Source organism: Rhizobium acaciae (assembly GCF_025941625.1).
GTDB classification, from domain to species: Bacteria; Pseudomonadota; Alphaproteobacteria; order Rhizobiales; family Rhizobiaceae; genus Rhizobium; species Rhizobium acaciae.
Genome location: NZ_JAPCZO010000004.1, coordinates 115,344 through 173,014, shown reverse-complemented (window position 1 = coordinate 173,014; position 57,671 = coordinate 115,344). Strand labels below are relative to the sequence as shown.

The window sequence follows — 57,671 nt, the reverse complement described above, 5'->3', positions numbered from 1 at the left end:
ATGCGGGAAATGTCTCCAACTGGACCGTCCGCAACGTCGAGGTCGAAAATACCGGACTTGCCGGCAAGCCCGGTTCCGTCAATTTCCAGAGCAGCCAGAACATTACCATCGAGAACAGCAAGATTTCCGGGGTAAATGGAGACGGCATCTGGATGGATAAAGTGATTGGCGTTACCATCGTTAATAATCTGGTCATCAACAGCCAGGGCGCTGCGGCAGACGCCGTTCAGTTGAACGACAGCAGCAATATCCTGATCAAGGGTAACCACCTAGAGCAGACGGAGACCAATAGCGCAAAGGGCGTCCTGGTGCTTGTTCGGGCTGTGGATGCAGCGGTCGAGGACAACACCGTGATCGGCGGCGGTTTCGGGATAGGTGCCAACGCGGGCACGAATATCGCCATCCACGACAACGACATCTCGGGATACGGCGGCTATAGTTGGTCCTACGGTATCGGCCTTGGCGATCAGGGCAATGCGACAAATTACGATATCAGTGGAAACTATATTCATGACGGCGTCTGGGGCGTGTCGATCAGCGCTGCAGGTTACCCAAGTTATGCACGCACCGATATCGATATTTATGGTAATGTCTTCGACGACCTGTCGTCCTCGGCGCTGAAGGTCGACAGGCCTGCATCAGGATCTTTCCATGAAAATATCATCGACAGCGCGGTGTCGACGTTGACGATGCCCGTCGCAATTGCCCTCCAGAGCACCTTCTTGATCAACGACAATAAGACCCTGGAGCAAGCGCAGGTCGAACTCGACGCCACGAGTGGCGACACCCCGTCCAACAGTGAGACGCCTACTACGCCGGTTGTGGAGCCGCCTGTCGAACCGTCAACACCGACGCAGACAAGCACTCCGACGCCCGCGGACGAAGTGCAGGTTCCGACCGCACCCACCGTCGCCGTTCCCAGGATTGTTGCAGCCCATGACAGCCTGAAAATCTCCACGGATACAGGCAGCGCCTATCATGGCAACCTCCTCGAAAACGATAGCGCAATCAATGGAACCGTGCTGCTTCGTCGCTTCGGTGACAGCGCCGTGGATAAACATGGCCTGACGCTGACCGGGAAATACGGCGTCATCCATGTGGAGAGCGATGGTGATTACACCTATACGGTCGATGCGGTGAAAATCGCCGGTCTCAGCGGAAAGGTCAGCGAATCGTTCCAATATAAGATTTCTGACGGCGCTTCTCACATCGATACCGACGCGCTCGGCGTGTATATCAATGTGGACGCGTTCCATAGCAGCCAAGCGTCGCACCTGCTGGTTTGAACCACGCCAAGCTAGAGAGCAACGGCCCGCTGCTCAACACTTGAAAGCTTGACGATGAAGGGGTGTCGGCGGTCGAAGGCGCGGACAAAAAATAGTTCCGCCGTTCATAGGAAAAATGAACTATAGATTGAATTTATAGTTAACACCCCAGTAAACGTCGCTAATATGCGCGCGATACGTTCATCTCTCTGCGCCGTTGTTGGACAACTTGCGATTTTCACTTGCTTAGGTTGGTATATTTAGCGTAGCGTCAAGTCAGAATCCTTGAAGTCGCTCGTTATAAATTGGAATTTTTGGTCACTTTTTGGTTGGATTCATGTAATAGGTCGTGGGCTTGCAAGCGGGTCCGGCGCCGGTGTCGGGGTCCAAGGCAGTCGTGTCATTGATCGGGCGTGATGGACCCGGAGCTGGAGTGTTCACCAGCATATTTGCTTTCGTGCGATGCGGTAAGAGAGGGATTACTTCGTGTTTCAGAGTTCAGCAGCCGATGTCAGCGAGCCATCCAAAGCATTAAAGAAATGCAAGGGGGGGCTTATTTTCATTGGAATAGCAAGCGCGCTTATCAATATCCTATACCTTACAAGTTCATTTTTTATGCTTGAGGTGTATGATCGGGTCATCCCCAGCAAAAGCATACCTTCTCTGGCTGTCCTGGCAATACTTGCGTTGATGCTTTACACGTTTCAAGGTGCGTTCGAGGTTCTGCGAAGCAGGATGCTGGTGCGTGTTGCCGGAGCGCTTGACGAGATGGTGAACGGGCGCGTGTTCCGCGCGCTGATCAAGGCTCCGTTGAAGGTCAAAATCGGCGGCGACGGGCTTCAGCCGTTGCGCGACTTCGACCAGATCAGAACCTTCCTGTCCGGCCAGGGCCCGACAGCGATGTTCGATCTGCCATGGTTGCCGTTCTATATCGTGATCTGCTTCCTCTTTCATCCGGCGATCGGATATATCGCGATTGGTGGATCGCTGGTTCTCGCCATCCTGACATTCATGACCAATCAGGGAACGCGTACGCTCTCAAAAAAGCAATCTGACTCCGCCAATATGCGAAATGCCTTCGCGCAGACCTCGATCCGCAACTCCGAGGTCATCCACGCCATGGGCATGGCAGGCACGATGGCCGAAATCTGGGACCGCAAGAACAGTGAATACCGGACGATCACCAGGCAGGCATCGGATATCGGCAATGGATATGCGACCTTGTCGAAGATTTTCCGTATTGCTTTGCAGTCGGGAACGCTCGCGACCGGCGCGATCCTGGTCATTCAGGGGCAGGCCTCTTCGGGCATTATCATCGCCGGCTCGATATTGACCTCTCGCGCCCTGGCGCCTGTCGAAGCGGCGATCGGGAATTGGCGTGGTTTCGTTTCTGCTCAGCAGAGCTGGGCGCGGCTTTCGAGCCTGCTAAAGACCATTCCCGAGATTCCGTCCCCTCTTGCGCTCGCGGCTCCTACCAAGCAAGTCACTGTCGAAGGACTGGCGAGCGGGCCACCGGCGGGTCAGCGCCTGGTCATTTCGGACGTCAGCTTTGGCTTACGGGCAGGGAGCGCGCTTGGGGTCATTGGGTACAGCGCCTCGGGTAAGTCGTCGTTGGCGCGGGCGATGATGGGTATCTGGCCGACCGTCAGAGGATCCATTCGCCTCGACGGCGCAGCACTCGACCAGTGGGACGGAGACGCACTTGGCCGGCATATCGGTTATCTCCCACAGGATGTGGAGCTTTTCTCGGGGACTGTTGCCCAGAATATCTGCCGTTTCGCGAAGGAGATGTCGCCTGAGGCGGTGGTTGCTGCGGCGAGGGCGGCGCGTGTTCACGATCTCATTCTTCGTCTGCCGAACGGTTACGAAACCGAAATCGGCGAAGGCGGTGCTGCGCTTTCGGCTGGCCAGAGACAGCGTATCGCGCTTGCTAGAGCGCTTTACGGCGACCCATTCCTCGTCGTGCTCGATGAACCAAACTCCAATCTCGATGAAGAAGGCGAGCGGGCGCTGAGTGCCGCGATCATGAGCGTGCGGGCGCGGGGCGGCATTGTCGTCGTCATCGCACATCGATCCGGCGTTCTGGCGGTCTGCGACTTCGTGCTGATGATGCAGGACGGCCGCATGATCGCGTTCGGTCCCAAAGAGGAAGTTCTGGCAAGGGTCAGCCGGCCGGAAGCGGCGCGCACGCCGATCGCCGAGCGCGTGGCTCAGCTTAAAGTCGTGGTCGACGGCATGAATGCGGCCGAATAGGCCAGAGGGAAGATTGTGAGTAAAGATATCAGTGAATCGAAACGCTCTCTCAATCGGCATGTTGCCGTTGTCGGTGTGCTGTCGATAGCCCTCGTTTGCGGCATTGGCGGTTGGGCGGCGACGACAGAGCTTTCGAGCGCCGTCATCGGTGAGGGCGTGATCGTCGTCGACGGCGATGTCAAGAAGGTCCAGCACCTGACAGGTGGTATCGTGTCGGAATTGCTGGTTTCCGAAAACGACCATGTGACGGCTGGGCAGGTGCTGATACGGCTCGATGGGACGACGACGAGAGCGAATCTCTCGATTGTCGAAAGCACGCTTGCTCAGCTTTATGCGCGCCGGGCGCGTCTGAAGGCGGAACGAATCGGCGCCGATTCGTTCGAGGTCGAGGAAAACATCAGGGATCTGACATCCAGCACCTCCGCCGAGAAGCTTCTCGATGGCGAGCAGAAATTGTTCGATAGTCGCAGGACGGCGCTTATCGGAATGAAGAGCCAGTTGGCATCGCGCAAGGATCAACTGGGCGAGCAGGTAAAGGGATTGGTCGTTCAGATCAATGCCACCAACGATGCCTTGGGCTTGATCGAACAGGAGCTCGAGGGCATTGATACGCTCTACAAGAAGGGGCTCGTCACGCTTCAGCGTTTGAATACGCTCAAGCGCGCCCGCGCCGATCTCCAGGGCAACAGCGGCCAGGAAATCGCAGCTAAGGCGGAGGCCGAGGGTAAGGCAATCGAGATCGATCGCCAGTCGATCCAGCTGGATGAGGATCGTCGTTCGGAGATTGCAAAAGACCTGACCGACGTCGAGGCGCAGATCGCCGAATATGAAGAACGCCGCGGAACCGCAGTCGATCAGCTGCACCGTCTCGACATTACCGCACCGTTGACTGGGCGAGTTCACGAACTTTCGGTTCACACCGTCAATGGTGTTATCGATCCCGGTCAGACGTTGATGCTCGTCGTTCCCGAAAATAACGAGCTTACGGTCGAGGCGAAAGTCGCCACCCGCGATATCGATCAGGTTCACGTCGGCCAGTCAGTCGATGTGCGTTTCAGCGCTTTCGATCAACGCACGACGCCTGATGTGGCCGGTGAGATTACCTCGATCGCGCCCGATATCGTCAAGGATGAGCGCACGGGCATCAGCTACTATCCCCTGCGCGTCAAGCCGAAAGCTGAAAGCATTGCCAAATTGAAGACGATAAAACTCTATCCCGGCATGCCGGCGGAGGTCTTTATCAAGATCGGCGACCGGACCGTGATATCCTATCTGACGAAGCCCCTGACCGATCAGATGCAGCACGTATTTCGCCAGGAGTGATTGGTGGCTGTTTTACGTCGTTAAGATCCTCGACGTCCCAAAGCAGCCGTTGTCATCTACCAGGATGGAGATTGGATGGTTTCGCATTGCTCGAACAGGCATGCGCGGCCATTTCACGAAATTGTCTCAAGCCTGCTGCAAGGTCTCCTCATGATATGTTTGCAGTTTTGGCGAGCTGTGCAGACTGAGAGGCGACCGGCCTATGGACTGGTTCTGTTTCTGGCGTGTCTGTTGATGCTTTCGGCGGTCAGGGATGGCTATGCCGATAGTCCTGTGTCGCTGAAAATAGTGGCCTTCGGAACATCCTTGACGGCGCGGGGGGGATGGCAGCCTGCCCTTGAGACAGAGCTTGCAGCCTGCCTGCAGAAGCCGGTGAAGGTCGTGAGCGTTGCAAAAAGCGGTGAAACGTCACTGTGGGCTCTGACCCAGATTGATCGCGTCGTTGCCGAGCAGCCGGATATCATCCTGATTGAGCTCTACGCCAATGACGCGACGTTGCATCGGTTCGTGTCGCTTGCGCAAAGCCGAAAGAATATCGGCGACATTCTCGACCAGCTCCAGCAGCGGCTGCCGCAAGCGCGGATCATCGTCATGGCGATGAATCCGTTTTCAGGATTGCGTGGGCTGATCCGTCCCTTTGTCGACAGTTATGTCTCCGCACATGAGGCGGAGGCGCAAAAACGTGGTCTGGAGTTTGTCGACCACCGGCCCAACTGGGAGCGTCTGACGCCGGATGACCTGGCCACGGCAATTCCTGATGGCGTGCATCCTCTGCCCGACATGGCCTCCAAAATCATTGCGCCTGAACTCGCCAAACGTATCGCCGGCAACAATTGCGGAGAATGAAAATTCGCTCGTAAGCGTCAGAGGCTATGACGGCTCTCGGGGTCAGACTGCCGTAATATAGTTTTTCAGGTAGGTGACCAGTGAAGCCCGACCGGCTTCCGACGAATCTTCGTGAGATGGGCTATCCAGATCTTCGAGCAGATAGTTCCGGAGATCGTCATCGGTGTGTGCGACATAGATGCCCGGCCGGCCTACGAGCTGGCTCACCGTGGCGAGTTGATGATCGTTTCGGTGCTCGCCGAGAGCCGCCTGTCGGGGAACGAGAATGATCGGCTTCCCAAAACGCTTGGCCGTAAGCACAGTGCCAATTCCCGCATGAGAGACGATGACACTTGCGTCGCGAAAGACTTTGTCAAAATCTTTGGGCTCGATATTCTTGATCCATTTCATATTCTGTGGCGTGTAGGTGCCCTTGCCGATCTGCGCCAGAACCGGTTTCGGCAGTTCGTTTGCGAAGGTGTCGACAGCCTTGACGAGGCGATCAAACGGCAGCTGCGTTCCGACGGTGACAAGGATCAAAGGACAGCTCCTGCGTAATGGGGGCCATCCGGCCTCGACAGATGTTGCCATTGCGTGAGCCAGAGCGTCGCAATATGGCCGGCCAATTTACCCGATAGGGACAGCTTCTCGACATTGGCGACGCTATCGATCCAGATCGTCCGCTTGCCCGTCAATTTGCCGGCCAGCAGGCAAAAAAGGCCGGGTGCGGCACCGGTCGAGATGATGACGTCGGGCCTGTGCTTGATGACGATGGAGAAGGCGGTGAAAAAGCACCGGATCGACATGGGAATCGAGTCGCGGCTGCAATCGGGAAGCACTAGTCCGCCGCGAATATCGTATTTTGCAAGCAGTCCCGGGATGGTCGTTGCAAAGACGATATCGCAGCCCTCGAACGCGCCGCGCATGGCCATCAGCTGTTCCCAGTGGCCGCCTCCCGACGAGGCAGCGAGAACCTTCAATTTTTTCTCAGTCATAAACAGGCATCTCCTATATTTGACCGATGGATAAGGGCGAAAACCGTTCTGTTCGAACAGCGATTGTGTCACGATAGTTCAGTAGAAGTGTACCATTTTTGGCCCGGTTGATTGAAGCCTTGAAGTTCATAGACAGCCAATCTTTGTGATGTTTCAGCTCGAACATAAGAACGCTCAGACCTCTTCCAAGGGCGGCTGCGCAAACAATATCAGAGAGCGGCATTGGGCTTGTATTCCTGGTATGCATGTCCGAGAATCCCATTAACCATGCCCGCGCCGCGTAAAACGTGGGTGAGGGCTCGCATGCCCCAATAGGGTGAAATCAAGATCGCCGGCAGCATGACCAGCCCAAGCACAACTCTCGTGGCGCCATAGGCGGCGCGATAGATCCGGCGCTTGAGATTGCCATGCAGGACCTCGCTGACTGCGAAGGTATTGCCGAGCCGGTATTGTCTTTGCAATACCCATTTCCAGGTCATCCGGCTGGCCGGAACGATATCATGGACAAGCGCCTTGTCGGCCCAGAAGACCTGCATGCCCCGGCGGATGGCTTGGTTGAAGAAAAGGTAATCCGTGCCACCGGTGAAGCGCATCTTCTCTTCAAAACGCAGATTCCATGAACGGACCAGGGGATAGTCGAACATGACGTTATTCGAGGCCGCATAAGAAATGCGTTGACCGTCCTTGTTCTTCTTGCGCTCGAACACCCTTGCCTTGATGAAATATTCCGGCGGGTTTTCGGGATAGACCGGTTGGACGGGGCCATAGACGCAATCGGCGCGGTTTTTCTCCCGTGTCTCCAGCATCGCATCCAGCCAGCCGTCAACCGGCCATTCGTCATCGTCGAGAAAGCAGAAGAGGTCAGTGCCTGGAGGTGCCGAATCCAGTGCGCGATTGCGTGCAAAGGGTATGCCCTGGTTTTGTTCGATGACGTAGATCAGGTCGTAGGCACCTGTTTGGCCAAAGCTCTCTACCGTGGTCCTCGCGCTGCCGGCCGCATCATTATCCACGATCACCATGGTGAGGTGATAGGGGCGAGCCGGGTGCCTGGTCTGGCGCGTCATGACGTCAAGCAGCTTGGCGATCCCGTCGAGGCGCCGATAGGTCAGCACACCGACGGCGATCTTCAGCGGTGCGGCGCCTGCTTCTGTGCTGACGGATGAATGCGGAAAAGTCTCTTGCTGATTCATGACTGTCCTCTCCGCAGCATATTTCCCAAACGCTTGCGCGCCGCCATCAAGGCCACTTCGGTCGCGGCAGCGTCGCCGAACGGACCGCCGGCCACCGTGTTGCGAGCTTCGCCCCGGAGCTTCAGAAGCGATGTCGTTTCGGCAATTCCACCGGCCACCAGGCTCTTGCCGAGTGCCTGCAACCCGTCATAGCGGCGTGCCAGTTCCAGCCCAGTCGCGATCATGATCCGTGGGCGCAGCGTCTTTGCCCTGCTTGTGCCCGTGTAGCGGTTCGACTCATGAATGCGCTGAAACGTCAGCGGTGTTTCGACTATGGCGCCGCGACCCAGATAGGCGGCTGCAAACTTGATGTAATTGTCGCTGAGGACGACGTCTTTCGCGACAGACATTGGCAGGATCTGAGACAGCAGATCGCGGCGGAAGCTCAAGCCGGAGGTCGGCACAGGAAGCGAGGGAAAGCCGCCTCTGCGCAGCGTATCCCGCTTGTCGAACAGCGTCACCTGCAGCTCCGCAGGAGGCTGGTCGTCTTCATTGGTCGTCACCCGGTCGAAGCACCAGTCGATCTCGTTGCGATCGTAGATCTCGGCGATACGAGCGAGTTTGCCCGGCAGAAACGCATCATCGGCATCGAGGAGAAAGAGGATATCGCCGCCTGCGGCCGCAAAACCCGCATTGAAGCTCGAGGCCTGGCCACCGTTTTCCTTCAATACGGTCAGGATCCGCTCGCCATAGGAAGCAAGAATCTCTTGGGAATCATCGGTGGAACCATCGTCGACCACGATCACTTCGAAGTCGGGATAGACCTGCGACAGAACACTGTCGATGCATGGGCGCAAATACTGGCCGTAATTGAAATTGTTGATAAGCACCGATAATTTCAATGCACGACCTCCTGCGCTAGTCGACCAGAATGATTTACTGCCGGTGCGTATCGGCGAAGTCCGGCGCGGTAGCCACGCATGTAATAGTACTTCCAGATAGCCCAGAACCGCTTCTTCGATCGCGGCAACGGATAAAGGAGGGCTGCCCGAACCGCCCAGTTGGCGCTCTCGATCCAGGTTCTTAAGGGGATTCCCCCGATCCTTATACCTTTTGGAATGTCCTCGGCGAAGAGCGCTGGCATTCCATAGCCAAGACGTTCCCCGCGCTTCTGTATCCAAGCCTCTGTCACGCTAGAGGCTGGAATCCAATGATGAACAATGGCCTCGGCGCACCGATAGGTTTTCACGCCGCTTCGGGATAGGCGGCTGACAATTTCCGTATCCTCTCCCATTGCGAAAAGACCTCCTGGAAGCGGTCCGATATCTTCGCGGAATCGAACATTGCTGCCAAGCAATTCACGACGCACGGTCGTGTTCGGACCCCAAATTTTTGTCGGGTCGCATGGGCCACTGGATTCCTGGTCGGATATGGCGAAGGTTGATCCCATGGGAATCCAGTCCAACAGCGGATCCCCATGGGGATAATGCTCCCAATTCGGAAGAATTCGGCCGCCGATAACGCCGAAATCCGGGTTCGCCTCCGCGCATGCAGCGATCGAACTCAACCAGTGCGCATCTGCCTCGACGTCGTCGTCCGTAAAAACGATCAGCGTTCCTTGAGCTATCGCCAGAGCTGCGTTCATAGCTCCTGATTTGCCTGGGCGGGTATGATTAACAACAACAATTGGAAGCTTCTTTGCATATTGATCGAGAAGCTCCTGTGTTTCGTCTTTACTGTTGTTGTTGACGGCAATCAGTTCCCATTGTTCGACTGGAAGGTTTTGCCCCAACATCGAATCCAGCATCTGTTGAAGCCGTCTGCTGGCGCCGTTGAAGGACGAAAAGATGACACTAACTCTCGGATCCGTCATCAAATCCACTCGCCTCCTGACGTGCGAAAATCCTGCCCGCTGCCTCCGCAGCTGGAGCACTTCCTGTCGATGCCGCGGTTTAGTACTTTTGTCATTTGGCGCCAACCTGAGAGTAGATCGTTTTATTCATCGTAGATCGCTGCTTGAGAAATTGGCGCAGGATCCCCTGTCTCACCGACTGCGCCCAGAGCAATTTGAAGCGAACGCCGCTTTGCGGAAATCTCCTGACGACGACGCTGGCCGGCACCATCAGAAGCCATCTCAAGGCGCTAGCGATGGGCAGACCGCCAATTTTCGTTTTTCTGTCGAAGAGGTCCGGCCGAACGATAACCAAGCCCATGCCATAACGCTCGCCGCGCCGCAAAACCCAGCCTTCGTTCACATAGCCCTTCCTGACAATGTGCCGAACCCCGGGATGCCGCGAGTGAAAAGCCTTGGCTCCATTCTTCTCCAACCTGAGAGCGAAAGCAGTATCCTCACCCATGGGGAACTGAGCGACAGTGGCATCGGGGCCGAGGCCGTCGTGAACGATATAGCTGGATCCTAAAATGGAACGACGGAAGGCCGAATTCGGCCCCGATATCAATGCCGCTGAAATCGGCCCCTCGGGTAGACCGCTATTTAGCGCATAAAGAATCCCCAGATGCCCATACTTGACTAACCACGGTGCAGGCCTTTCCTCCCATTCGGGCGTGATTAAGCCGCCGAATATGGCAAACTGTGGCTGCTCATCTGCCAAGGTGAGAAACTGCTCGATCCAATCCGGCGCGGGAATCACGTCGTCATCGGTTAAAATGACGAGTTCGCCCTCCAGATGGCGGAAGCCCAAAGTCAATGCGTACTGCTTACCTTGTTTTGGCTCAAAATAAACTTCCAGCGGAAGCCGCTCCTTATAGGAATTCAAGACTGCTGCAGTGTCGTCGCTGCTGTTGTTGTCGACCGCAACGATTTTCCATTCTTCCTTCGGTAGGGTTGAAGCGCACAGTGCGTCAAGCATCGTTGGCAGAGTCTTCTCGCCGTTATAAGTTGAGAACAGTATTGTAGCCTTGACTTTGCTCATGTGATGCTCCGGACCTCATTTCGGTCGGGCCGCTTCCCTGTGCGATTCGGGTCACGCCTTTACCGATGTCTTGGGCCTGCGATAGAACGCTGTCGATGCGTGGGCGCAAATACTGCCATAAATTTTTGATGAGCACCGAGAGTTTCAAATTACTGCCTCCTGTGCAATCGATTACTGTGTCATCGTCTGAGAAACGTATCGGCGAATTCCGGCGCGATAGCCACGCATGTAATAATATTTCCAGATCGCCCAGAAACGTTTCTTCGATCGCGGCAGGAGATAAAGCATTGCTGCCCGGAAGGCCCATTGTGCGCTTTCGATCCAGGTCGGAAGCGGAACTCCGCTTAACCGCACCCCTCCAGGCACCTCGTCGGGAAAGAGCGCCGGCATGCCGTAGCCAAGCCGCTCGCCTCTTTTCTGTACCCAATCCTCCGTCACGCTCGATGCCGGAATCCAATGATGGACCACGGCCTCGGCGCATCGATAGGACTTGGCGCCATTGGCCGCCAGGCGAATGATGATTTCCGCATCTTCACCCATGGCAAAAATCTTTCCGGGAAGAGGGCCGATATCTTCGCGGTAGCGCACGCTTGTTCCGAGCAACTCTCGCCGGACGATCGTATTCGGGCCCCAGACTTTCGTCGGATCACACGGTCCGCTTTGGGTGTCATCGACTATCGCAAAGGTGGATCCCATCGGAATCCATTCGATAAACCTGTCTTTTGGTTCTTTCTCCCATTCAGGGACGATTCTGCCGCCGAAGACGCCATAACTCGGATGGGCTGCGGCGCAGTCGACGATCGCTTTCAGCCAGTTCGGTTCGGCACGAACATCGTCGTCCGTAAAGACGACGAGATCCCCCTTCACCCGATCCAAGGCCAAATTCAGCGCGCCGGACTTTCCCGGCTTGCGCTGCTGCAGGATGGTGATGGGAAGCTTGTCGCTATAGGTTTCCAAAAGATCAAACGTATCGTCATTGCTGTTGTTGTCGACAGCAATCAATTCCCATCGATCATGGGGAAGCTCCTGGCGCACCAAGGAATCCAAAGTATGGCGCAGCCGGCGGCTGGCACCATTGTAGGATGAAAAGAGCACGCTGACCAATAGATCCGACATCAGTTATCAACCCTCTTGGTGAAGTCGAAAGAGAAAAGCTTCATATTTTGACTGCCTGTGCGATGTTCGAATGGGATCGGCGCTTACGCGGGGTTCGACCGTGTCTTACCGAAAAACTCGCGCCTGTGACCCTCGCCGACCATCCTCAGCTTACGAAGATTGCGCAACCACCGCCGCGGTTTGGTGAGTACGCCGCGGTTCAGGAAATACTGTCGCAGCAGGCTCGGTGCCTGACTATGCGATCCCCCGTGGGCGACCCGATAGACCGCCCCGCGAAAGGGAAGCTTCGTGAGCGGCGCTCCCCGTTGCGCAAGAATATCCGCTATGCGGACATGGCTGCCCAGCATCGACTTGATCCAGTCGAGCGAAGCATCCTCAAAGCGTTGCGGCAGTTCGTAGAGATCGGCACGAATGATCAATGAGGTGCCGCAGAGATGGCTGAAGTCGTCGTGGCCAAACAGGAAGTTGCCGCCATCGTCCCAGATATAACCATGGTCGATCGTCCATCCGTTGGCGTCCCGATTTTCGGACACGTGTTGAACGATTCGCGAACTGACGAAATCGTCGTCATCGACAATCATGAAGAAGCGACTGTCGGTGGCGTTCAGCATGCCGCTCAGAACGCGCCGGCCTTTGTCTGCCCGGAAGGCATCAAGGAAGTCTTCCTTGCTGCCCTTTCCAAGCTCATGCAGGTCGTTCGGCGGAAAGGTGACACGCACGGCGGAGAATTTTTCCGGCAGGTCAGGCAGATCGGCGCCTTCGTTTGCCACGATGATGCCGCGCCAGTCCCCATTGGTCTGGTTGGAAATGGAAGCCACGGTCTGGGTCAGATTTGCCTTCAGCCTGCTCCAGTCGCGGGCATTATCCTGATGTCGGACCGGAATAATAAAGGTGACAAGTGTCATCGAATTACCTCCTGATCCTGCAAGCTCGCAGCTTCTTTGTCATCCACGCGCTCCTTGCCCGGCCTGGTGACGCGCCCACTCGATGCCATCCTCGAGGGACGTTGCCTTGTATGAAAGGTCGGTCCCGCCGGAGAAAGCATTCATGAAGCGGCGAATCTTCCCGTAGCTGTTGTCCAGCACGGCATGCGGCCGGCCAAGCAGCAGCGAGCAGATATGGACGTGCAGGCGATCGGTGACGATGGCGCGGGCGCGCGAAATCTGGCTGATGCCGCGTTCGAAGCGGTTGTGCGCTGCGGCGTCCAGCTTGCGCAATGCCACTTCGCTCGGCTTCAGGGCCAGGAAAGCCGAAGCTGCCCCCAACTTCTTGGCGATATCAACCTTGCGCTTCGACTCGGTGATCCAATCTTCCACGGGAATATCGGAAGGGATCTTGCGATCCGTGCCGCCAACCCGTTCTGCATCCTCTCGCAGCATGGCGAGGACGGAAATTTGCGTCGCCCTGTCCGGCAGCGGCCCAATGGCGAACGCCATGTCGGGGCATAACCGGACGGTGCAGTCGAAGTGTTTCTCGGAAAATTCCTTCGATTCTTCATCGCGCACGAGCAGAACGAAATTCTTATGACGCGCGATTGCGCGTGCGGATTGCTCGATGCGCTCAGGTGAACTGTAGTGGATAGATTGCGGAAACTGTACGATCTGCCGATCCGGGAAACGCTCCATGATGGCTTCGCGGAAATCCTGATGGGAAACCCAGATGTCGCCGAAATTGCCGCCGCCATGAATGAAAATCGGACCGGTCGGTACGCGTTTTTTCAGCTCATCCGCGGAGAAGTCCGCCGTTCTGCAAACATAATCCGGGCGTTTGCCGAAGCGATCTTTCAGATAGGCCATTTCACCCAGCCAGATTGCGGAGTCGCCGCAATTGCGGATGTCGGGGAAATCGAGGATTGCAAGCGGTTCATCGCGTGAGACATAGTCTTTCAGGCAATCATGGATCATACCGTTAAGTTTTGCGATCAGCTCCGTTCTGGATTGGCTGGTCATTCTGCCTCTCTTGTTGATGTTCGTTTTAGCTTTTAGGCCGATTTGGGTAAGGCCATACGTTTGGCTTTTGACAGGAACTTGACAAAGATACGCTGAACTTCGGTTTCCGGGCCATTTGGCTTCTTCATCGCGAGCCAAAGGACAAAGCTGGAACCGACATAGAGAATACCGCCGGTGATGACCAGTATGGCCAGATGGAGAGCCAGGCCCAGCTTATCGGTCGGCATGTTCAAGACATGCGACAGTCCCCAGACGCCGGCGGCCATCAATGCGACGCTGGCAAGCGCGCGGAAGTTGGCCCCGAGCTGCTGGAAGAACGGCAGGCCGATCAGTCGCTTGACGAGAAGCATATTGACCGCGGTGGAAATCAAACCCGTCAACACACGCGCATAGACGACGCCTGGAAGTCCGGCAATCATCAGGCCGACGATGATGATGGGAACGCGGACCACCAGCATCTGGGCGTCGCGGATGAACAGCAACTTGGTATGACCCTTTGCCATGCCCAACGGCTGGACGAGTGAACCGAGCGTCTGCAGAGCAAAGACCGATGCGAGCGCCTGGACGATAAAGATGGCGGGAATCCATTTCTCTCCCAAGGCGAGCCGCATCATCGGATCAGCCACGACCGCCATGCCGATTCCAGCCGGAAGCGCCACTGCAGCCAAAAGCGCCTGCGCGCGCTGATAGGCTGCGATCAGGCGGACGGGGTCGTTGCGTACTCTGGAAAAGCCCGGATAAATCGTCTGGTTCAACGGTGCCGTGGCCTCACGGGTCGGCAGCGTCGAAAGGGTGTTGCCGACGGTATAGTGGCCTAGCTGCGTGGCGCCCAACATCTTGCCGATCAGCAGATATTCGATCCGCCAGTTCAGCGTGTTGACGATCTGTCCTGCCGTCAGCCAAAGCGAGAACGAAAACAATTCCCGCGCATGCCGGAAGGTTATGCGCGGCCAGAACGGCAAGACGGTATAGGAAACGATGATATTGGTAATCTGATAGGCGAGGGTGCCGAGAACAAGAGCCCAATAGCTCTGGTAGATCGCAGCGATTGCCACCGTCACGACGAAGCCGACCAGCTTTTGCGATACGTTGAGAACGAATTCCTGCCAGAAGATCAGATCACGCTGGAGCATGACGCGACGTGGATTGGCCAGGCCGCTCAGGAGCAAGCTGAAACTCAAAGCAAGCATGACGCTTGTCAGCCGGGGCTCGTTATAAAATTCGGCAATTGGAAAGGAACTGGCGGCAAACAGCAAAGCCAGGATCGCGCTTCTTGTCACGCTCAGCGTCCAAACCGCGCTGAAATGAACCTCGCTCGGGTCCTCGTGGCGGATGAGCGCCTGATTGAGCGAGAGTTCGGTGACGGAACTCAGTATGACCTGGATCGTCGTTGCAATGGCAACGAGACCGAAATCGGACGGTGCGAGGTACCAGGCGAGAACGAAGGTGCTGAGCGCCGACAGCCCGTTGACGATGGCGCGGGACAGGCTCAGCCACATGCTGCCCTGGATCAGCCGGTCGGTAACACTGCTCATGGTCGAACGGCTCCGCACGTCAAGGACACTGACCGTTGAAGCGGGCCGAGCGCCCATCCAAAGTACGTCTCCCCCTTGCGGGAAGAGAGGGTGTTGATGAAGTTAGAAAGGATCATGCCTTATCGCCTCGTCACGAATCGGGTCTGCAGGGTCACAGGACGCTTGCCGTTTTCTTGGAAAAATCCTGCTTCAGCCGATCCAGTTCCAGCAGCATTCTGTTGTGGGCATTTACCATGGACTCGTCGGAACTCAGTTGTCCCGGCTTCTCTGCTACCCGCTGCAGCGTCTTGACTGTCGACCCGAAGACATAATTGCCGGTGAGCTGCCGGATGCGGCGGTGGCGGAACGTTATGTTCTTCAAAAGAAAGGTGTTATTCCGTACCAGTGATGCGCCTGCTTCGACGACGTTTGACGGGCCGATCGGGTCGAAGTCGATCTCCAGATCAAGCGCACTTGCCCAATCGTACCACTTGGCTCGGTTCCCCGGCGCGATCGGCCGGATCGCCCGCCAGGGAACGCGCAGCGCGTCTGAGATAATGCAGCCATGCATCGCCTCGGAGACCACTTTATGCGATGCGCTGATTTCGGTCAGAACCTTTTCCACCGGCCAGCGCGGATCGATATAGTGAATGCCTGCGAGTTCGCAGACCTTATCCCAACTGCCGTACATGGCGCTTTCGTAGTGCGGCATGAAGGAGACCGGGTAACGCTTTTCGATGCTTTTCGCATCCCAGCAGCTGCGCGTGAGGATGCCCGAATCGCCGATGGCGTAGCTCGGATCGATGCCGAGGACCTCGGCCGTCTTCTTTCCTCGCACGAAATAGAAGGTCCAGTTGCCATCGACTTTCGGCGGGTTGGTGTAGCCGCCATAACCCGAGCCGAAGACGATTTTCTGCATGTTCGGGTCGAAATTGTCGTAGAGAATAGAGCCGATGCCGAGAAAGAGCTGGCTTTCGTCCTCATCGAAGAAGCCGGGCAGCAGACGCTCCCAGAGCCAATGGTTCAGTTCGTCGCCAAAATTCTCGTGTTTCCCCCGGTAGGCAAACATCTTCATCGTGCTTCTCCAGTCGGCAAGTGCGTCACGATCTGCGAGACCGTCTCGTCTTCGCGTGCCATGCGTCCGTAACGCGAAATGATCTTGATGTCGCTGCGGATAATCTTTGCCGGATTGCCCGCCACGAGCGAGCGCGGCGGCACGTTCTTGGTCACCACCGAGCCCGAGCCGATGACACATTCGTCGCCGATCTCGACGCCGGGCAGAATGATGCTGCGGGCGCCGATGAAGCAGCGCTTGCCGATCCTCGTGTGGAGGTAGAGCCCGCGAGTGAGATCGTGGGTGAGAATCGCAGCCTCAAAGGCGACGTAAGTTTCCGCGCCGATATGCAATCCCTTCGGGTTGGTCTTGTCGAAACGAACGCTCAAGGAAAAGCTTGCCGTCGGATCGATGTCCATTCCCCAGAATTTCGTATAGTAGAGCCATTTGGCCGTCACAATGCTGTTCCGCAGCGGCCGAAATACATTCAGTCCCCACTTCGGCTTTTTTCCTGTCTGCACCATCAAGTCCGACCCCGGCTGGAAAATTCGTCTAGTACGGAACTGTAATAGTCCTCGAGCATCCCCGTTTGGCGACGTAAGTCGAAACGCTCGGCCACCAGAAGCGGTGCCCGCGCGCTAAAGGCTGTCCACAGAGCCTGGTCGTTGAGCAGCCTTCCGACTGCCTCGGCCATTCCCGCGACATCCCGCTCCTCCACGAGATAACCAGTTTTCCCCTCTTCGATCGCTTCGCCCACGCCTCCCGAGCGAAATGCGACGACCGGAGTACCGACGGCTTCCGCCTCGAGATTGGCAAGGCCGAAAGCTTCGGCGTGACCATTGTCGAGGGTCACGCTTCCATGGAGATAAAGCTCCGCACTGGCGAGCAGGTCTCTTATCTCAGTCTGCGACAGATTTTCATGGATCGTGACGCTTGGCAAGGAACGACGCGCCAGTGCTTCGATTTCCTCCTTCAAGGGACCCTGGCCAACCATGACGAATTCGACAGGGGTGCCGGCAGCAGCCACACGCGAAAGCGCATCGATCATGAAACGATGGCCCTTATAGTCGACGAAGCGGGCAATTGAAACCACGAGCCCTTTTTTTCGCGGACGGGGCTCCATTTTGAAGAGATCGAGATCGATACCGATGTGATGGCGATAGACACGTTCGGCACGAAAGCCGAGCGCCAGCAGCCGATCGCGGATGAAATCGGAAACGGCGATGTTCCAGCTGTTCCAGCCGGCCATCTCGCTCCGGCCCTTTGCAAAGAAACGCACCTGATTGAAGCCGCCCGGCTTTTTCGGGTCACCGCGATAGGTGGCATCGAAGCCGTGGAACGTCGTGACCAGCGGCTTGCCGGCGGCGCGTGCCAATGGGCCGATGACATACCCGTTCTTGCCAAAATGGGCGTGAACGAGATCGGCTTTGCCGATCGCAGGAAAGAGGAAGGGGAGACCGATCTGCGGGATTTTCAGAAGCAGTTCGCCGGCCCGTGCAACGGGAGACCGACGGATGTCATGAACCGGAACAGTGGATTTTTTCGTATGGGCCGAAGAAATTCGGGAGCCAGCAAGGATTTCAGCTTCGAAAGAACGAAACGCCACCGCCTGGTTGAGAACAAATGCCTGGCTGGCAGGCAAAAATTTTTCCACATAAATAACGGCTTTTTTCATGAATCTGTTTGCGTCTCCGTTGTCTTGCGCATTACATCGCCTCTATTGCCCGCCGGATACCGTCAACCGCACTTCTTGGCGTATTGTTTTCGTCGTAAAGATTAACGCGCTTCGTGCAAGCCGCAGCGGGATCGGTCGCTTTCTCATCGCGCTCGCCGTATTTTTCCGACATGCCCCATACCGTCACGCCTTTCAAGTCACCATGTTCGGCGGCAACGGTAATCACGTCACCGAAAATATCGGCGTAGGATGCCGGCGTGAAGGCTTTGTCGCGGTTCAGGAAGTGGCAGGACGCATCCAGTTCGGTGATGAAAACGCCGACACCCATGTCCTTCAGCGCCGCGCAGAAGCGCCCCATTCCTTCCGGATCGATCCGGTCGAGGCCGGGGCGGAAATGCGCCTGTAGACCCACCGCATTGATCGGCGTTTTTTTGGCGACGAGATCCTCGACGATTTTCAGGATACGCGCGCGCTTCTGTTCGAACACGTCGGATTTTTTCTCCAGATGCGTTTCGTTGAGCACCAGCGTCGCGCCGGGATTGGCCTGGTGCGCCATGTCGAAACTCATACGGATATAATCGTCGCCAAGAAGGCGTCGGAAAACACAATCCCGCAGATCCGGTGCATCATACTCCAACGGTTCGTTTACCACATCCCAAGCATCGATCGAGTTCTTATAGCGAGTGACAACCTGTTTTATGTGACGGTTCATGGTCGCCTGAATGGTCTTTGCGTCGGTGATATCAGACACCCAGCCCGGGACGCGATACCAGATCAGCGTATGGCCATAAACCCTCATGTTGTTTTTGCGTGCAAATGCAACCATGCGGTCGGCGCTGCCGAAGCTGAAAACACCCGGTCTCTTTTCCGTTGCGCTCCACTTCAGTTCGTTTCGCGGCGTTATTGAATTGACGTTGTCGATGTAGATCTCGGAAGCAATGGCATCGTTGATGTTTTGCAGGTCGATTGCCGATCCGAATCGGAACGACTTCCTGTCGGCAAGAACGCGCAGCCCTGCATCGGCAGGCACCTGTGCCAGGGCTTGGCCCGTACGGACATACAACAGAGCGAGCGGAACCGAGGCGAGGAAACGTCTTCTATTCATTCTATCTCTCACTGTTAGCTTTTTCATGTCCGCGGTGGAGTTTGAAAGGCCGGACTCGTCGGCACCGATCCATCACGAGATTCGCGTTCAATTTAGCAGAGTAATACAACCTCAATATACTTTCCCGGCAGGGGATATTGTTGGTGTCTGCTAGACTTTTCAGCATATTCCAAGATATAAGCCGCTCGGGGAGGGCGCTCGTGATGGAAGATTGGTCCAGCTATCTGATGAGCTATTTTCAGATGGCATTTCAAAATGCCGTTTTTTTTATGGCGACCGTTCGAAACGGTCTTTCTCTTCTCGATGACTGGCAGTTCGCAGTCCTTGTTCTCGGCATTATCGGCATCATCTTCCTCCCGTTCGCAGCGCTGGTAAGAATGTCGTGGCGGTTGCGCCGATCGGAGATCGTCATTCGCTCGCTGAACGAAGACCTTGCGCAAGTCACGCAGGACCTCAATGTCGAGCGTGTCTGGCGTCTGGCGGGTGGGGATAGCTCCGAACGGCCGAGTGCGGACAGTTTGAAAGAACTCTACAAGATAATGGCCAGACATCACGACGATGCAAGTCACATGGCGTGATCAGTCCGTGCGTGGCATGAAGCCGAAGACCTAATGCCGATGTTCCTGACTTTCCGCCGGCGCTTCGGTATGGGAAGGCTTGGAGACTGATTCCGGTTGCGCGCTGTCGATCTCGACTGCGGGGTCCGGCAACGGCAGCCATCTTCTGCCGGAAAAATAATTTCTGGTACTTTTCTGCGGTCCTGAAGTCGCATCCAGCGAGAGCGTGAAGTTGTAATTCCCGGGATTGAGTACCTCGCGGGTGAAGCCGATGCTGGCTCCGAAGCCGTCTTCCTTGATGTCCTTCAGATTCTTGATCGCGTTGAGGGTCTCGTGAAAGTCGAGCCATTGCGGTTGCCGCAGCATGATTTCGAAAATTCGCAGAATGCCGGGATCGAGCTGGCCATTTTCATCGGTCTCGGGATTGATGATTTTCACGCGCATATTGTTGATCGTGCCGGCGGCGTCGCCGCGAACGATGACGAAGATGGAACTCGGGAGCTGATCCTTCTCCCGCTTGCCGCTCTGCTCGAAAAAGCATTCAAATGTATCGGCGTTGAAACTCGCCGCCGCCCAATCGCTGGTTTCGATGCCGGCATTGCGCAGCGCCGCACACATTGCGGCGCCGGATATCCGCCATGTCCGCAGGAAGGTCGACGCGGTCTGTACCATCGGCGGTTCGATTATATGCAATGGAAGCGTGAAGGTGGTCGGTGCTGTGGGGCGGGGAAGGGCTTTGGGGGGAGGCGGTCTGACCTCCTGGGGAGAGAGATCGAAGCCAAAATAATGGCTAACCGTCTTTAGGTGTTTCATGTTGTTGGAAAGCAGCACCGTTCCCATGACCAGCGAGAGGGAAATCGTCAGCAGCAACCAGAAGACCACGGGAACCCGCGGTTTCCCCACCGGCTGTTTCGCATATGCGGACGACGAATTATCGGGCAAGCTTGTCTTCTCCGGCGCGCGAGAAGGGTTTCGATCGGGCTGTCTAAATCCAGCAGTATACATTTATCCGTTAAATATCTTTGGCTTCTTGTCGGCAATTGGGCACCTTTGTGCCTCGTCATCAGGAAAGGGCGCTACAGATTTCGGCGGAGGTGTTGTATCGCCATTTCAATCGGGAACCTCTAATCTAACTGCGGACATCGCAGTGGCAAGCAGCCGATGATCTCGACATTTGGCCTATGAATTGACCATTTTTACATCCGATTTCTGCTGATCTACAAAGGTTGTTTTTTGTTATGATTATGACGTCGATCAATTTTTCTAGGATACCTCCAGTAATTATTCCGAATAATATCTAGTTATATTTGTATACACTTGAATGTCAGCTAATTTTCACGTAAAAGTTTTATTTTTATCGTAAAACCATAGATTATAATTTAGTTATTCTTGCAATTGGGCGGATTTCATCAAATTTTCGACGTATTCTTCGATAGGGTTGCCGCGCTATCGCCGAGAGGGATGGACATGTCCGTCGAGCTAGACGCAACGACCTATATTCACGCCAAACCGACAACCGCGCACGGCTATATCTTGCCCGCAGTGCTCGACGTGCTGGAGAGCCATTTCGACGGTTCTTTCGAGAACGACGTCTTTGATTTGGGATGCGGTACGGGCGGGGCGGCAGCGGCTCTTGTAGGAAGAGGATATTATGTCGTCGGCGTCGATCCTTCCAGCGATGGCATCGCCAAGGCCAATGTCAACTATCCCGAACTACCGTTGAATGTCGGCTCGGCCTATGACGACCTTTACAGGGAATATGGCACCTTCAATGCCGTCATCAGTCTGGAGGTCGTCGAACATGTCTACGATCCGAAGGCTTTCACCTCGACGATGTACGATCTCGTCAAGCCGGGCGGTATCGCCGTCCTCTCGACACCCTATCACGGTTATCTGAAGAACCTTGCCCTAGCCGCGATTGGGAAAATGGACGACCATTTCATGCCGTTGAAGGAGCATGGGCATATCAAGTTCTGGTCGAAAAACACGCTGAGCACGCTGCTGCTGGATGCCGGCTTCGACAATGTTCGTTTTGAGTATGTCGGAAGAATTCCCGTTTTCGCCAAGTCGATGATCGCCGTTGCGCAAAAACCTCTCAGAGAGGCTGTTGGAGCGGCAGTGATTTCGGATAGCATTCGTCGGCTGCGAACTGTGCGATAGAGAGCGCGGGTGCACCCGCGCCAAATGATGCCGATGCGATAATCCACAGGTTGTTTTTTACTGTGCGCGCTGCTGAAAAAAATCCTTACGAAATATTTACTTTTAGTTGCATTCTTGCTTAAACTCTCCATTATACGGCCGGGCGTGCTGATAAAGCGGGAGACTTATTCACATGAAGGCTAAATCGCCGAATTCGATTGACGTCTATGTTGGCAACCGCGTGCGCGTTCGGCGAAAGACGCTCGGGATGACCCAGAACGGCTTGGCCGAACTTCTGGGCATTACCTTCCAGCAGATCCAGAAATACGAAAAAGGAACGAATAGAATAGGCGCCAGCCGCCTTCAGCGCATATCCGAGATTCTTCGCGTGCCCGTCGGCTTTTTCTTCGAGAACGGCGGCGCTGGGCCGATCGACGGCGCGACCAATGAATTGAACAGCTTTTTGTCCTCGAAGGAGGGGCTGGCGCTCAACAAGGCATTCATCGCCATCGAGGACCCGAATATCAGGCAAAAGCTGGTGGCGTTGGCCAAAAGCCTGGCAGTCGCGGGATTGCCTGACAGCGACAGTGAGTTGCAGGATTCGGTTGTGAACAGCTGAGGACGGATCGTGCTCCATCTGCAGACATTCGGTGATCTGCGGTTAATCGAGACGAATGGCGACCCGGTTCGCTATCCGATCAAGGGCCTGTTGATGATGGCCCATCTCTATACCGGCGCGGGCCATGAACTCAGCCGTTATGAATTGGCTCAGTTTCTATGGAATGACGTCGAATCCGAGCTGGCGCGGCTCAATCTGCGCAAACTGCTTTCCCGCATCCGCGAGGCAGACGGCGGACGCGCCGAAATTCCCTTCGATTTCACCGCCACCACGGTTCGTCTCAACACGCAGGCGGTTTCCAGCGATCTGGATATTTTTCGCGCCGGCGGTCCGCCGCTGGAGCGGCTGAACGCGATCGCCGAACTGACCCAGCGTGGGTTCATCGGAAATATCAAACCAGCGACAAAGCTGATAGAGGCCTGGATCAGGACGCAACGGGACGCTCAGGCGCTGCAATTGCGGCAGGCATTGCTGGATGCGTTGCCGGACGCGCAAAAGCCCGGCGCTGCGCGCTCCATTTCCGGCGCCGCCCTGCAGATCCTCGAACGGGATCCGAATGACGAGCAGGTCAGAGCCTTGCTGCACCGGCTATCCCGCGGTTCGTCCCTCAGCGAGAGATTGCCGAACGGCGACGGCCATGCCAGGGTGCAGGTGAAGCGTTCCGAGGCCGGCGGTGAGACAACTGCCGACATCGAACTCGTATCGCAGGCGCCGCTGATCCTACCTCGGCTGGTGCTGCTTCCCCCGACATCGAAACATGCCGATGCCGGGCTTGCGCTTGCCAACGCCCTGATCGAAGACGTCACGATCGAACTCTGCGCGCTCAGAAACATTTCCATCGTAGCGCCCCATACAGCCGGCCAGATCCGCCGTGACTCCGAGAAGGCTGCCGTGGTCGCCCGTCACTCGATCGCCTATCTTCTGGATACACGACTTTCCGAAGAGGGATTGTTCGCGCAGCTGGTTTATTTTCCCACGGACGAGATCATCTGGGCCAATCGCTTTACGATGACGCCCGATATATTGCCGCGTCAGAGACGGCTGATTGCGCAGCAGTTGACCATGTCGGTGGCCCGCGAGCTGGCTGAAAACGAGGAAGAGCGCTTACGCTTCGAAGCCAATCCTGAGGCCTATCACGCCTATCTGGTCGGCTCGAGCCTGATGAGCAAATTGACATTGCCGCATATCCGCCGGGCACGAAAAGCTTTCAAGCAGTCGCTTTCGCACAAGGCGGATTTCTCTCCGTCATTTACCGGGCTGGCGAGGACCTTCACCAGCGAGTGGCTCGTGACGGCGCAGGGAAACAATGAGCTGCTGCATCTGGCGGAGCAGAACGCGCTTCGGGCCATCGAGCGGGATCCGGCATCGGCGGCGGGCCATCGCGAGCTTGGCGTCACCAAACTCTATCTCGGCGATGTCGATGCCAGTGTCGCCGCACTTGATCTGGCCGAACAACTCAGCCCGCATTTTGCCGATGTCATCTACAGCCATGCCGACACGCTCGTGCATGCATCCCGCCCCGGCGACGCGCTCGCCAAGATCAGAAGAGCGATTTCGCTCAATCCGATCGCGCCTGACGCCTACCTCTGGTGCGCTGCGGGAGCGAGCTTCTTCCTGGAACAGTACGAGGAGGCCATCGCCTATGTTGAGGCGATGAAAGACAAAGCGCCGGCCCATCGCATCGCCGCGGCCAGTTGCGCAATGATCGGCGATCGAAAACGGGCGCTATTCCATCGGCAACGGGCCGAAAGCATCAACCCGGTCTTCGACGTCGAGAAGTGGCTCGCCATCGTTCCCTTCAAGGAAGATTGGCAAAAAGAGCTTTATCGCGAGGGTCTGCTGAAGGCCGGTTTTTAACAATAGCCGAGGGGCATTACATGGCGAAAGCTGTCATTATAGGTATAGCTGGTGAGGCGGGTCTCTGGCTTGCCGATCTCGACGCGGGTACGGTCAAGCCTCTCAATCCGACGGGGGAATTGGCGACTGCAAACGGCCTGCGCAAGGCTGGCGGCACATTCGTGAAGGGCGTCGACCTCGCCGTCGCGGTTTCCTCGGCGCAGGTTGCCCTTTCCGGTCACGTCGATGGCTGAGCCGGCATTCTGACGCACCGATCCATATATTCCGACAGGATCATGTCGCCGCGGGAAACCCTTTCCCGCGTCGAACCTCTTTTGGCCGGGTTCGGCATCACCAGGGTTGCGCGACATACCGGATTGGACGATATCGGAATCCCCGTCTGGTGCGCATACGCCCCGAATTCCCGCTCGATCGTGATTGCCCAGGGAAAGGGCCTGACCGATCTTGATGCCAAAGTATCCACCGTCATGGAAGCCCTCGAACGGGCGGTCGCCGGCGAACCCACCGTCGATCTCGTCCGCGGCACCTCTTCCCGTCTGCAGGCAATGGGGCACAAGACCGACGCGCTGAACTGCCTGACCGCTCTTCATAAACCCGATCTCGGACCGGACGAGGAGACGGAATGGGTCGCCGGCGTCAATATTCTCACCGGCGAGGAGGTCTATATCCCCTTTGAAGCGGTGGTGCTCGACCGCACACGTGACGCGCGATACTGGATGTCGTCGGATGGCCTGGCCTCGGGAAACAATGTCGAGGAGGCGATCTTTCACGGCGTCCTGGAGCGTATCGAGCGTGACGCCCATGTGTTGTGGCAAGTGGGCGCGGAAGCGGATCGTTATGCCGGCTGCACCGATCCCCGCGGCTTTGAGGACGGCGCCCTGGACGGGTTGATCGACAAGATCGAAACCTCGGGATTGGCGCTCAGGCTCTTCGATATCACCAGCGACATCGGGATCCCCTGTTTCACCGCCATGCTGGGTCCTGGGGACCTCCTTCTGGGCTCTCGGGATCTTCACGGCGCCGGGGGTATTAGGCTTGGGGACATTCGCCTCGTCGAAGTGACCGGCGGTACCGGGGCTCATCCGTCTCCCGTCCGCGCGGCAATGCGGGCGGTGACGGAAGCCGTGCAATCCCGTCTGACCTATATCAGCGGAGCCAGGGACGATATTTCTCCCGTAACTTTCTCACGACGCCTGCCGCCGCTGCTGCGACAGGCCTTCGATGCGGTTGCCGCACCGCCCGCTGACACTATGGGCAGTGACGGGGTGGTAAAACATCGGCAACAGGATCTGGCGCAGTTGCTGCCGCATGTGCTCGACGCACTCAGAAACAGACAGATCGTTTCGGTGATCGCCGTGCGCCTCAGCGAGGACACGCTTCCGTTCAGTGTTGTCAAGATCGTCATTCCCGAGCTCGAAAATCCGGAGGGGGAGCGCGCCCGGCGGTTTGGAACGAGGGCGCTTGCCAGGGCAATAGGGTTTTGAAGCTCATTTTCGCAGGTCCCAGCCTTCCCGATGCGGCGTCGCTTGCCGGCGAGGGGATACGCGTCTTGCCGCCTGCCACGCAAGGTGATGTCCTGGCAGCGGTGGAGCAGGGTGCCAATGTTATCGGCCTTATCGACGGCGGCTTCGAATATGCCGCACCGGTCTGGCACAAGGAAATTCTCCATGCTCTGTCGCTGGGTGTCGCGGTTCTCGGGGCGGCAAGCATGGGCGCGTTGCGCGCTGCCGAATGCCATCCTTTCGGCATGACCGGGATCGGCCGCATTTTCGAAGACTATCGCACCGGCCGGCTGATCGACGATGCCGCCGTCGCGCTCACGCACGCGCCGAGCGCGCTGGGCAGCAAGCCGCTGACGGTACCGCTCGTCAATGTCAGCGCAACGCTCGATGCGATGGAGGATCGCGGGCTGCTGGAAAATCGGTTGCGCCAACGGCTCGAAGAAGCCGCAAGCGCGATCTTCTTCAAGAAGCGAACGTGGCGGGCGGTCGTCGAGCAATGTTCAGGGCTGGTAGAACCGGATCGCCAGCGACTGCTGGCGGCACTTCTGTCGAACGCCGTCGATCAAAAACGCATCGATGCCTTGGAATTATTGAAAGCCGTGCAGGACGTCCACGACATTCGCTCGACTGCCGATCTGCCCTGGAAACTGCACGACACCTCATTCCCCACGCGCCCAGCATTGTGAACCGAAGCCGGCAATAGTCACCGAGGGTTGTGTCACGCTTTTTTCACGGGCTGGATCACCTCCGCACGCGTATCATTTCTTCAATTCATTGGAGAAATGGGCATGGGCGTGACATCGGTTGTCAAGATAGATGCAGACCAAGGGGCGGAAGACGGTCTGGAAGAACTCGTCGCGTTGGCGCGGATGATCGCCTATGCGCGACAGGTCGCTCAGGATGTCAAACTGCCGTTCGCGACGAATTGCCTCGACCTTGCGCTCGAGGCAGTGAAGCAGGAGGTTGGGGAGGGCTTGACCAGGGAACTGGCCGAATTGAGCTCCCCGGTTCCGCAGGTGAGTGTGAGAAGTCATTAGTACGGCGCGTCCGATAGGGCGCGCCGAGAACGCTCCATCACTTCAAACCCGCGATAACCCCGAAAATCAGCTTCGATTTTCGGGGTTATGCGTGTGGTTGCGCGCAGCCGAGCAGTCGTCAATCGAACCGAGCCTTTTGTTTCAATCGCGGTGAGATAACGCGCTGAAACGGACGCCCGGTGTGGGCTGCTTCGGCGCTTCGGGTCAATTGTGGTTAGCTAGGGAAGCCCGGCTCGTTTCCGGCCGCTGGCGCTTTATTCAGAAGCTGTTCGAAATCCGTCTCACGGATGGTTTCAAGCGAGGGGTAAGCAGCTTCGCTGACGTTGCCTCCGGGCAGGGAGGCGGCGCGATTTCGCACTCAATGTCTTCTGCACGAACCAGCCTATCAACGGCCGACCCTTCATCTCAATGGGTCAGGTTGCGCTTCTGGGCCAGCAACAGAATGTAATCGTCGGCAATGTCTGCGATGGCCATTGCTACTTCCGCCGGATCGCATCCCTCGACCTTCGTATTTGCAATGAACTGATAGACCGCCTTCTCGATCTGCTTCCGGCAGATCATCACGCGCTCATCGTAACCAAATTCCGGAATCTGCGATGCTATATCACTCATCAGGTCGGCTCCCTCACTACTTACAGTGACCATGACACAAATTATAAGTTGAGCAAGCAAATGCTTTATGAAGGGTTAATTCGATTGCGAGGTGCGACCATTTCGACACAGGTCAGCCATCTCACTGGCCTCCGCGTGTTGAATCAGGACAGGTCAACTGCGCCCCGAGTAATCGCTTGTGTCGTATCGGGAGGCTCGTCAAAGAGGACAGGAATGTCTTAGGTCGTTGAGTTTTGTGTCGGTATTTCAATTGGCGAGCCTAGGCTCATATGCCGACTTTTGAAAAGACAGGCCGAATGCTATCGGCCGAATTGGGTCGACGCAGGTCACAGTAAATTAAGAAATATCCTTTTTTATCAATATTTTACGCTTTAATCCAGCAGTCTTGTTTGGCGCCGGCAACTTTTCTCCTTGCCACCGTCTCAGGATTGTTGGGGGCCATCGGCTGTGACAATCATCACCAATGATGCAGGCATTTGCTGGGTCGTTGAGAACTCGGCGTGGGAGGTAGCTTTCCGTAGATCTTCTGTTCCTGCGTCAAAGGTACTGCCGATGCTTTTGAAAATGTATGCACAATAATTTGAGATCGATAATTAAGTGCAGCAAGTAAAAATTTATCAAAAGGTAAAATTATTAATTTCAGACAATGGTTGTATTTAAAAATCAATTATAAGACGACTAAATTTTAATAGGATAGTGATAATTGATTTTATTCTTCTTCACTGCGTCGTCGATACTTATGGAGTTCTATCTGATAATAATCTCGAATTGATGACGATCTTTCTGTCTCCGCAATTTCATTGCGGATCCGAAAGCGTCCCCGAGATGAATTGAGGCGACGGTCGAAATAATGACAGAAGAGAACCCGAATTTTGCTCTTCACTTGCCGATGATGGGAGATTTTCTGATCAAGCCGAACTCAACAGCATAGTATCGCCATCCGAGGTAGAATCTATTTATGCCGATGCTGCGATAACGGCTGTCGCATTTGGCAACCAGCCAAAAAAAGCAAAGTCGAGGACCCGCCGGGGTGGGTGACGGGTCCTCCGGTAGGAATGCTTGCACGTGCGTAAGCATGATTACAGTAAAACTCGGTATTGTCATAGATCATTATTGGGTTGATTGCTTTTTTCATAACTCGTTCTCTTTTTTACTAATTGCTATTCTGCTTAAATATCAAATTTTGTAATAGAAGTAGCGGGGTAATCGCCACGCTGATTGAAGTGATGGATTGTTAAACCTTTAGATTTTTGAGCAGCCGAGCGAAAAACTGCCGTCAGCGCTGGCGCCACCAACAGATATGTAGCCGGCAGGCATCAAGCCTCTTGCGACGAGGTCGCTGCAGAGCATTCGCCGGAGCGATCGATCTCCGACAAGCGCCTGAACAATGCCTTCGTCCTGAAGCGTGACCAACCGCCAACCAATGGGACAAGCGGATCTATCTCTTCGAATTTCCTGAAATTCTTTCTCTTTTGTTCCCTGACCGGCCAGACTTTGGACAATGTCCTGCGTGCGGCTCTGTCGGCTTTTGAAAGGATCAATTTGTATAGGACGTCGGAAGCAAGCATTGGGCTATGATGATAAATGTGCTTGAGCGAGGTCGCGGCGCGGCGCCAATCTTTCAAAGCGGCAAATTTTGAAAATGCATAAAGATGCGCCGAGGCGCGGGCGCAATTGGCGACAAAAGTCGGAAGCTGTGGATTGCGGGCGATACATTGCTCGGTCACAGCCAGAAGCGATAGCGCCATTTGCGACCTGTCGGAAGACATGGCTGCTGAGTGAATACGATATCCCACTAGACCCAACGGCACCGTCTCGATCTTGAAATGCTCGGCTGTACGAAGTTCGAAGTCGAAATCCTCGCATCCTCCGATACCCTGCCTGGCGTAACTTGAATCGTAGCCACCGATCTTCTCAATGACAGCGCGGCGAACCATGAAGCCGCTGCCATTGCCGACGAAGCGGAATACGAGATGACGGGTGAAAATGGTGTCCCTGGCATTCAGTGACGAACCGGATCTCGTGCAATATCCCTCGGGATCGATAAGGCGGTGAAGGGCATAGACCGCGCCCCAGGTATTCGGCAGGGGATGGAGAGCCGAAAGCATTCTTTCGATATAGGTCCGATGCCATAGGTCGTCGGCATCGAGGAAGGCGATATAGTCGGATTTCGATGCTTCAATCCCGGTGTTGCGGGCCGCGGCGACGCCACGGTTTTCGGTCGAGACAATCCGGATCCTTGGATCTCTCGCGGCAAATTGGCGGCAGATCGAGGCTGTGTCGTCCGTCGAGCCGTCATCGACGATGATGATCTCCAGCGCCCTGTGGGTCTGGTCGATGACGGACTGGAGCGTCTGGGCAAGGTAGTTTCTGGCGTTATAGGCGGGGATCACGACGGCCACCCGAATCCCGGACATCGTTGACATATCCATCTCCGTCACCCGAGCTTCGACGTGGGAGCGGGAGGGCGGAGATCGATCCGATTCTTCATCAGCCTGGCCACAGCGGGTCGATGGCTAACGACGATGAGCGTTCTGCCGGCGTCTTCTTTCATCGCCGAAAACACCCGCATCTCGGTCTCTTCGTCGAGCGCGCTCGTCGCTTCGTCCAACAGCAGGATCTGAGGCCGGCCTGCGAGTGCGCGCGCCAGGCCTATGCGCTGCCTTTGTCCGCCCGAAAGCCGGATCGCCTCGTCGCCCAGCCATTCATCGAAGCCATTCGGCAGATCGTAGATGAACTCCGTTGCGCAGGCCACATCGGCCGCCCAGCGGATATCCTGCTCCGAGATATCGCGACGAAACCGGATGTTGTCGAGGACCGTGCCCTCCATCAGTTCAACGTCCTGACCCGACACGGAGAGCAGTTCCAGCCAACTGGAACGGTCGATGGTTGTCAGATCCCTGCCGTCGACCGTGATCAGGCCCCGGGTCGGCGGGTTGAGATCGAGTATCATGTTGAGGATGGTGGTTTTGCCGGAGCCGCTCGGCCCCGTCAGGGCCGTCGTTTCGCCTGCTCTGATCGAGAAGCTGAGCTCGTGAACCGCAGGTGCGTTCGACCGCTCATAGGCGAACGAGACGTTGTGGAAGACAATCGCCTCCGCCAGGCGGGTGACCGGTTCTCCTTGCGAGGTCAGTTTGATGTCATCCTTCTCCGCAAGCAGCGCCAGGACGTTCTGCAGCGATGCTTCCATCTCGTAAAGGCTGAGAATCTGGGAATCGAATCCTTTGATATGCGGCTGCAGCCTGTAAAGAAGGATCGTGGCCGAGAGGGCCGCCTTGAAATCCACCGGCAGGAATTCCGAGGATAGAATGATCGTCAGGATGACCCCGAAGGTCAGGATTTCGCTGACAAGCGAGGTCGTCGCGCCCATCCAGTCCGACCGGCGCCAAGTCTGGCCGACCTCCCTGGAAAGCGCCGCGAAGAGTTGCTGGTGGCGCTTCTCGAGGCCGAAGCTTTTGACGGCCTTGGCAGTTTGCAACGTTGTCCAGCTCAGTTGCGTCAATGCTTCCACTGCCGCCACCGCCGAGGCTCCCACGCGCCGGTAGGCGCCGGCAAAGAAGCCTAATGCGAAATTATGGAGGACGCCGAAGACGAGCCCGAGCAAAGCGATCGGCCAGGCCATCACCACCATGCCGACGCCGAAGATCACGATCGTGCCGAAATTGACCCCCAACCGTACCAGGCTCGCATGCGCCGAGGAGACCGCATAGGATTCCGTGGCGATGACGTTGATCAGGTCGCTACGCTCATAGTCCTGAAATCGCTGGAAAGGAATGGCCAGGACCTTAGCGTAGAGGCGATCCCGCATCCTGTCGCTAATCCGATGATTGATCGTGCTCGAGATGAGCGAGTTGGCGCATCCCAGAAAAATCCGCAGGAGGATGGAGCCGATGAGAATGCCGATCAGGACAGGCTTGGAAAGGCTGAGGTCGATGTTGCCGAAAAACGCCGGAAGCCATGCAATGGCGGAGCCGGAAACCGGGCCTTGCTGCCCGAGAAGAAAGACCAGGCTGACCAGAAGGGTTATCCCGATCATTTCCGAAAGGCCGGTGAGAATTCCGAGGACGATCATCACCGTCATCTTGAGCCGAAGCGCCGGCACGAGTTGCCGAAGCTCGCGGAACCGAGCTGCCACGATCAGGTTGTAGGCGGTGGCCGGCTTGGCGGATGCAGGTTTTCGAAACCTATTCATTGTCGGCTACCCGCTGAGCGATGGGGCTGGGCGGTTCCCTGGCCGGCATGCCGGCGTATCGATCGCGGAAAGCTGTTCCGGCTTGCGGGATGACCGCGGCGAAGCGGGTTTTGGGTCGGGCCGGAGGCTTGCCCAAGGCGCGCCTCGCTATCCGCATGCCGTGGCGTTTTACCTGCCGCCATCCCTGCCGCACCCCATGGATGATCAGGCGTAAGGGGTATTTGCTCACCATCATCGGCGCCAGCTTTTTGAGCTGCGCATAGTCGTCGTCGAGAAACGCCTTTTTGAAATACCAGGAGGCGGTGTTGAATTCGGCCGTGCGAATATCACGCTCAAAATGTGGATAGCGGGCGATGATCGGCGCCATCACCAAGGCGTGGGACTTCAGCATCCGATAGGCATTGCTGGACATGTTGCCCCTGGTAAAACGATAGCCGGTCAGAAAATCGGGTACCAGCGCGAAGGGCAGCGTTTCGGCGAGCGCCAGATAAAGTTTCAGATCCTCACACCCCTCGGCGCCGTTGTCGCGCAGGCCGGCGTCATAGCCGCCGCAGCGAAGTATCTCCGCCCGCGGCATTAAGGGCGTGCTGCCATTGCCGATGAAATTTTCCCGCAACAGCGGTTCGAAGATGTTTCCTTGATGCAGGACCGGGCGCGAATGGCCGAAAATGATGCCGTTTTCGTCGATCGCCGCATACCAATTGTAGGCAGCCCCGTTTCCGTGGGGAAATTTCAGCACCGCCTCAAGCTGGAGTTCGATCTTGCTGGGATGCCACACGTCATCGGCATCGACAGGGGCTATATAGAGGCCGCGCGCCTCCCTGACTCCGTGGTTGCGCGCCCGCGCAACCCCACCATTGTCCTGGCGGAGAACACGGACACGGCGATCGGTCAGGCCATAGTCGCACGCAAGATCGAAGGTGCCGTCCCGCGATCCGTCATCGACCACCAGGATTTCGAGCTTGTCGTAGGACTGGGCAGAGACGCTTCGCAGTGTTTCGACAAGCGTCTTCTCGGCATTGTAAGCCGGTATGACGATGGTGACCAAGGGGGATGCTGCGGCAGTCATGGCTTTGTCATCCGATAAAGGCTCCCGGCAGGCCGACGAGTCCAGGGAAGGCCCCAAGCGGGCGATCCCCGCGCACCTCGAAGCGCGGCAGAGCGAAGAAATTATCGGAGAAGGTAGCCTTCGCCGGCCGTGTCGTGAAGCCGATGCTATAGCCGGCAAGCGCCAGAATGCCCGGGACCCTGAAGTCTGTCCCGCCATAAGGAAGTGCGATCGATTCCACCGGGGCGCCCAGCCGGCTCTGCAGCGCATCGCGCGATAACATGGCTTCGGCCAGTAGGGCTTGGTTCTCCATCGCACTGGCTGGTGTGTGGGATGCGAGGTGGGAGCCGAAGCTGATGCCCTTTTGGTGCAATTCCTGAATATGTGACCATGACATCAGCGGTGCAGGTTCTCCATGGGCGGAATCCCAATCTGACCGACCGCCGACTTTATCGGTCACCACGAACACGTCGGCGCTGAAATCATTCTCGGCAAGGATCGGGTAGGCGTTCGACTGGAAATCCAGATAGGCGTCGTCGAAACTCAGCATCACAGGCCGGCCCTGTATCGGCTTGCCGCTGCGCAGAAGATTTGCCAGGTTCTGCGCGGTCACGCTGTAATAGCCCTGTCGCCTCAGGAACTGCATCTGCTTGCGGAAAATCTCCGGCGGCGTGCGGAAGCGCCGGAGTGCGGCGGGGCCGTCCTCTGCGATCCTGTGATACATCAGAATGGGAACCGAGGTGGTCACCTCCGTCTTCCATGCCGCCTCGCGCCCGATGCCCGCCGGTCCGCAGATAATGTGCTTTGCCACATCCGTATCCAATGGGGCTCCATGCGCTTCGATCCGCAGGGCGGGATCGGCCACCGCACCTTTCCTGAATCGGTGGATGGCGTAAAGCTCCGTGTCGATCGTCTCTTCCAGGGCGAGGCCGGCCTGCGCGGCAAAAACCCGTTTGATCGTCTCGGCGCCGAAAGGATGGCCCCAATCGAAACCGGTTCGGTCGGGTTCGTCCTGGCGGATATGCGCGTGGGCAGTGATCAGGTAGCCGTCTGGCTTCACTGCTGCGGCCATCTTCCGGCAGACGGCCGCAAGCATCTCCTCATCCTTCATATAGTAGAGGACTTCGGAACAGATAACGAGATCCTGCTCGGGCGGAACATCGCTTTTGACGAAATCGAGAACGCGAAGCTCGACGTTACCATGGTCGCGGCACCGCTTGATCGCCCTGTCGATCGCCCGCTGGGAAATATCGGTGGCCGTCAGCCGACCGACCTTTGGCGCCAGCTTCTCGGTAAAGATTCCTTCGGCGCAGGCGAGTTCGAGGGCCTTTTCGATCCCTTCCGGGATCAGGCTCAACGTCTGCGCATATTTGACTTGCTCGTAGACCGAAATGTAATTCCACGGATCCGGGCGTTCGAACATATGCTCCCAGTATTCCTCTTCCGACTGAGTGGGAGCAGTCTGTTTTCTTTTCTCCGACCGTGGCTCGGCAGAGTTTCGAAACCGCGGTGCCAGTCGATGTTCGAAATCCCGCAAGATTTCGGAAAGCCGGGCGTCGTTGTCCTGTTTGTCGCCGGGCGCTGTGGCAAGGAGGGCATTGCGTCCGACGCGCACCAAAAGCCTTTCGAGACGCCCTCGCCGCCGGCCGCTTTTAATGATCAGTCCGCCGAATGTCCTGTAGCCGCGCAATGCCTCCCTTGTCCAGGAGCTGGCATAGGCGAGTGCGTGGGGCGTTTGCAGATGCTCGTCTGCCTGCATCTCATGCATGACCAGCCTGATCTGCGCCCGGATCGAAAGATCGCCCCAGAATGGCCCGACAAAGGACCCGACATGCTGTCCGCCGGACATGGCGTGCATGATGAGTGTATCGGCTGGCTCGGCCTTGGGGATTCGTGAAAGCGTTTCGAGCGCGACACTGACCACTTGGACATTGCCAAGCGAGAATGACCGCGAAGGGTTTGCGGCGGATATGTGCCAACAAACGGCGTCAATGATCTTGCGCCCAGTGCCGGGGAAGGAATGTTTCTGAATCAGCTGGATGAGCAAAAGGAACGTCGGCTGCCATTTATCGCTCACATCGATGAGATCGTCGGCCCGATCGATAAAGAGCCCTGTCTGCAGGCCATGCAGGATTACACCGGCAAGGAGGTTCTCGTAGCCCGCGGCGTCCGGCATCTCCGGCAGCAGTGCGGCGAGGGCTGCGACATCCAAAGTCGGATCGCACTTGGCCGCGATGACCCAGGCGAGCATACGCAGCTGGCTGACGGGGGGCGTGATCCAACCTGTCTCCGGCCCCCCGGCCGACAAGCCCTGCTGCATCTGCAGTGCCTGCGCCTCCGTCGTCACGCGAACGGCGTCGCGCACCAGTTTGACCGGATCGCCGGACAGCGAACCGGCCTTCATGCGATAGAATGCGAGGCACTTGTCCACATGGCGAAATTCGGCGCCTGCAAAGGCCATGCGGAGCCAGAGATCCCATTCCTCGCCGGTCTGCAAGCTTTCATTCATGCCTCCCAAAAGCTCGAAAAGGCTTTTGGGAAAGACGACCGTATGGATGGCAAGGGCGCAGAAGGAGGAGAATTCGCGCTTGGCGGCGTCTCCCGTCAGGATGGGAGCCTGTTCTACCCGCAGCAGCCGGCCGCCCGGAGCAACGCGACGATAATCGCAATAGGCGATAACTGCTGGAGATGCATCCTCTGCCACCGGCTGCATGCTTTCGATGAAGGTCGGATCCAGCCAGTCGTCGGCATCCAGCATGCAGAGCAGGGGTGCGGATGCCAGTCTCGCGGCGTGGTTTCGCGCCGCGGCGGCACCCGCATTCGGTTGGCGGGCGAGGCGAATGCGGCTATCCGTTCTTGCGATGCCCTCAAGCACCTCCCAGGTGCGGTCGGTCGAACCGTCATCGACCACGACGGCCTGCCAGTTCGATCGTGTCTGCTGCTGCAGGCTGGCAAGACATTCGGCAAGCGTGTCGTCTGCATTATAGGCAGGGATGAGGAATGAAATATCAGGCGCGGCAGCGATCACCATGCGGGCCTCTTCCATCGCCGCAGAACGTATAGAGCGCCGTTTACGCTTCCGAGCATCTCCTGCTTCAGGAAGAAATCGTGCGACGTCGCGCCTTTGCGCAGGCGTTTGCGGAGCCGTCCGGCATAATATTTCGGAAAGGAGATGAGGATGCGCCTGAGGTTGCCGCCGTTTCCGGTATTCTGATACTGGACGAGCAGCGCCGCGATATGGCCGCTCATATACTGGTAGATCTGTTTGGCGAGCCCTTTCATATCCTTGCGATGAAAGTGCCAGGATACGGCTGTCGGCTCGTAGCGGCAGACATGGCCATGATGGAGGAGTCGGTTCCAGTATTCGGAATCGCCCGAGCATCCGGCGGCGCCCATATCCAGGCGGACATCGAACAGGCCGATCTCGTCGAAAACCTTGCGACGGAAGGCCTGACTTGCGCCGGCTCCGATCGTCCAGACCGGAGCGCCGTAGCGCCTGTGCAAACGATAGAAGTCCTGATTGAAATCCTGCCGCAGATAACCCCTGCCGAAACTCCAATGCTTTTCGAAGATAAACTGTGCTGGCGTTGCGAGTTCTCCAGGAAGGACCAAGCCGGTTACGCAGGCGATCTCAGGCAGATCGAACCCCTTCATCAGGTTCTCCAGCCACCGCTCGTGGAGGACGACGTCATCGTCGGTAAACGCGACGAATTCGGTTCTTGCCGCACGAACCGCCGCATTGCGCGCATAATCCAGCCCGACCCGATCTTCGCGGACATAGGTTGCGCCCGATTCCTCTACCACGCGACGCGTTGCCTCGCCTGCAGAGGCATTATCCACCACGATGATCTCGACGGGGCCGAGCGACTGTTTGGGGATCGAGGCCAGGCAACGGCGTAGCTCCTCTGGCCGGTCTTTGGTGCAAATCAGAATGCTGACGTCACAGTTTCGCACAGGGGTTTGCGTCACTTGACGCGCATGCTCGAGCGTCTCAGGTCGCACGACACGCTCGGCGAGTGCCGCCGCCGTCTCTGGCCTTTCGATATAGGCTTGTCCGACGGGAAGACCATCCGACAGAAAGACCACGAGCCCATCGGAGATCGGGGGCGAAACGGCATCGAGGCGAGAGGAGGCGAGATCGAGATAGTGAATCGGTACGGGAAAACTCATATCCTTCAGATCGGACGGAACTGGTTCTCGCATCATCACTCTCTCAATCGCACCGTGAACATACGCCAACTGCACCCAGGACGCGAGCCTCGAAAGTCATTATGGTTTATTCTGCAGCGTGCGCCTTCATTTGGTCCTTGAACCAATCGAGCGTCATCGCCACGCCCTGTTCGTAGGTGATCTTGCACGACCATTCGGGCATGACATAGTGCGCATTGGTCAAGTCCGGCCGTCTGTTCGTCGGGTCCTGCGGCGGTGACGGCTCGAAGACGATCGGCACGCCGCCAACGAGTTTGGAGACATATTGCGCGACCTCGAGAACCGAAATCTCGCGATCGTTGCCGACATTCAGAGGCCCCTTATAGTCGGTTTGATTCATCCAGAAATACCGCGCGAAACCGTCGACAACATCATCGACATAGCCCCAGCTGCGAGACTGAAGGCCGTCGCCGAATACGGTAATCGGGCGGCCCGAGAGCGCCTGGGTGATGAAGTTGGAGACCGCGCGACCATCGTCGGACCGTGTCCGCGGGCCATAGATGTTGAAGGGACGAACGATCTTGACGTCGAGCCCCTGGGTGCGCTGCATCTCGAACAGCAGCGACTCCGTGCATCGTTTGCTTTCGTCGTAGGACGCACGCGGTCCGGTACAGTCCACTTGGCCCTTATAGGATTCCGGCTGCGGCGAGACCAAAGGGTCTCCATAGACTTCGGAGGAAGAGGTAAAACAGAAACGCCCGCCCTTCTTCAGCACATCGAGAAGCCGGAACGCACCGAGAAGGTTCGCGGAAATCGTCCTCTTCGGCTCCTTCATGTACCACGGCGGCGATGCGGGGGATGCGAGATGGTAGACTTCATCGAATTTCTCCGAGGTCTGCAGCGTCTCGACGTCCGACTTCACGAAGTGGAAACGGGGGTCCCTGATGTGCGCGATATTTTCGAAAAGCCCGGTCCAGAGGTTGTCGACAACGACCAGCTTTTGAATGTCCGTCCTCATCAAAAGTCGGTCACACAAGTGGGATCCGATGAAACCAGCCCCGCCAGAAATCAATACGCTTTTCATTGCATTGCGCCTCGTGACTTGAGATAAGGTGCCCGTTTATTAGCACCGCCTGTAAAGCGTGACAATTACTTAGAAGAATTCTAAGAAATACTCGCTTATTAATGTTAATCGTTAAATGCACCTACTTTAAGGTGTTACTGCCGATGCCACGCTCGATAACGAGCAGCGCCGGACTGGAGTACTCGTCCAAAAGCATGTCGCTCGGCGGCAAACGGGGGCTGGATGTGTGCTGAATTTTCGAAAGGTTCGGTGCAAATATTGTCAGCAACAACCGGTTTTTGAACATGCTTCCTAAGTAGAAGTTGGTCACATGCGATCCAATGAAGCCGGCCCTGCCAGAAATTGATACGCTTCTCACATCAGTGCGCCTCGTTACTTAACGATATATTATTGTTATTACAGCGATTGAGAGTTTAGTATGGGCACGAAGTCCGGGGGCAGGTCGGACTTTGGTCTGAATTTCCCGAGCGCGGAAACGATCGTCTCCGTTCGAAAATCCAAACTATGGCGCCTGCGCGTCTTTTCAAGCGCCTGGATAACGCTTTAACACATTGGATCTACCTCATTTTTACCGAGGATAGATTCCGATTTTCGGGCCGATGCGCGAGCACTGCCCGTAAGGTGTGGCAATTGTTTAGGAGGTGCTAAAAATGCCGGTCGGCCGTACAGGCTTCTGGCACTGGGCGACGGCGCCTGGTTTCTCGGGGCGGCCAGCCCGGTTCTCACCATGGCCGTTCTGGCGCGTCTGATCGGCTACATGCTGCGCATCAAGCCTTGATGATCGAGGTCAGCCCTCCGGCGACGACGCAAGCCGGTTGGCATCGAACTGGACGGCGACCGGAATGATATCCTCACCTGACGTGGCGACATTCACCTGACGATGAACCGTGCGCGGGGAAACGCGAGGCGCACTCAATTCCATCATCTCGCCAGGAGAATGCAGCGCCCATTTCATCAGCGCCGCTTCGGACGTCGATCCAAAGAATCTTGCTTCTTCCCAGGAAGCGGTCATGGGCAGGGAGGCGATCATGTTCGTGCCCCGCTTGGAGGTCTGGTGTGCAACAAGGCGGGGTTCGAAGCGGGCGTAGGCCGGCAACGCCGGCGCCGGCCTATCCGGAAGGACATCAATTGGGCCGATCGACGCAGTCTCTATTTTGTCATTCATATCAGCGTCGCGCTCGAGGGCGGGCGGCCGCATCGCCGGTATCGGAATCGGCAAAGACGAAAGATCCGGGGCGGACCGTTTGTCATCGCGGGAGGCGGCGTCGGTCTGCAGCGCGAGCGCATTCAATGCTCGGCTTCGGGGCGTAGGCAGAAGCGCCGTCACCAGTTTATTGTCCGTGGTATCGCCGCCCGACCTGGTCGACGTGCTCACGTCTTCGTCTTCGCCAGCGGTGCTGGCGATCTGAATCGAGGTAGAGCTGCCGCGCTTCCTGTGGTTCGCAACCGCCTGATTGTATCCCGGCAGCGGCCGGCCATCGGCCGGCAGATGCATCGTCTGCCCATTCGGGAATATTCGAGCGAGTTCCTGCCGGGACATGCGGGGCCAGGCCCTGACGTTGCCGACGTCGAGATGCACGAAGGGCGATCCCGAGGTCGGATAATATCCGACACCGCCGACCTGCATCTGCATTGCCAGCGCACGCAGCGTCGAAAGCTTCACGCCGGGAACATAAAAATCCATCGCCTTGCCCAGCATGTGCTGGCTCTTCTTGGCGACGCCCGTGCTGCGCGAGCGGTTGCGGAGCATGTTGTTGGTGGTGGGCGAACGATAGGCGGAGACGATGTGGATGTAGTCCTTGCCGCCGCTGCGCTTGTATACCTCCCAGACTAGGTCGAGCAGCCGGGGATCCATCCGGGTCGGCTCGTTCCTTCGCCAGTCGCGCAGAAACCGATTGATCTGGGCGAGGCCCTTCGGATCGAACTTTCCGTCCCGCTTGTAGGTAATCGTCGCTCTCTCGCCCGTATGGGTAAAGAACAGCTTCAGGGCGCGATCTTCCGCCGAGGCAAATGATGCAGAACCGATAAGCGCCGGCAGCGCAAACAGAGCCGGCAGAATGGTCTTGGCGACAAACCGTTCCGCACGCGACAGGAGCGTGGCAATTCCGCCCAAGGCTGCGCCTGATAATCCTTGCACTGGATACTTCAACACGAACATCCGTCCTACACCAAACACTCGACGGCGTGCGGGATCTCCGCATCCATCACACTTAGTAAAGCCAGCTTATGGTCAATAAATTCCTAACGAGGGGATGCGTGAGGTCGGTGAGTTGAGGATGCGGGCCACCACCCGAGGCGGATTGCGCCCCTGCGCCCATTCATCGGAGCCAAGCACAAATCCGCTTCCACGAGCGTGACGTACTGGTGACCAATTGCGGCCGCAGCCGAACGACCCGATAGGAGGAGCCTGACAAGAACATCATGCATTCGCGAAACAACCTCAAGTCGGTGCTTCCATCTAGCGAGAAGTCCCGAACAAAGAAGAATCCGTCGACAAGATCGTTGAGTGCGTGCCAGGCCATTGCGACGGAGGCATCGAAATCATTCTCAAGCGAACGGTCGAGGACGTCCGCGCGATCAATATGATCGCTACCAAAAAGAACCTCGAAGAGTGTTCGGACTTCGAGAGCCTTCATGGCTATCTCTCGTCTGATGTCGGCGTAGCGCGGATCTTCGCTGACCTCCTCGAGAATCTCTTCTTCATCTTCCCACATCGGGCGATATTCGACGTAAAGGCTGTTGATTTCGTTGAAGAGTGGAAGCAGTTGACGGGCCTTATGACGGAGGGATCGCCAGATCCAGGGCCGGTCCGCTTCGAGCCGCTGCAAGAGCGAAAGGTGGGCCATTTGCGGGAACGTCGCCAAGGATCCGACAGTTTCCATTGCAAGATCGAACGGTACTGCTGGATCGACCTCCTCACCGTGTTCAAGACGCGCGAAGAATTCGGCCCATGTCATTTCGTCGCTTCGAGCCAAGACGTGCAGGAGGTCAGGAGAAAGATTCGACCTTATGATAAGTTCGCCATTCGCCAGGATGTGCTGATGGGCGCGGACGAGGAGGTTCGCGTCGTTGTAACTGAAGCTGGCAGTCGTCCTCAACCACCGGAACAGATCGACGGCAGTGGCATCGGGATTGTCCTTCGTCATGTCAGCGATGATGCGCGCTGCTTCGACAAGGTATTTTGAGCGCCATCGGCGGGCGCTGTTGAGATCAGCTTTCGCCTTTGCACCGGCTTTGAACACGAACGGCCGCTTGGCAGCATTTTCACCGTTGGTCACGTCGCGTCTCCGATAGTTTGCTTGCGAGTGTCAAAAGGACTTCGGAGCCGTAGCATCATAAGTTTTTCTTTCCGGTAAAGGATTTGACCCATGCCCCTGAGATACATTGGAGGGTACGGCGGGATGCATGTCGCGGGATGCCCTGCCACGACGGAACACCAGCTCAGATCCTAGATATGCCCACGTATCTCCTCGTCCGCGCGACGTCGCGGGCAGCGAATACACTTCTTAAGGTGAGGATTCATCGGCGGGGACTATAACTGTCAGACTGGGGTCCCCTGTTCGCGGCAGGAAGCGTGGTTCGACTTTCAGGCGTCCGGTAATTTTATTGTCGAGGGCGGCTGCGTTGAAGCGAGACGATCTGGACATCATCGTTCGCGTGTTCCCGGTCACACCATTCCGCGGAGGGTGGAACCGGCCAGCAGTCGAGCTCCGGATCGTATACTCCAGGAAGAGGGAAGAACCTGTCGATGTAGACGAAGTCTCGCGTGTTAAAGGTCGCCACCGGAACCTGATGTGCAATCGACAGTGCAGCCAAGATGACGTCGCCTCCGAGCTGAATTCGAAGCGGCTTCAGGCTCTGGCCGTTTTTGTTATGTCTTTCTGTTGTCAGGAAGAAGTGCTGCAGTGCCGGAGTTGCGGCCATGCGACCGAGCAGCCGGGAGGCCTCGCTGTTCATCTGAGGGTAGGGGTCGCAGTCGGCTACGAACTTGTCGAACCAAGCAAGCAGCTCGAGCGCCTTGGCGGGGTTGTAGCGCTGGGCTGTTCTGATGCCGTATTCCGTTTCGTACAAGGACGTCCAGGGAACGGCGAGAAACCCGACGGGCAAGGACTCCAGCCATTTCCACAACCATTCGGGTGCATTAGGCAGGTAGGCCATCGAGATGATGTTGGTGTCTATCAGAAGTTTCGCCACATACCGCCACTTTCCTGCGTGAGAGAACAGAGGTACGGTGGCGTCAGTTCGCTTATAAAGAGTTACTAGCTGGATGGGCCATACTGACAATGGATTCGGACTCGACTTGGACGGCGGAAGAGGCGGCGGGGAATTTTGTGCGCGTTCTCGAATGTGCTAGAGCAACCGGCCCGCAAGAGATCCATGACGACACCGGCGTCTATGTGCTCCAGGTAGTGCCTGGCCGCAAGAAGGTCGACGTCGCTAAGGTATTGCTGAAGTTGCGCCCAAAGGGCTAGTTTTGGGCGCCTGACATCAAGGATTCGTTCACCATATTTTCACATCCGTGAGAATTTTTCGAACGCCGGATCTCACGTTAGTAAGCTGTTCCGCCCAGATCGAACCGTGCGTAGCCGGCCTGTAACTGGGCAATCTATGACGTCCCAGCGCTTGTTCTCGTTGAGCTTTGACATGACGGCTCCGTCACGCCGGCGCCTCGGGGAGGGTTTCGAAACCGATCCGTCTGACGAGTTGATGCGACTCGCCGTGGCGTCTATCGTCGTCGTATTGCAGTCGACCTGCAATACGGACGCGATGTTGCAAATCGTGCGTCCGGTGAATGCAAATGTCCGAAAGACCGGGCGCCTAGCGCCGAACCAGGACGGACGAAATGCCAGCACTCGAGATGAAAACGGGTTCCTCAAGCGAGATCGACGCAGCACTCAAATGGCATGGGGGCGACGCCCGCGCGACCATCGAGACGCTGCTGCGGGACTGCGAGCACTTGCGCGCGCAGTTGACGATCGCAAGCAGATGCCTGAGCCATGGGCTCACCCGCGGGTGGCTCCCCGTCCTCGAGCGTGGTGCCGGTTCGTTGCCGGACCCGAGCTAGGCCCGGCGCCTTGTCGACCCCTCAATATGCAAGGCTGCCTGAGCGGTTCACCGCCGACGATTTCGCGCGCATCTCGTTCGACGTCGTGGCGTTGACCGATCGGCTGTTTGCGGGCGAGGACTGGGCGAAGCTGGTCGCCGCGCACATCTATCTCGATCACATCCTGATGGAGACGCTGCGCGACCGGATCGTCGACATCGACATCTACCTCAAGGGCGGGCACAAGACGTTCTCGGACAAGCTCGCACTGTGCCAGGCTCACCGGCTCGTCGATGCGGATCTGGCCGCGACCCTCAGGGCGATCAACACAGCCCGGAACCAGTTTGCACATCGCCTCGACTTCAACGTCACGGACGAGCTGAAGGTCAAGCTCTTCAAACAGTTTTCGCCGGCGCGCGTTGAAGCGGACGTCCTCGGCGATGAGGGCTTCGCCAACTTCCTGCTCACGGTTGTCATGCTGCTGGAGTTCGAACGGATATACCAGTTCAAGATCCAGGCGTTGGAGGGAGAGGCGCGGCTTTTGAGGGAGAAGGTGTTCGACGCGGTGGCAGAGCTGTACTCGACGAGGATGCTGGAGGACTAGGTCCGGACAAATGCGCGCGAGTCGAAATTCCTGTTGACTTCCTGAATTTTGTTCATATTTTGTTCACCATGATGAACAGCCGCCGAATATCGCGAATACGTTGAACTTCCTGCCGCCTCCGGGCGGACCGGCACGGTTTTCTGTATTCGGGATATTTTTGATGAGCCATTCTCATTTCGAAATGCCTCCGGCGTTGTACGACGCTTATGCCAAGGCCTCCACCCAGCGATTTCATCCCTTCGGCACGGTGCGATGCTCCGGCGAGCCGATGTTCAGGTCTCAACTCGCACGAGACCTCGGCTGCCTGCTCGACGTCGATCACAGCGTCGTCGCGTGGCTCTGCCTTCCAACGCAGGTCGACGCCGAGATCGGGCCGCACGTCTTCGACTTCCTCGTGGACTACGACGACGGGACCAGGGTCTACGTCGATGCCATTGAAGACGAGGGCAGTCCCGACATCACCGAGGCGGCGGCGATCGCAGGTCTTCAGCATCGTTTCGAGTTCCGTGATCAGATCGAGGACGGCTTCCGGCTCCTCAACGCACGCGATCTCCTTCGCTACGCACGCTGGCGGACACCGCTGAACGACCGCATTCGAATGCTTGCGGCGCTCGACGACGCCGGTTCACTTCAGGTCAGCGATTGCCTTGGCATCTTCCGAGAAGTTGCACCGATGACGGCGATCGCCTGGATGGCCCTGCATCGTCTGATCGAACTGGATCTCGACGAGTGCATGATCGGTCCAGAGACGCTCGTTCGTCGATACCAGCGTTGAGGTGACGGCGATGGCACCTGTAAGCGGAACTCGGGCCCGTTTTAAGCCGACCGTCGAGCGCGTCGCCTACGCTCGCGGAATTCACGCCGCCTTGCGCGATCTGCCGGTCGTCGCGAAGGTCACGCCACCAATCTTCCTTCTCCGTCTCCCGTGGCGCGCGAACGAGGACGAGTACCTCGCCGCCGCCAACATCCACATGCATGGCGCTTCCGAAAATAAGAGAGCAAGGGTCCTCGCGCCCCGCCGTGATCGTAAGGGTGCACTTGACTTTGAAGACGTCCTCGCGGATCTCGCCGAGGGTGGCGTAGTCCTTGTAGAAGCTGACGCTCCGGTTCCGCCGAGGATCGCCGCTGCCGCCGACATGATCGTGGATGTCCCGCCCGTCTCAAGCGAGGATCTTCGGGACGCAGCGCGGGAAGTGCTGGCGTTGACGCTGACCCGAGACGAGGCGGACGAACTGCTGCGCCTGCCTCAGGATCTGATGTTTGCCGCGATGAGACCGGGACGAAGCTTTGAGCAGATCGTCAGCAGGGTGCAGTCATCGAACGTTGCGACGGATCGGTCCGGGCCTCTTCTCGAGGACCTTGGCGGATATGGAGACGCCAAGACGTGGGGTCTGGAGCTTGCCGAGGATATCCGGAGTTGGCGCCGGCGAGAAATTGCGTGGGCCGATATTGGCACAGGGCTTCTTCTGAGCGGACCACCAGGGACCGGCAAGACGCTGTACGCGGCGGCGTTGGCGCGCTCCTGCGGTCTCGCCTTCATTGCCACTTCCGTCGCACAATGGCAGTCGACCGGCCACCTCGGCGACCTGCTCCGAGCAATGAGGACTTCGTTCAGAGCGGCGATGGAAAAGGCTCCCTCGCTGCTGTTCATTGACGAGTTCGACAGTATCGGAGATCGGGCAAGTTTCTCAAGTGACCACGCCTCCTATTCAACCCAGGTAGTGAACGGACTTCTTGAAGCGCTCGACGGCAGCGCAAGTCGCGAGGGCGTCGTCGTTGTAGCGGCGACGAACAACGCCGGGTCGATCGACGCGGCCTTTCTCCGGCCGGGCAGGCTGGGACGACATATTCGCATCGGTCTTCCGGGCGTCGAGGATCGGGTCGCCATCGCAAGCACCTACCTGGGCGCAGCCTTGCCCGTGCCTGACATCGAAAAGGTTGCCGTGGCCACCGAGGGTATGACCGGCGCCGATATCGCCGGGCTCGCCAAGGACGCCCGACGGCGAGCCAGGGTGAGGAAGGTTACGCTCGATGCCGCTCTGGTCCTGTCATGTCTGCCTCCGGCGCTTCCTCTGGTTGGCGAGGAGCGGAGATGTGTGAGCGTCCATGAGGCCGGCCATGCGGTTATTGGAGTCAAACTAGGCTTCGGCGTGCTCCAGGCGGTGGCGATCGTCGGGGAGATTCGCGAAGCCCAAGCGATTGCCGGAGGAGCTCTCTTTCAATCACCAGCGAAGATCGTCAGGTCGAAAGGATCATACCTCGACGAGATCTGCCTTCGCCTTGCGGGCGCCGCCGCCGAAAAGGTCGTCATCGGCTCTGTGACGGATGGCGCAGGGTCCGGCCTTGGGAGCGATATTGCTCAAGCCGCCGACGTCGCCACTCTGATGGTGGCTGAGTTCGGCATGGGTGGCAGACTGCGCCACGTTCATACGACGTCCGCTGCGGATCGTGAGCTACTCCGAAGGCGCAATGGCGAGGTCGCCAAAGAGGTGGCCGATATCCTCGCAGAGCAGCTCCTGCGTGCGCAGGCGATTATCCTGGAACATGTGCATATCGTCGAGACGATTGCCGATCGTCTGGAAAGGAAAGGCCTGCTTGATGGCGACGAAGTCGCCGAACTCATGAAGGGCGAAGACACGAACGGGAGGAGGGACGGCGTATGAACTCGACCTGGAAACTCGTGGTGCGCAGCTTCAAGGGTCGCCCGCCGACCGAGGGTAGAGCGCATGTCGAGAAGACTGTCCTGGAAGCTTCCGGCCTTCCACTTAAGTTGCGGGAGGCTCGCCATCGCCTGTTTATCGTGACGACGAACGTGTCGAAAGGAACGCCGGCGGTCATCGAAGGCGAGAGCGGATTTGTCTGCCTGATCGCACTCGACGATCTGGTCGACATCGTGATGGATCCCGCACCGACGCTCCGGGACGTGATGCGGGAAGCTGGGCTGAAGGGTTATGACTAGGCCTCTCGACATCTCCATTGGCTACGGGTTCGCAGCCTTTGGAACGCTCCGCGTCGGCGAACGGGAGAGCAGCCTATTTGCGTTCCGCTCGGATGGCGGGCGACCCGGTTCCAAAGATCGTTGAAGCGATGCTCGCGCTCTGCCCCGAGCTTGGTGGCGGTGTCAATTCTTCCGGGCTGAATTTACGTTTTCTTGCCATCTGCCAACTACGCTGTTCACCCCCTGCATGGCGGCAAAAATTATGGATCCGGCCGGAAATCTTCGACAAGATATCGAACAGGCGCTGCGTCGTCCGAACTTGACGAACTGGCAGCGGAAGTTCCTGAAAGACATCCACGCCCAGCTCGAACGGTCGCGGGGACAGGCCCGGCTGTCGGACAAACAGTGGCGCAAGATCTTTGAAATTCTCGGGCGAGCAACCGGCACGAGTGCGCTGCCGCCGTCCCCTGCATTGCACCATCCGACACCGGACCAGAAGGGAAGCCGGTTTAGACAGCGATTCAGGCCACGCCGAAGAAGACTGGACCGCGGTCCTCAAAGACTGGCAATTGGATTCTTTTTTGTTGGCGTCATTGCCGTTGGACAGCAGGTAGCTGAATACGGGCGAGGGCAGGTTCCCCAAACTCTTGTGACCAATGCCGCTTCGGAGATGCAGCGGTTCACCGTAACGGACGGCGACACCGTCCACGTCATTGGTGACGATGCTGGCACGCGGCTTGTTGGATTCAACACGCCTGAAAAATTCTCGCCTCAATGTGAGAGCGAACGTCAACTGGGGGAGCGGGCTTCATTGAGGCTTAAGGAGCTGGTTTCGAAGGGTGTAACCCGGCTGACTAAGGTCGCATGCGCATGTATGTCAGGCACGGAGGGCTCTGAAAAATGCAATCACGGCCGCTCTTGCGGAACGCTGCGGGTCGACGGCGAAGACGTCGGAAACATCTTGATCCGGGAAGGTCTTGCGGTACCGTTCGTGTGCACAGGAACACGTTGCCCGCCGACGCCGCGGCCTTGGTGCCAAGGCTAATGCTACCGACGGGACGGGGGACCACGCGGCCTCATATGCGCTCGCAGTCGTCAATGGAGCAGGATGTATGCGGGGTTCGGGTTCCCTGAAGAAGAGATAATACCATTTGTGATCGTTGCCGCGGTTCTTGCGCCCCACGGGGCCGACCGCGCACCGACGACCGCATCGTCTCTCTCTGCTTGTATTCCGTAGTGCATGGCGAGCCGACCGATGCCGACTACGGCGACCCATGGCGAATGGTCTTCAAAGCCAAGGCGATTTCTGGAATGAGCCGGCCCGTCATCTACCCTTTGAACCGCAGCCGCATATGGACGATTGACGATTCCAACACGTACGTACCGTTCGAAGGTGACTTCCCCTAAAGCCTGCTCGGCGATGATTTCGCTCCAGGCCCAAATAACGAGATAATCGGTGTCAATCAGCAGCGAGGAGTCTTTAGGATCCGGCCCAAGTTTAGGTCCTGGGCGGATATGTCCGCCATGCTTTCCAAGCACATGATCGAAATCATCCCGCATAGCTTTTCCCATGGCCGTCGACAAAAATACGCAAAGCCCGAGATGCCAGGCAAGTGAATCATAGACCCGTGATTATATCGTGATTGTGTAATTGGAATAATGCTATTATCCCGCGAATTGGATTTAAGGAAAGTTGGAAGGACGATAGAATCTTTATCTCAGGGGGAAGGTATGATGGAGGTATCTCTTCTTGGCCCGTTTTCCATCAGTATCAATGGGAAGAGGGTTTATCCTGATCTTGGACGATCGGGATTACGAATGGCCGCGCATTTATTTGTATCGCCTGGCAAACTGCATCGACGCGAAAAAATAGCGGACTTGTTTTGGCCAGAAATGCCCCTGGAGCGAGCGCGGGCGGCATTAAATTCCGCTATGTGGCGGCTGCGCAAGATCATGTGTCAGGATCCCAATAGCAAAGGGGGCGGAAATCTCCGCTCCGTCGGCGACAACGTGATTTTCGATCTCGAGCCGTGGATCCAGGTGGATACGTCCGTTGTTTGCGGCGTTGCCAAAGGCATATGCGGCAGTGTAGCCCCCAAGACGATCCCCGACTTGCAGAGAGTGATCGACCTCTACCAGGGGCCCTTCATGGACGGGGACGACGACGCTGCTTTCCTAGAGGAGCGTGAACGATTGCATACGTGTTTTGTGGAGATCGCGCATGAATTGTTAACACTTTATATTGCGCGGCGAGACTATCAAAACGCCACCACCATCTGCCGGAAGGTCCTTTACTTCGATCCCTATCGCGAATTTTTCGTCCGCAAGATCTTAGGTGCGCTATGTCTCAACGAACAGCGCGCAGAAGCAGCAAGTTTTTACGAGCGTTGGCAAAAGTCCCTGCGCGACGATATCGGCGTCGCCCCCTTGCCGGAAACCCTTGATCTATTGCGGATGGTGCGGGGCTGTAAGAGCGTTGAAGATGTCGAGACTATTCGCGCCATCGTTCACTCGAGCCGATATGACGTCTCCATCCAGAACGCTTGGTAGGAGAGCCATGGCAATTGGCGTGAAGAGGTTTCCGTGACTGTCACGTGACTCCCTCGAAAGACCGCTCCGGTAAGCACAGGGCAATTGAGCCTTGAGGAGGAGCATCAATGTCGATCCACGGAGTATCGGAGCCTCATCATATTTCGCATCTGGTAGGCGCGGCTGGCATTGTGGCGGCGTTGGGATTGGCCTTTCAAGTCGGTCATTTCGCCGAACACGCGCTTCAGTTTGCCATCTGGCTCCTTGGTGACCTGTCGAACATCTGCGGACGGAACACTGCCTGGATGTCACCTTGGGTCATGGCGCTCGTCGAAGAGCTGGGCGCTCTGGTTGCCCCCACGGCACCATATGCACGCCAAACTATGCTCGGCATGGAGGTCCTGCACCTCATCGGAAATAGTATCTTTTTAACGGGCCTGATCTGTCTCTATTTTGTCATTCCCTCCAAATGGGTGCGATGGGCAATTTATATCGAAGCGTTTCACCTCTACGAACATATCCTGTTGACGGCGACCGCCGTCTTCGTGGGTAAACCGATCGGAATGAGCACTCTGTTCGGTGCAACGAGCCTTATCGATAGCCGGGAATTCGCAGTCGGTTTCCGAGTGTCCTGGCATTTCGCCATGAATCTGTTGCCGATGCCCTTTGCGATGATTGGGTTTTGGGAGTTCCGGCATAGACGTCCCAGCACTGCGGGCGCATCGGTGAGCTGACACGCTTTGGCGCGTGATTTTTCGCGAATTGTTCCGCAAGGCAATAGCGTAACAGCAACAGGACACTGGAGAATGTAGATGGCAACGCACCCTCCCGTGCCGAGACCTGATCGCGTATTCGTTATTCGGCTGTGGCATGAGGATGGTGAAACGCGGTCGAACTGGCTCGCCGAGGTCAAGGAAATCGGCACCGTCCGCACTGTCGACCGACGACGGGTGGTAGACAGCCTGCAGACCGCCTTTAGCCTCATCTTGCGATGGCTGGAGCAAGCACCGAAGTCAGAAACATAGTCGTTCCGGCCACGGACCGCGTAGTCGACGAATAGTTTTCCTCCTGTACCTACGCCTCATGTTGCCGATTTGCCGGAGTGCCGTTCGTCGGCTGCGTGCCCAATCAGCCGATGATGCCGTGAGCGTATCGTGACCCAAACGCGACGGAGCCGACATCTCCACGCGACGAAGTCGCGAAGGAACCGGGCGTCTGGCCGAATTTGAGTTTGCTACATCCGAACCTGAGGTGGAGCTATGTCGTGTCTCGTGCTGTTCCCTCGGATATTAGGAGGGATGATTTGGCGAAGCAACTGCTCAGCGACGTAAAACGTGATGACGGTCTTCGATCGGGGGAGAAAGCTCCGCAGCCGCGAGGGGTCGGGCTTACAAGACGCTTGGCCGGCCTGGGTCTGCATGAGGCCCACTTTTCTGTCCGGGGCTTCAAGGCTGCCACTACACGGGCGCAGCAGGCGCTGGAAGATGCCGGTATCGCTTTCATTCGCGGCTATAACTGCGCACTCGAAATGACGGATCCATTGGTCCTTGCCAAGGCCGCCACTATGGTCGAGCGTTGCCGCCGAGGTTTGTTCATGGAAGGTGCGGCCATGGGCTTCGGCATTCGCGACGCCATGCCTTGGCACATCTTCTCGGCCGCTCAATTACCGGCATTTCTGGATTCGGTCCAAACTGATCACCCTTATCTTCCGACGGTCGGAGCGGGCTGGGCAATGGCGCGCTTGCCCTGGCGGCGATCCGCTATCCTGGGGAGCCTCGACACGCTCCTATCACCGCTTGCCCTCGACGGATGGGGCTTCCACGACTGTTATTTTGGCCGTACCGAAGTTGGGAATGGTTCCGGGCGCAATGTGGTGCGGTTGGTCGGAGCCGCCGGTGCCCGCTCATGGGATCAAGGAGCGGGCAGGGCGCTTTGGTTCATCAGCGGCGGCAGCATTGCCGACGCCGTGGGCCTAATCAATAGGGCGTCTCCCGATCGCCATCCGGATCTCTACGCGGGGCTCGGCCTGGCGCTCACTTATGCCGGCGGCATCGATCCAGCGGCCGCAAAAGAGTTCCGATCCACTGCCGGCCGCTATGGCCGAAACCTGGCCCAGGGTGCCGCCTTTGCGCTCGAAGCACATGTCAGGGCATCGACAGACCATTCCGACATTTTGGCGATGGCGGCGGCGATTACCGGGAGGGACGCAGACTCGGTCGTGGCGATCGTCCGATCCATGATGCCGACGCAACTCGGCACTCGCGGAGGAGCATCGTCGAAGAGCTGGGTGCTCTATGAGCGTTGGCGCACATGCGTCGCAGAGGAACTCGAAGTGCTTGAGGGGGCGGAATAGTGAAAGAAGCTTTAGCGCGGCATGCTGGCCGGATTACTGCGGGGTTAATTGCATTTTCTCTGCTGTGTTTTGCCGCTGTTGCACAGAGGTCTCAAGGCACGGAGGATATTTCGGCCGAACGCTTTGCGTTCGAGCGCGTTGCGCTCAACCCGGCTGATATATCCGGCTTCAGGACAGTCCGACCGGTTCATCCGGACTTGCGTCACATAGACGCCTGGATATCGTCGGTCGGTGCGTCGGTTGCGATTGGTGATCTCGACGGCGACGGTCTGTCGAACGACGCATGTTTGATCGATCCGCGAAACGACACGATTTCGATACTTTCCCTGTCGCCCTCGCCGGGTTTCGCATCCTTCACACTATCGACGCCGGCCGATCGGTATGAGGTTAGCACGACCGCCCCTACAGGATGCCTTCTGGCCGACGCCAATGCCGACGGTCATGAAGACGTCGTCGTGTACTACTGGGGACGGACGCCAGGGATCTTTGAGAACACCGGGCAGATGTCCGGCGATGGTTTCGTCTTCCATGAAATCATTGATGGCGGCGAGGTCTGGTTCACCAATGCTGCCGTTTTCGCCGATATTGACGGCGATGGTTTCGGTGACTTGATGTTCGGCAACTATTTCCCGGACGAATCCGGTGTACTCGACACCAGTGGGCACCGGCCGGTTGAGATGCAGCATTCGATGTCCCGCGCCTTTAATGGCGGAAAGGACCGGCTCTTCCTCAATACGGCTGCGGGGAACGGCCGCTTTGCCTTTGCCGACCGCTCAGACGCCCTGACAGACCCAATGGCGAATGGTTGGACGCTGGCGCTCGGAGCCGCTGATCTCAGTCATGACGGCTATCCGGAAGTCTATGTTGCCAACGACTTCGGGCCAGACCGACTGCTGCTCAACCTGTCTAGGCCGCATGAACCATCCTTCAGGATTGTCGAGGGCCGACGCAGGCTGACAGATATTCGTTCGGGCGTGGTCGGCAGGGATTCGTTCAAGGGCATGGGTGTCGACTTCGCGGATATAGACGGCGATGGCGGGCTCGACATCTATGTCAGCAATATCGCCGAGGACTACGCGCTGCTCGAAAGCCATCTCCTCTTTATGCATCAGGCGGACCAAAGCTGGGACGATGGGGTGGCGCCGTATCACAATGCCGCCGGCGCTTTGGGCCTTGCCCGATCGAGCTGGAGCTGGGATGCCAAGCTTGCCGACATAGACAGCGACGGGGTCTACGAAGCACTACAGGCTACAGGGTTTGTGAAGGGGCTACATGATCGCTGGCCCGAATTACAGGAATTGGCCATGGGCAATGACGAGTTGCTAAGCAGTCCTGAAGTTTGGCCGCGTTTCGCGGAGGGAGACGCTTTGTCCGGCGACCGCCCTGATGCCTTCTTCGTCCGTGGCAGCAATGGGCGATTCCATGATATTGCCGCCGCGATCGGCCTGGGGGAGCCGAGCATTTCGCGCGGAATTGCTCTCGCCGATATTGATGGTGATGGCGATCTTGATTTTGCGCTCGCCCGTCAATGGGAGCCTTCAGTGCTGTTCATTAACATGAAAGGTCAGAAGCGCAAGTCTCTTCTTCTGGATCTGCGCCTTACCAATCCCGACGGTTCGACTCGGCCGGCAATCGGAGCCGTCGCCACGGTGACATTCCCTGACGGTCGGAAGCTCTCGGTGATTTCCGACTCCAGTAATGGCCATTCCGGACACCGGTCGCCGGAGGTGCACTTCGGCCTCGGTGAAATCACTACCGAAGTGCCGGTCACAGTCACGTGGCGTTCGGCAAGCGGCCCCCATAAGCGCGATTTCCACCTCTCGCCGGGGCGTCACAAGGTGATTCTCGACAATAGCCCGAATCTTGTCAGTCTAGGGAAGTCAAAATGACGATAGCAATCGAACGTGGGTTGGTCGATGTTTCCGTGAGAAGCCCAAATAAGGCCTTGAAGCGCTTCGCACTTTCCATCACGGTGCTCAACATTCTCGGCCATCTTTGGCTCGGCTTTGAGCAGTCCTGGATCACTCCCTTCGTCGCACTTGCCGCCGCATACGGGACTGAACTCGCCGCCGAGACGATGCAGGCTTCCGCTAATCGGCGCACGTGTCGCTATCTCGGTACGCCGGGGACGTTCATCTCGTTTCTGCTATCGGCCCATGTGACTGGGCTTGCCGTCGGTATGCTGCTCTTCGCCGCTGAGCAACTTTGGGTCATCGCCTTCGGTGCCTCGCTCGCTATCGCATCGAAATGGCTGTTCCGGGTTTGGGTTCCAGTTAAGGATGGATTCGAAAACCGTCATTTCCTCAACCCCTCCAATTTCGGCATTACGATCGTTCTGCTGCTCTTTCCCACTGTCGGGATTGCGCCACCATACATGTTCGCGGAAAATACCTCCGGATCACTCGATTGGCTCTTGCCGCTCGCTGTCATCTCGACCGGGAGTTTGCTCAACGTTAAGCTCACAAAGCGGATTACGCTGATAGGCGCCTGGCTCTTGGGTTTCGTCGCACAGGCCGTGCTCCGAAGTCTGCTCAACGGTACGCCGCTTGCGATCGGCCTTCTTCCCATGACTGGCTTCGCCTTTATTCTTTTCACTTTCTATATGATTACCGATCCAAAGACGACACCAGACGGACCACCTGGCCAAGTGATGTTCGCAGCTTCGGTGGCGACCGTTTACGGTCTGCTGATGCAGTTCCACGTGGTGTTCGGCCTATTTTTTGCTCTCACGATCGTGTCTGCTGGTCGGGGACTCTTTCTATTCCTTCGGCACAATCCGCCCACGGATATGCCTGCCAAATCGTTTCAGGAACCGCTTGGTCGTGAAGCTTGGGGGAAAGTGCGTGTCGACCAGAAGATGGACCTGCTGTTTGAAGTTTCCGGAACACCTAAGGGTGGGTACACGGGTAGCTAGGAATGAGAGATGTTGGATCGACCGCCAATCGCCATTTGCTCGCTCTCCTGCAGGTATGCGGATGCCAGCTCTCCGGACGACCTGTGGACCAATCTAATGGATGGCCGTCGCTCATTTCGGCCGATCCCGCCGGAACGGTTGGCCATCGGCGCCTATTCACCGGGCGCAATCGGTTTGGCGGACTCAATCACGCCCGTGCTTGCGGGCTTGTTGACCAACTGGCATTTCGACCGGGGGGCCTTCCTCATCCCGAAGCGGGCCTTCGAGACGACCGATCTTACCCATTGGCTGGCGCTTCAGCTAGCTGCCGAAGTTATCGAAGCTGTCGGTGGTGTGCACCGGCTGGACCGAACACGGACCGCGGTGATCGTCGCCAATACACTGACTGGCGAATTTAGCCGGGCAGCCCTCCTGCGCCTGCGACAACCCTTTCTCGACGAATTGCTGCAGGAGGCGTTGGACGCCGGCGGGGCAAGCGCCGACGCAGCGTCGAACGTCCGACGTGAATTCGCACGGCAGCTCAAGGAGCGGTTTCCCGAGCCCAACGAGGACTCGCTCGCCGGAGGGCTTGCCAACACGATTGCCGGCCGGATCGCAAATCATTTTGACTTGAACGGTGGTGCCTACACCGTCGACGGCGCCTGCTCCTCTTCGCTGCTTGCGATCTCCAATGCCGCTGGTCTACTGCAGAGCGGTGTCGTGGATGCGGTCGTTACCGGAGCGGTGGACCTCTCGCTCGATCCGTTCGAACTCGTCGGCTTTTCCCGCAACGGTGCGCTGTCGCCTACGAAGATGCGTGTCTTCGACGCGCGCGCGGACGGATTCTGGCCGGGGGAAGGCGGGGCTTTCGGCGTCCTCATGCGTGCGGAGGATGCGCGGCGAGCGGGTTTTCCCATACTCGCCTTTCTGCGCGGCTGGGGCATGTCGACGGATGGCGCCGGCGGATTAACCCGACCGGACGTCGGGGGACAAATGCTGGCCTATCGCCGAGCGTACGAGATGGCAGCCAGTGATCCGCGCGACTTGGCTTATGTTGAGGCACATGGGACGGGGACCGCCGTCGGCGATCCGACGGAGGTCATGGCACTCGCGGCCATACGCGAAGGCGCTGCAAGCCCGCTACCGATCGGCTCAGTGAAGGCAAATATCGGCCATACAAAGGCAGCAGCGGGTTTCGCTGGTCTCATCAAAGTGGTCTTGTCCCTGCGGCGGGGCGGCATCCCGCCCCATGCTGGCTGCGAAAAACCACATTCTGCATTTCGGGAGACCGACGACAGGCTATATCCGCTACATAATGCGCGGGCCTACGACGCGGAGCGGCCATTGCTTGCGGCGGTGTCCAGTTTTGGCTTCGGCGGCATCAACCTGCACGTAGTACTGGAGGGGAGTGAACAGAAACGCCGCCCCCCGGTGCCATTTGCGGCACCGGAGCTTCGTGGCGAACAGGGTGCCGAACTCTTTCTGTTCCGCGGCGCAGATCGTGCAGCATTGCGAACGCAACTCTCTGCACTGCGCGCCGTAGCGCCGAAGCTTTCACTCGCCGCGCTCGCGGACGCGGCGGCCGCGGGCGCCAACCAACTCCGCGAAGGGATGTTCCGCCTTGCCTTCGTCGCGCGCCATGCGGACCAACTCTGCGACCGGCTCGACGAAGCGATCAAGCGACTGTCGTGCGGAGAGGCCGATCCCGGCCTGTCCACGCACCTGTATTTTGGTTCGGGGCGGATACCGCAGAGAATCGGCTATCTATTTTCGGGTCAGTCGGCACCTGTGCGAAGACCCTCGTCGGTGTGGCTCGCGCGCTTTCCCTTCCTGCGCTGTCTAGCGGATAGCGTACCCGCGGTTGTGGAGGAGGACGTGCCCGACACCGCGGTCGCGCAGCCGGCCATCACCTATGCCAATCTGGCGGCATTGCAGGTACTGGAGAGGTTCGGCGTAGAGGCTGTCGCCGCGGCTGGACACAGTCTGGGCGAGCTCGCCGCGCTTGCGTGGTCCGGTAGCGTCGATCGCGGACAAGCACTGGACCTTGCTGCCAGACGAGGTGTACTCATGGCCCGTCACGGGCGACCGGGCGGGGCGATGCTTCGTCTCGGGCTTTCGGTAGATGACTGCCGGCAACTCGCCGCCGGGCTGAGCTGCACGGTTGCCTGTGTCAATGGGCCTTCCGAGACCGTCATGAGTGGACGTGGCGAGGCGATTCGTGCGCTTTCGGAAAGGGCACGGCAGGCCGGTGCCGACCACCAGGCGCTCCGGGTCTCCCACGCCTTCCACGGCCCCGACATGGCCCTGGTGGTAGAGCCTTTCTGTGCTGTCGTAGGCGAGTTACAATTCGAAGCACCGTCGAAGCCGGTGATCTCGACGGTGACCGGGGGCCTCATTAGCGATGCCGACGACATCCCCCAACTGCTTTCCCGTCAACTCATACAGCCGGTGCAATTCGTCGGTGCGCTTGGCAGGATGGCCCAGCATGCTACACTTCTTGTCGAGCTCGGTCCGGGTTCTGCACTAACGCGGCTCGCTAGGGATTGTGGCCTGCGCGCCATGGCAGTTGACTCGCAATCCGATGACCTAATGCCGTTGCTCTCGGTCCTTGCTGCAGTGTTTGCGGCGGGCCATATGCTCGACCATGCGCAGTTGTTCGGTAACCGCGGCATAAGGCCCTTCGATGCGGGCGGGCCGATCACGCTGTTGTCCAATCCGTGCGGTACGCGGACAGAGTACGGGCAACGCGCGCAGGCACTTCAGCCATCCACGCTCCAGGTTCCGGAGACCGCGGCGTTTCGGGCGGAGCTGAGTGCGCCGTTGGACGACGCGCCTTCCCCGTACACACTGGACCACACCATACTGAATGCGATAGCGGAAGAGACGGGCTTGCCCTTATCGGCTATCCATACTGATGCTCGTTTCCAGTCCGATCTGCACTTGAATTCGCTCGCTGTGACGCGGATCGTCGCGACAGTCTGCAGGCGTCTTGGGTGGCGAGAGGTGCGCAATCCGACTGATTTTGTCGAGGCGACGCCGGCAATGCTTGCTTCGCAACTAGCGGAAATGGCGTTGCTTGGTCCAGTAGTTGAGGAGACGCCGAGGGTCAATGGCATCCGTCGCTGGGCCGCTCCCTACGGCATGGTATGGCACCCCTGCGACCTTCCGGCGAGTGGACTGCGGTGGATCCGCTGGTCGAGTGATCAGTCAGCCGTTGAAAATGCGACGGATGAGCAGGTCGGACTGCTGATCACGCTTAGGGACAGGTTCGTCGTGGATGAGAGCATTCGACTCGTCGCGACGTTGCAGCAGGCCGCGGGGCGCGGCATCAGGTGTCT

The 57,671-nt window shown here is 57.6% G+C and carries 50 protein-coding genes (2 of these 50 cut by a window edge); 23 read left to right on the top strand and 27 right to left on the bottom strand.

Annotated features, from left to right (window positions below):
• The 4 genes from OLZ32_RS08340 to OLZ32_RS08325 form a co-directional block, all read left to right on the top strand.
• A protein-coding gene (locus OLZ32_RS08340) for a right-handed parallel beta-helix repeat-containing protein (protein ID WP_264397519.1) crosses the window boundary here: on the top strand, positions 1-1,286 show its 3' portion. Its footprint begins 325 nt before the window's first position; only the last 1,286 of its 1,611 coding nucleotides appear in the window; its start codon lies off the left edge, out of view; the stop codon is at positions 1,284-1,286.
• Positions 1,287-1,751: 465 nt separating this feature from the next.
• Positions 1,752-3,518 carry a type I secretion system permease/ATPase gene (locus OLZ32_RS08335; protein ID WP_264397520.1) on the top strand — a complete coding sequence of 589 codons (1,767 nt, stop codon included), beginning with the start codon at positions 1,752-1,754 and terminating at the stop codon, positions 3,516-3,518.
• Positions 3,519-3,533: 15 nt separating this feature from the next.
• A complete protein-coding gene (locus tag OLZ32_RS08330; RefSeq protein ID WP_017989170.1) occupies positions 3,534-4,841 on the top strand; it encodes an HlyD family type I secretion periplasmic adaptor subunit in 1,308 nt (435 codons plus the stop codon).
• A gap of 150 nt (positions 4,842-4,991) precedes the next feature.
• Positions 4,992-5,687, top strand: coding sequence for an SGNH/GDSL hydrolase family protein (locus OLZ32_RS08325; RefSeq protein WP_026159981.1), 696 nt, complete (start codon positions 4,992-4,994; stop codon positions 5,685-5,687).
• A gap of 42 nt (positions 5,688-5,729) precedes the next feature.
• On the opposite strand, the gene OLZ32_RS08320 is transcribed toward OLZ32_RS08325, so the two are convergent.
• The 14 genes from OLZ32_RS08320 to OLZ32_RS08255 all read right to left on the bottom strand — a co-directional run bounded on the left by OLZ32_RS08320 (position 5,730) and on the right by OLZ32_RS08255 (position 19,176).
• Entirely contained in the window at positions 5,730-6,206 is a 477-nt protein-coding gene (locus tag OLZ32_RS08320) for a glycosyltransferase (RefSeq protein ID WP_003542131.1), read from the bottom strand.
• The gene (locus OLZ32_RS08315) at positions 6,203-6,661 is read right to left on the bottom strand and encodes a glycosyltransferase family protein (protein WP_003542130.1); all 459 of its coding nucleotides are present in this window, start codon (positions 6,659-6,661) and stop codon (positions 6,203-6,205) included. The genes OLZ32_RS08320 and OLZ32_RS08315 overlap by 4 nt, the downstream gene beginning before the upstream one ends.
• Before the next feature lie 209 nt (positions 6,662-6,870).
• The gene (locus tag OLZ32_RS08310; RefSeq protein ID WP_003542129.1) at positions 6,871-7,851 is read right to left on the bottom strand and encodes a glycosyltransferase family A protein; all 981 of its coding nucleotides are present in this window, start codon (positions 7,849-7,851) and stop codon (positions 6,871-6,873) included.
• Entirely contained in the window at positions 7,848-8,732 is an 885-nt protein-coding gene (locus OLZ32_RS08305) for a glycosyltransferase family 2 protein (protein ID WP_003542128.1), read from the bottom strand. The genes OLZ32_RS08310 and OLZ32_RS08305 overlap by 4 nt, the downstream gene beginning before the upstream one ends.
• Positions 8,729-9,703 (bottom strand): glycosyltransferase, encoded by a 975-nt coding sequence (locus tag OLZ32_RS08300; RefSeq protein ID WP_003542127.1) that lies wholly within the window; start codon positions 9,701-9,703, stop codon positions 8,729-8,731. Before OLZ32_RS08300 ends, OLZ32_RS08305 begins: the two co-directional genes overlap by 4 nt.
• 91 nt (positions 9,704-9,794) lie before the next feature.
• Entirely contained in the window at positions 9,795-10,763 is a 969-nt protein-coding gene (locus OLZ32_RS08295) for a glycosyltransferase (RefSeq protein WP_017989168.1), read from the bottom strand.
• Between the two features lie 171 nt (positions 10,764-10,934).
• A complete protein-coding gene (locus OLZ32_RS08290) occupies positions 10,935-11,879 on the bottom strand; it encodes a glycosyltransferase (protein WP_003542124.1) in 945 nt (314 codons plus the stop codon).
• Positions 11,880-11,962: 83 nt separating this feature from the next.
• A complete protein-coding gene (locus OLZ32_RS08285; RefSeq protein ID WP_003542123.1) occupies positions 11,963-12,784 on the bottom strand; it encodes a hypothetical protein in 822 nt (273 codons plus the stop codon).
• 39 nt (positions 12,785-12,823) lie between these two features.
• On the bottom strand, positions 12,824-13,828 hold the full coding sequence (locus tag OLZ32_RS08280; RefSeq protein WP_003542122.1) for a polysaccharide pyruvyl transferase family protein: 1,005 nt from the start codon (positions 13,826-13,828) through the stop codon (positions 12,824-12,826).
• A gap of 32 nt (positions 13,829-13,860) precedes the next feature.
• Complete coding sequence (locus OLZ32_RS08275; protein WP_003542121.1) at positions 13,861-15,363, bottom strand: lipopolysaccharide biosynthesis protein; 1,503 nt, start codon at positions 15,361-15,363, stop codon at positions 13,861-13,863.
• A gap of 151 nt (positions 15,364-15,514) precedes the next feature.
• Entirely contained in the window at positions 15,515-16,417 is a 903-nt protein-coding gene (pssM, locus tag OLZ32_RS08270) for an exopolysaccharide glucosyl ketal-pyruvate-transferase (RefSeq protein WP_003542120.1), read from the bottom strand.
• On the bottom strand, positions 16,414-16,920 hold the full coding sequence (locus OLZ32_RS08265) for an acyltransferase (protein WP_003542119.1): 507 nt from the start codon (positions 16,918-16,920) through the stop codon (positions 16,414-16,416). The genes pssM and OLZ32_RS08265 overlap by 4 nt, the downstream gene beginning before the upstream one ends.
• Complete coding sequence (locus OLZ32_RS08260; protein WP_003542111.1) at positions 16,920-18,071, bottom strand: glycosyltransferase; 1,152 nt, start codon at positions 18,069-18,071, stop codon at positions 16,920-16,922. Before OLZ32_RS08260 ends, OLZ32_RS08265 begins: the two co-directional genes overlap by 1 nt.
• A 31-nt stretch (positions 18,072-18,102) precedes the next feature.
• The gene (locus tag OLZ32_RS08255; RefSeq protein WP_264397559.1) at positions 18,103-19,176 is read right to left on the bottom strand and encodes an endo-1,4-beta-xylanase; all 1,074 of its coding nucleotides are present in this window, start codon (positions 19,174-19,176) and stop codon (positions 18,103-18,105) included.
• Between the two features lie 137 nt (positions 19,177-19,313).
• On the opposite strand from OLZ32_RS08255, the gene OLZ32_RS08250 reads away from it, so the two are divergent.
• A complete protein-coding gene (locus OLZ32_RS08250; RefSeq protein ID WP_017989165.1) occupies positions 19,314-19,754 on the top strand; it encodes a hypothetical protein in 441 nt (146 codons plus the stop codon).
• A 30-nt stretch (positions 19,755-19,784) separates the two neighbouring features.
• Here the strand turns inward: OLZ32_RS08250 and OLZ32_RS08245 are convergent, their stop codons facing one another.
• Positions 19,785-20,675 carry a DUF6030 family protein gene (locus tag OLZ32_RS08245; protein WP_264397521.1) on the bottom strand — a complete coding sequence of 297 codons (891 nt, stop codon included), beginning with the start codon at positions 20,673-20,675 and terminating at the stop codon, positions 19,785-19,787.
• Between the two features lie 525 nt (positions 20,676-21,200).
• Here OLZ32_RS08245 and OLZ32_RS08240 point away from each other — a divergent pair.
• The 7 genes from OLZ32_RS08240 to OLZ32_RS08210 all read left to right on the top strand — a co-directional run bounded on the left by OLZ32_RS08240 (position 21,201) and on the right by OLZ32_RS08210 (position 26,887).
• Positions 21,201-21,893, top strand: coding sequence for a class I SAM-dependent methyltransferase (locus OLZ32_RS08240; RefSeq protein WP_264397522.1), 693 nt, complete (start codon positions 21,201-21,203; stop codon positions 21,891-21,893).
• Between the two features lie 172 nt (positions 21,894-22,065).
• Positions 22,066-22,491 (top strand): helix-turn-helix domain-containing protein, encoded by a 426-nt coding sequence (locus tag OLZ32_RS08235; RefSeq protein ID WP_003542102.1) that lies wholly within the window; start codon positions 22,066-22,068, stop codon positions 22,489-22,491.
• A gap of 9 nt (positions 22,492-22,500) precedes the next feature.
• On the top strand, positions 22,501-24,348 hold the full coding sequence (locus OLZ32_RS08230; protein WP_264397523.1) for a peptide antibiotic resistance protein: 1,848 nt from the start codon (positions 22,501-22,503) through the stop codon (positions 24,346-24,348).
• A 20-nt stretch (positions 24,349-24,368) separates the two neighbouring features.
• On the top strand, positions 24,369-24,581 hold the full coding sequence (locus OLZ32_RS08225) for a hypothetical protein (protein ID WP_003542097.1): 213 nt from the start codon (positions 24,369-24,371) through the stop codon (positions 24,579-24,581).
• A gap of 42 nt (positions 24,582-24,623) precedes the next feature.
• Positions 24,624-25,832 carry a YcaO-like family protein gene (locus tag OLZ32_RS08220; RefSeq protein WP_264397524.1) on the top strand — a complete coding sequence of 403 codons (1,209 nt, stop codon included), beginning with the start codon at positions 24,624-24,626 and terminating at the stop codon, positions 25,830-25,832.
• On the top strand, positions 25,829-26,536 hold the full coding sequence (locus OLZ32_RS08215; protein ID WP_003542092.1) for a TfuA-like protein: 708 nt from the start codon (positions 25,829-25,831) through the stop codon (positions 26,534-26,536). The genes OLZ32_RS08220 and OLZ32_RS08215 overlap by 4 nt, the downstream gene beginning before the upstream one ends.
• A 102-nt stretch (positions 26,537-26,638) precedes the next feature.
• Positions 26,639-26,887 carry a hypothetical protein gene (locus OLZ32_RS08210; RefSeq protein ID WP_003542090.1) on the top strand — a complete coding sequence of 83 codons (249 nt, stop codon included), beginning with the start codon at positions 26,639-26,641 and terminating at the stop codon, positions 26,885-26,887.
• Positions 26,888-27,292: 405 nt separating this feature from the next.
• Here OLZ32_RS08210 and OLZ32_RS08205 read toward each other — a convergent pair whose 3' ends face one another.
• The 10 genes from OLZ32_RS08205 to OLZ32_RS08160 all read right to left on the bottom strand — a co-directional run bounded on the left by OLZ32_RS08205 (position 27,293) and on the right by OLZ32_RS08160 (position 42,166).
• Positions 27,293-27,499 carry a hypothetical protein gene (locus OLZ32_RS08205; protein ID WP_003542083.1) on the bottom strand — a complete coding sequence of 69 codons (207 nt, stop codon included), beginning with the start codon at positions 27,497-27,499 and terminating at the stop codon, positions 27,293-27,295.
• A 1,316-nt stretch (positions 27,500-28,815) separates the two neighbouring features.
• Positions 28,816-29,940, bottom strand: coding sequence for a glycosyltransferase family 2 protein (locus OLZ32_RS08200; protein ID WP_264397525.1), 1,125 nt, complete (start codon positions 29,938-29,940; stop codon positions 28,816-28,818).
• Positions 29,937-31,691, bottom strand: coding sequence for an ABC transporter ATP-binding protein (locus OLZ32_RS08195; RefSeq protein WP_264397526.1), 1,755 nt, complete (start codon positions 31,689-31,691; stop codon positions 29,937-29,939). The genes OLZ32_RS08200 and OLZ32_RS08195 overlap by 4 nt, the downstream gene beginning before the upstream one ends.
• Positions 31,684-32,760: a glycosyltransferase family 2 protein gene (locus tag OLZ32_RS08190; RefSeq protein WP_017989160.1), complete on the bottom strand. Its 1,077-nt coding sequence runs from the start codon at positions 32,758-32,760 to the stop codon at positions 31,684-31,686. Before OLZ32_RS08190 ends, OLZ32_RS08195 begins: the two co-directional genes overlap by 8 nt.
• A 7-nt stretch (positions 32,761-32,767) precedes the next feature.
• Positions 32,768-35,770 (bottom strand): trifunctional glycosyltransferase/class I SAM-dependent methyltransferase/polysaccharide deacetylase, encoded by a 3,003-nt coding sequence (locus OLZ32_RS08185; RefSeq protein ID WP_264397527.1) that lies wholly within the window; start codon positions 35,768-35,770, stop codon positions 32,768-32,770.
• Complete coding sequence (locus tag OLZ32_RS08180; protein WP_264397528.1) at positions 35,764-36,984, bottom strand: glycosyltransferase family 2 protein; 1,221 nt, start codon at positions 36,982-36,984, stop codon at positions 35,764-35,766. The genes OLZ32_RS08185 and OLZ32_RS08180 overlap by 7 nt, the downstream gene beginning before the upstream one ends.
• A gap of 31 nt (positions 36,985-37,015) precedes the next feature.
• Positions 37,016-37,972 (bottom strand): NAD-dependent epimerase/dehydratase family protein, encoded by a 957-nt coding sequence (locus OLZ32_RS08175; RefSeq protein ID WP_003542074.1) that lies wholly within the window; start codon positions 37,970-37,972, stop codon positions 37,016-37,018.
• A 787-nt stretch (positions 37,973-38,759) separates the two neighbouring features.
• Positions 38,760-40,130: a DUF882 domain-containing protein gene (locus OLZ32_RS08170; RefSeq protein ID WP_264397529.1), complete on the bottom strand. Its 1,371-nt coding sequence runs from the start codon at positions 40,128-40,130 to the stop codon at positions 38,760-38,762.
• A 160-nt stretch (positions 40,131-40,290) separates the two neighbouring features.
• The gene (locus OLZ32_RS08165) at positions 40,291-41,250 is read right to left on the bottom strand and encodes a hypothetical protein (protein ID WP_264420526.1); all 960 of its coding nucleotides are present in this window, start codon (positions 41,248-41,250) and stop codon (positions 40,291-40,293) included.
• Between the two features lie 325 nt (positions 41,251-41,575).
• Entirely contained in the window at positions 41,576-42,166 is a 591-nt protein-coding gene (locus OLZ32_RS08160) for a type II toxin-antitoxin system VapC family toxin (protein ID WP_264420524.1), read from the bottom strand.
• Positions 42,167-42,815: 649 nt separating this feature from the next.
• On the opposite strand from OLZ32_RS08160, the gene OLZ32_RS08155 reads away from it, so the two are divergent.
• The 5 genes from OLZ32_RS08155 (at position 42,816) to OLZ32_RS08135 (ending at position 46,579) form a co-directional block, all read left to right on the top strand.
• A complete protein-coding gene (locus OLZ32_RS08155; protein ID WP_264420522.1) occupies positions 42,816-43,037 on the top strand; it encodes a hypothetical protein in 222 nt (73 codons plus the stop codon).
• 10 nt (positions 43,038-43,047) lie between these two features.
• Positions 43,048-43,620, top strand: coding sequence for a hypothetical protein (locus OLZ32_RS08150; RefSeq protein WP_264420520.1), 573 nt, complete (start codon positions 43,048-43,050; stop codon positions 43,618-43,620).
• Positions 43,621-43,780: 160 nt separating this feature from the next.
• Complete coding sequence (locus OLZ32_RS08145; RefSeq protein ID WP_264420518.1) at positions 43,781-44,395, top strand: hypothetical protein; 615 nt, start codon at positions 43,781-43,783, stop codon at positions 44,393-44,395.
• Between the two features lie 91 nt (positions 44,396-44,486).
• Positions 44,487-46,283 carry an AAA family ATPase gene (locus OLZ32_RS08140; RefSeq protein ID WP_264420516.1) on the top strand — a complete coding sequence of 599 codons (1,797 nt, stop codon included), beginning with the start codon at positions 44,487-44,489 and terminating at the stop codon, positions 46,281-46,283.
• Positions 46,280-46,579 (top strand): hypothetical protein, encoded by a 300-nt coding sequence (locus OLZ32_RS08135; RefSeq protein WP_264420514.1) that lies wholly within the window; start codon positions 46,280-46,282, stop codon positions 46,577-46,579. Before OLZ32_RS08140 ends, OLZ32_RS08135 begins: the two co-directional genes overlap by 4 nt.
• A 73-nt stretch (positions 46,580-46,652) precedes the next feature.
• On the opposite strand, the gene OLZ32_RS08130 is transcribed toward OLZ32_RS08135, so the two are convergent.
• Entirely contained in the window at positions 46,653-47,351 is a 699-nt protein-coding gene (locus tag OLZ32_RS08130; protein ID WP_264420511.1) for a hypothetical protein, read from the bottom strand.
• Between the two features lie 302 nt (positions 47,352-47,653).
• Positions 47,654-48,118 carry a hypothetical protein gene (locus OLZ32_RS08125; protein ID WP_264420509.1) on the bottom strand — a complete coding sequence of 155 codons (465 nt, stop codon included), beginning with the start codon at positions 48,116-48,118 and terminating at the stop codon, positions 47,654-47,656.
• Positions 48,119-48,289: 171 nt separating this feature from the next.
• Here OLZ32_RS08125 and OLZ32_RS08120 point away from each other — a divergent pair, with 171 nt between their 5' ends.
• From OLZ32_RS08120 to OLZ32_RS08095, 6 genes are all read left to right on the top strand, one after another.
• The gene (locus OLZ32_RS08120) at positions 48,290-49,108 is read left to right on the top strand and encodes an AfsR/SARP family transcriptional regulator (RefSeq protein ID WP_264420507.1); all 819 of its coding nucleotides are present in this window, start codon (positions 48,290-48,292) and stop codon (positions 49,106-49,108) included.
• Between the two features lie 107 nt (positions 49,109-49,215).
• Positions 49,216-49,821, top strand: a complete 606-nt coding sequence (locus tag OLZ32_RS08115) for a DUF6008 family protein (RefSeq protein ID WP_264420505.1) — start codon at positions 49,216-49,218, stop codon at positions 49,819-49,821.
• Positions 49,822-50,390: 569 nt separating this feature from the next.
• Positions 50,391-51,440: a DUF1702 family protein gene (locus OLZ32_RS08110; protein ID WP_264420503.1), complete on the top strand. Its 1,050-nt coding sequence runs from the start codon at positions 50,391-50,393 to the stop codon at positions 51,438-51,440.
• Entirely contained in the window at positions 51,440-53,329 is a 1,890-nt protein-coding gene (locus OLZ32_RS08105; protein ID WP_264420499.1) for a CRTAC1 family protein, read from the top strand. Before OLZ32_RS08110 ends, OLZ32_RS08105 begins: the two co-directional genes overlap by 1 nt.
• Positions 53,326-54,354: an RnfABCDGE type electron transport complex subunit D gene (locus OLZ32_RS08100; protein WP_264420497.1), complete on the top strand. Its 1,029-nt coding sequence runs from the start codon at positions 53,326-53,328 to the stop codon at positions 54,352-54,354. Before OLZ32_RS08105 ends, OLZ32_RS08100 begins: the two co-directional genes overlap by 4 nt.
• Before the next feature lie 9 nt (positions 54,355-54,363).
• Positions 54,364-57,671 carry the 5' portion of a type I polyketide synthase gene (locus OLZ32_RS08095; RefSeq protein ID WP_264420495.1) on the top strand. 2,362 nt of this gene lie beyond the right edge of the window, so the window shows 3,308 of its 5,670 coding nt (coding positions 1-3,308); it begins with the start codon at positions 54,364-54,366; its stop codon lies beyond the right edge, outside the window.

Coding starts and splice junctions, on each gene's coding strand:
- OLZ32_RS08185 (WP_264397527.1), bottom strand. CDS start 35,770: ATGGTGATCGCTGCCGCGCCTGATATTTCATTCCTCATCCCTGCCTAT.
- OLZ32_RS08100 (WP_264420497.1), top strand. CDS start 53,326: ATGACGATAGCAATCGAACGTGGGTTGGTCGATGTTTCCGTGAGAAGC.
- OLZ32_RS08255 (WP_264397559.1), bottom strand. CDS start 19,176: ATGAATAGAAGACGTTTCCTCGCCTCGGTTCCGCTCGCTCTGTTGTAT.
- OLZ32_RS08315 (WP_003542130.1), bottom strand. CDS start 6,661: ATGACTGAGAAAAAATTGAAGGTTCTCGCTGCCTCGTCGGGAGGCGGC.
- OLZ32_RS08280 (WP_003542122.1), bottom strand. CDS start 13,828: ATGACCAGCCAATCCAGAACGGAGCTGATCGCAAAACTTAACGGTATG.
- OLZ32_RS08325 (WP_026159981.1), top strand. CDS start 4,992: ATGATATGTTTGCAGTTTTGGCGAGCTGTGCAGACTGAGAGGCGACCG.
- OLZ32_RS08170 (WP_264397529.1), bottom strand. CDS start 40,130: ATGTTCGTGTTGAAGTATCCAGTGCAAGGATTATCAGGCGCAGCCTTG.
- OLZ32_RS08220 (WP_264397524.1), top strand. CDS start 24,624: ATGTCGCCGCGGGAAACCCTTTCCCGCGTCGAACCTCTTTTGGCCGGG.
- OLZ32_RS08290 (WP_003542124.1), bottom strand. CDS start 11,879: ATGTCGGATCTATTGGTCAGCGTGCTCTTTTCATCCTACAATGGTGCC.
- OLZ32_RS08235 (WP_003542102.1), top strand. CDS start 22,066: ATGAAGGCTAAATCGCCGAATTCGATTGACGTCTATGTTGGCAACCGC.
- OLZ32_RS08285 (WP_003542123.1), bottom strand. CDS start 12,784: ATGACACTTGTCACCTTTATTATTCCGGTCCGACATCAGGATAATGCC.
- pssM (WP_003542120.1), bottom strand. CDS start 16,417: ATGAAGATGTTTGCCTACCGGGGGAAACACGAGAATTTTGGCGACGAA.
- OLZ32_RS08310 (WP_003542129.1), bottom strand. CDS start 7,851: ATGAATCAGCAAGAGACTTTTCCGCATTCATCCGTCAGCACAGAAGCA.
- OLZ32_RS08125 (WP_264420509.1), bottom strand. CDS start 48,118: ATGCGGGATGATTTCGATCATGTGCTTGGAAAGCATGGCGGACATATC.
- OLZ32_RS08240 (WP_264397522.1), top strand. CDS start 21,201: ATGTCCGTCGAGCTAGACGCAACGACCTATATTCACGCCAAACCGACA.
- OLZ32_RS08300 (WP_003542127.1), bottom strand. CDS start 9,703: ATGACGGATCCGAGAGTTAGTGTCATCTTTTCGTCCTTCAACGGCGCC.
- OLZ32_RS08295 (WP_017989168.1), bottom strand. CDS start 10,763: ATGAGCAAAGTCAAGGCTACAATACTGTTCTCAACTTATAACGGCGAG.
- OLZ32_RS08275 (WP_003542121.1), bottom strand. CDS start 15,363: ATGAGCAGTGTTACCGACCGGCTGATCCAGGGCAGCATGTGGCTGAGC.
- OLZ32_RS08175 (WP_003542074.1), bottom strand. CDS start 37,972: ATGAAAAGCGTATTGATTTCTGGCGGGGCTGGTTTCATCGGATCCCAC.
- OLZ32_RS08205 (WP_003542083.1), bottom strand. CDS start 27,499: ATGAGTGATATAGCATCGCAGATTCCGGAATTTGGTTACGATGAGCGC.
- OLZ32_RS08265 (WP_003542119.1), bottom strand. CDS start 16,920: ATGGTGCAGACAGGAAAAAAGCCGAAGTGGGGACTGAATGTATTTCGG.
- OLZ32_RS08145 (WP_264420518.1), top strand. CDS start 43,781: ATGAGCCATTCTCATTTCGAAATGCCTCCGGCGTTGTACGACGCTTAT.
- OLZ32_RS08195 (WP_264397526.1), bottom strand. CDS start 31,691: ATGAATAGGTTTCGAAAACCTGCATCCGCCAAGCCGGCCACCGCCTAC.
- OLZ32_RS08135 (WP_264420514.1), top strand. CDS start 46,280: ATGAACTCGACCTGGAAACTCGTGGTGCGCAGCTTCAAGGGTCGCCCG.
- OLZ32_RS08190 (WP_017989160.1), bottom strand. CDS start 32,760: ATGACTGCCGCAGCATCCCCCTTGGTCACCATCGTCATACCGGCTTAC.
- OLZ32_RS08120 (WP_264420507.1), top strand. CDS start 48,290: ATGATGGAGGTATCTCTTCTTGGCCCGTTTTCCATCAGTATCAATGGG.
- OLZ32_RS08260 (WP_003542111.1), bottom strand. CDS start 18,071: ATGAAAAAAGCCGTTATTTATGTGGAAAAATTTTTGCCTGCCAGCCAG.
- OLZ32_RS08225 (WP_003542097.1), top strand. CDS start 24,369: ATGGCGAAAGCTGTCATTATAGGTATAGCTGGTGAGGCGGGTCTCTGG.
- OLZ32_RS08155 (WP_264420522.1), top strand. CDS start 42,816: ATGCCAGCACTCGAGATGAAAACGGGTTCCTCAAGCGAGATCGACGCA.
- OLZ32_RS08115 (WP_264420505.1), top strand. CDS start 49,216: ATGTCGATCCACGGAGTATCGGAGCCTCATCATATTTCGCATCTGGTA.
- OLZ32_RS08210 (WP_003542090.1), top strand. CDS start 26,639: ATGGGCGTGACATCGGTTGTCAAGATAGATGCAGACCAAGGGGCGGAA.